The 57,671-nt window shown below is 60.3% G+C and carries 49 protein-coding genes and 1 pseudogene (2 of these 50 cut by a window edge); 21 read left to right on the top strand and 29 right to left on the bottom strand.

All coding sequences use genetic code 11. The features are described from left to right. Positions 1-1,594 carry the 5' portion of a globin-coupled sensor protein gene (locus PY650_RS04285; RefSeq protein WP_285877819.1) on the bottom strand. Its footprint begins 50 nt before the window's first position, so the window shows 1,594 of its 1,644 coding nt (coding positions 1-1,594); the start codon lies at positions 1,592-1,594; the stop codon falls past the left edge of the window. A gap of 765 nt (positions 1,595-2,359) precedes the next feature. Here PY650_RS04285 and PY650_RS04290 point away from each other — a divergent pair. Then, on the top strand, positions 2,360-3,823 hold the full coding sequence (locus tag PY650_RS04290) for an ArnT family glycosyltransferase (RefSeq protein WP_285877946.1): 1,464 nt from the start codon (positions 2,360-2,362) through the stop codon (positions 3,821-3,823). Here PY650_RS04290 and PY650_RS04295 read toward each other — a convergent pair. Continuing rightward, on the bottom strand, positions 3,814-4,080 hold the full coding sequence (locus PY650_RS04295) for a helix-turn-helix domain-containing protein (RefSeq protein ID WP_285877820.1): 267 nt from the start codon (positions 4,078-4,080) through the stop codon (positions 3,814-3,816). The genes PY650_RS04290 and PY650_RS04295 overlap by 10 nt on opposite strands. Before the next feature lie 81 nt (positions 4,081-4,161). Between PY650_RS04295 and PY650_RS04300 the strand changes: the two genes are divergently transcribed. The 3 genes from PY650_RS04300 to secD all read left to right on the top strand — a co-directional run bounded on the left by PY650_RS04300 (position 4,162) and on the right by secD (position 9,098). Then, positions 4,162-6,009 carry a cation:proton antiporter domain-containing protein gene (locus PY650_RS04300; RefSeq protein ID WP_285877821.1) on the top strand — a complete coding sequence of 616 codons (1,848 nt, stop codon included), beginning with the start codon at positions 4,162-4,164 and terminating at the stop codon, positions 6,007-6,009. A 66-nt stretch (positions 6,010-6,075) separates the two neighbouring features. Further along, complete coding sequence (locus tag PY650_RS04305; protein ID WP_285877822.1) at positions 6,076-6,447, top strand: hypothetical protein; 372 nt, start codon at positions 6,076-6,078, stop codon at positions 6,445-6,447. A 95-nt stretch (positions 6,448-6,542) separates the two neighbouring features. Further along, complete coding sequence (gene secD / locus PY650_RS04310) at positions 6,543-9,098, top strand: protein translocase subunit SecD (RefSeq protein ID WP_285877823.1); 2,556 nt, start codon at positions 6,543-6,545, stop codon at positions 9,096-9,098. A 60-nt stretch (positions 9,099-9,158) separates the two neighbouring features. Here the strand turns inward: secD and PY650_RS04315 are convergent, their stop codons facing one another. Continuing rightward, a complete protein-coding gene (locus tag PY650_RS04315) occupies positions 9,159-10,031 on the bottom strand; it encodes an SMP-30/gluconolactonase/LRE family protein (RefSeq protein ID WP_285877824.1) in 873 nt (290 codons plus the stop codon). 268 nt (positions 10,032-10,299) lie between these two features. Between PY650_RS04315 and PY650_RS04320 the strand changes: the two genes are divergently transcribed. After that, positions 10,300-12,366: an ATP-dependent helicase gene (locus PY650_RS04320; RefSeq protein ID WP_285877825.1), complete on the top strand. Its 2,067-nt coding sequence runs from the start codon at positions 10,300-10,302 to the stop codon at positions 12,364-12,366. Positions 12,367-12,485: 119 nt separating this feature from the next. Here PY650_RS04320 and mmsB read toward each other — a convergent pair whose 3' ends face one another. The 8 genes from mmsB to PY650_RS04360 form a co-directional block, all read right to left on the bottom strand. Continuing rightward, positions 12,486-13,367: a 3-hydroxyisobutyrate dehydrogenase gene (mmsB, locus tag PY650_RS04325; protein ID WP_285877826.1), complete on the bottom strand. Its 882-nt coding sequence runs from the start codon at positions 13,365-13,367 to the stop codon at positions 12,486-12,488. Positions 13,368-13,389: 22 nt separating this feature from the next. Then, positions 13,390-14,448: an enoyl-CoA hydratase/isomerase family protein gene (locus PY650_RS04330; protein ID WP_285877827.1), complete on the bottom strand. Its 1,059-nt coding sequence runs from the start codon at positions 14,446-14,448 to the stop codon at positions 13,390-13,392. Positions 14,449-14,489: 41 nt separating this feature from the next. Beyond that, on the bottom strand, positions 14,490-16,085 hold the full coding sequence (locus PY650_RS04335; protein WP_285877828.1) for a GMC family oxidoreductase: 1,596 nt from the start codon (positions 16,083-16,085) through the stop codon (positions 14,490-14,492). 176 nt (positions 16,086-16,261) lie between these two features. Beyond that, on the bottom strand, positions 16,262-17,248 hold the full coding sequence (locus tag PY650_RS04340; RefSeq protein ID WP_285877829.1) for a branched-chain amino acid ABC transporter permease: 987 nt from the start codon (positions 17,246-17,248) through the stop codon (positions 16,262-16,264). Position 17,249: 1 nt separating this feature from the next. Beyond that, positions 17,250-18,137, bottom strand: coding sequence for a branched-chain amino acid ABC transporter permease (locus tag PY650_RS04345; RefSeq protein ID WP_285877830.1), 888 nt, complete (start codon positions 18,135-18,137; stop codon positions 17,250-17,252). 4 nt (positions 18,138-18,141) lie between these two features. Then, positions 18,142-18,843, bottom strand: coding sequence for an ABC transporter ATP-binding protein (locus tag PY650_RS04350; protein WP_285877831.1), 702 nt, complete (start codon positions 18,841-18,843; stop codon positions 18,142-18,144). Between the two features lies 1 nt (position 18,844). After that, on the bottom strand, positions 18,845-19,627 hold the full coding sequence (locus PY650_RS04355) for an ABC transporter ATP-binding protein (protein ID WP_285877832.1): 783 nt from the start codon (positions 19,625-19,627) through the stop codon (positions 18,845-18,847). Positions 19,628-19,642: 15 nt separating this feature from the next. Next, on the bottom strand, positions 19,643-20,851 hold the full coding sequence (locus PY650_RS04360; protein WP_285877833.1) for an ABC transporter substrate-binding protein: 1,209 nt from the start codon (positions 20,849-20,851) through the stop codon (positions 19,643-19,645). A gap of 171 nt (positions 20,852-21,022) precedes the next feature. Between PY650_RS04360 and PY650_RS04365 the strand changes: the two genes are divergently transcribed. Then, positions 21,023-21,940: a LysR family transcriptional regulator gene (locus PY650_RS04365; RefSeq protein ID WP_285877834.1), complete on the top strand. Its 918-nt coding sequence runs from the start codon at positions 21,023-21,025 to the stop codon at positions 21,938-21,940. On the opposite strand, the gene PY650_RS04370 is transcribed toward PY650_RS04365, so the two are convergent. The 5 genes from PY650_RS04370 to PY650_RS04390 form a co-directional block, all read right to left on the bottom strand. Next, positions 21,937-23,898 carry a putative bifunctional diguanylate cyclase/phosphodiesterase gene (locus PY650_RS04370; RefSeq protein ID WP_285877835.1) on the bottom strand — a complete coding sequence of 654 codons (1,962 nt, stop codon included), beginning with the start codon at positions 23,896-23,898 and terminating at the stop codon, positions 21,937-21,939. The genes PY650_RS04365 and PY650_RS04370 overlap by 4 nt on opposite strands. A gap of 141 nt (positions 23,899-24,039) precedes the next feature. Beyond that, positions 24,040-25,074: a UDP-glucose 4-epimerase GalE gene (gene galE, locus PY650_RS04375; protein ID WP_285877836.1), complete on the bottom strand. Its 1,035-nt coding sequence runs from the start codon at positions 25,072-25,074 to the stop codon at positions 24,040-24,042. Between the two features lie 222 nt (positions 25,075-25,296). Next, entirely contained in the window at positions 25,297-26,463 is a 1,167-nt protein-coding gene (locus PY650_RS04380; protein ID WP_285877837.1) for a pyridoxal phosphate-dependent aminotransferase, read from the bottom strand. A gap of 146 nt (positions 26,464-26,609) precedes the next feature. Beyond that, positions 26,610-27,044 carry a large conductance mechanosensitive channel protein MscL gene (gene mscL / locus PY650_RS04385; RefSeq protein WP_285868161.1) on the bottom strand — a complete coding sequence of 145 codons (435 nt, stop codon included), beginning with the start codon at positions 27,042-27,044 and terminating at the stop codon, positions 26,610-26,612. Positions 27,045-27,201: 157 nt separating this feature from the next. Continuing rightward, positions 27,202-27,762: a TetR/AcrR family transcriptional regulator gene (locus PY650_RS04390; RefSeq protein ID WP_285877947.1), complete on the bottom strand. Its 561-nt coding sequence runs from the start codon at positions 27,760-27,762 to the stop codon at positions 27,202-27,204. 144 nt (positions 27,763-27,906) lie between these two features. Between PY650_RS04390 and PY650_RS04395 the strand changes: the two genes are divergently transcribed. Beyond that, positions 27,907-29,184, top strand: a complete 1,278-nt coding sequence (locus PY650_RS04395; protein ID WP_285877838.1) for an MFS transporter — start codon at positions 27,907-27,909, stop codon at positions 29,182-29,184. Here PY650_RS04395 and PY650_RS04400 read toward each other — a convergent pair. The 4 genes from PY650_RS04400 to PY650_RS04415 form a co-directional block, all read right to left on the bottom strand. Beyond that, complete coding sequence (locus PY650_RS04400; RefSeq protein ID WP_285877839.1) at positions 29,121-29,564, bottom strand: YybH family protein; 444 nt, start codon at positions 29,562-29,564, stop codon at positions 29,121-29,123. The two genes, PY650_RS04395 and PY650_RS04400, sit on opposite strands and share 64 nt — an antisense overlap. Before the next feature lie 120 nt (positions 29,565-29,684). Next, complete coding sequence (locus tag PY650_RS04405; protein WP_285877840.1) at positions 29,685-31,895, bottom strand: 3-hydroxyacyl-CoA dehydrogenase NAD-binding domain-containing protein; 2,211 nt, start codon at positions 31,893-31,895, stop codon at positions 29,685-29,687. Between the two features lie 15 nt (positions 31,896-31,910). Then, complete coding sequence (locus PY650_RS04410; protein ID WP_285877841.1) at positions 31,911-33,119, bottom strand: acetyl-CoA C-acetyltransferase; 1,209 nt, start codon at positions 33,117-33,119, stop codon at positions 31,911-31,913. A 226-nt stretch (positions 33,120-33,345) separates the two neighbouring features. Continuing rightward, on the bottom strand, positions 33,346-35,142 hold the full coding sequence (locus PY650_RS04415) for an acyl-CoA dehydrogenase C-terminal domain-containing protein (protein ID WP_285877842.1): 1,797 nt from the start codon (positions 35,140-35,142) through the stop codon (positions 33,346-33,348). A gap of 691 nt (positions 35,143-35,833) precedes the next feature. On the opposite strand from PY650_RS04415, the gene PY650_RS04420 reads away from it, so the two are divergent. From PY650_RS04420 to PY650_RS04430, 3 genes are all read left to right on the top strand, one after another. Then, on the top strand, positions 35,834-39,577 hold the full coding sequence (locus PY650_RS04420; protein ID WP_285877843.1) for a peptidoglycan-binding protein: 3,744 nt from the start codon (positions 35,834-35,836) through the stop codon (positions 39,575-39,577). A gap of 395 nt (positions 39,578-39,972) precedes the next feature. Next, entirely contained in the window at positions 39,973-40,899 is a 927-nt protein-coding gene (locus PY650_RS04425) for a sulfite exporter TauE/SafE family protein (RefSeq protein ID WP_285877844.1), read from the top strand. Beyond that, positions 40,896-41,705, top strand: a complete 810-nt coding sequence (locus PY650_RS04430) for a TIGR02186 family protein (RefSeq protein WP_285877845.1) — start codon at positions 40,896-40,898, stop codon at positions 41,703-41,705. Before PY650_RS04425 ends, PY650_RS04430 begins: the two co-directional genes overlap by 4 nt. On the opposite strand, the gene PY650_RS04435 is transcribed toward PY650_RS04430, so the two are convergent. Next, positions 41,706-42,209, bottom strand: coding sequence for a winged helix-turn-helix transcriptional regulator (locus tag PY650_RS04435; protein WP_285877846.1), 504 nt, complete (start codon positions 42,207-42,209; stop codon positions 41,706-41,708). Between the two features lie 114 nt (positions 42,210-42,323). Between PY650_RS04435 and PY650_RS04440 the strand changes: the two genes are divergently transcribed. Further along, positions 42,324-42,884 (top strand): dihydrofolate reductase family protein, encoded by a 561-nt coding sequence (locus PY650_RS04440; protein WP_285877847.1) that lies wholly within the window; start codon positions 42,324-42,326, stop codon positions 42,882-42,884. Here PY650_RS04440 and pdeM read toward each other — a convergent pair. After that, the gene (pdeM, locus tag PY650_RS04445) at positions 42,881-43,621 is read right to left on the bottom strand and encodes a ligase-associated DNA damage response endonuclease PdeM (RefSeq protein ID WP_285877848.1); all 741 of its coding nucleotides are present in this window, start codon (positions 43,619-43,621) and stop codon (positions 42,881-42,883) included. The genes PY650_RS04440 and pdeM overlap by 4 nt on opposite strands. 21 nt (positions 43,622-43,642) lie before the next feature. Beyond that, positions 43,643-46,153 (bottom strand): ligase-associated DNA damage response DEXH box helicase, encoded by a 2,511-nt coding sequence (locus PY650_RS04450; protein WP_285877849.1) that lies wholly within the window; start codon positions 46,151-46,153, stop codon positions 43,643-43,645. A gap of 96 nt (positions 46,154-46,249) precedes the next feature. Between PY650_RS04450 and PY650_RS04455 the strand changes: the two genes are divergently transcribed. Beyond that, positions 46,250-46,750: an RrF2 family transcriptional regulator gene (locus tag PY650_RS04455; protein ID WP_285877850.1), complete on the top strand. Its 501-nt coding sequence runs from the start codon at positions 46,250-46,252 to the stop codon at positions 46,748-46,750. Between the two features lie 22 nt (positions 46,751-46,772). Beyond that, positions 46,773-47,234 (top strand): carboxymuconolactone decarboxylase family protein, encoded by a 462-nt coding sequence (locus PY650_RS04460; RefSeq protein ID WP_285877851.1) that lies wholly within the window; start codon positions 46,773-46,775, stop codon positions 47,232-47,234. An 87-nt stretch (positions 47,235-47,321) separates the two neighbouring features. Here PY650_RS04460 and PY650_RS04465 read toward each other — a convergent pair whose 3' ends face one another. After that, positions 47,322-48,359, bottom strand: a complete 1,038-nt coding sequence (locus tag PY650_RS04465) for a glutamine synthetase beta-grasp domain-containing protein (protein ID WP_285877852.1) — start codon at positions 48,357-48,359, stop codon at positions 47,322-47,324. 444 nt (positions 48,360-48,803) lie between these two features. Here PY650_RS04465 and PY650_RS04470 point away from each other — a divergent pair, with 444 nt between their 5' ends. Further along, entirely contained in the window at positions 48,804-48,995 is a 192-nt protein-coding gene (locus PY650_RS04470; protein ID WP_285877853.1) for a DUF2735 domain-containing protein, read from the top strand. A gap of 12 nt (positions 48,996-49,007) precedes the next feature. On the opposite strand, the pseudogene PY650_RS37320 reads toward PY650_RS04470, so the two are convergent. Together PY650_RS37320 and PY650_RS04480 are read right to left on the bottom strand one after the other, a co-directional pair. Next, positions 49,008-49,195: pseudogene (locus PY650_RS37320) on the bottom strand (YitT family protein); the annotation flags it as partial. Positions 49,196-49,417: 222 nt separating this feature from the next. Then, positions 49,418-50,362 (bottom strand): class I SAM-dependent methyltransferase, encoded by a 945-nt coding sequence (locus tag PY650_RS04480; protein WP_285877854.1) that lies wholly within the window; start codon positions 50,360-50,362, stop codon positions 49,418-49,420. Positions 50,363-50,543: 181 nt separating this feature from the next. Between PY650_RS04480 and PY650_RS04485 the strand changes: the two genes are divergently transcribed. From PY650_RS04485 to PY650_RS04495, 3 genes are read left to right on the top strand one after another with little or no spacing between them, the layout of a single operon-like run. Beyond that, positions 50,544-50,810 (top strand): DUF6460 domain-containing protein, encoded by a 267-nt coding sequence (locus tag PY650_RS04485; RefSeq protein WP_285877855.1) that lies wholly within the window; start codon positions 50,544-50,546, stop codon positions 50,808-50,810. Between the two features lie 3 nt (positions 50,811-50,813). Further along, a complete protein-coding gene (locus tag PY650_RS04490; RefSeq protein WP_285877856.1) occupies positions 50,814-51,317 on the top strand; it encodes a CAP domain-containing protein in 504 nt (167 codons plus the stop codon). Positions 51,318-51,333: 16 nt separating this feature from the next. Then, positions 51,334-52,683 carry an MATE family efflux transporter gene (locus tag PY650_RS04495; protein ID WP_285877857.1) on the top strand — a complete coding sequence of 450 codons (1,350 nt, stop codon included), beginning with the start codon at positions 51,334-51,336 and terminating at the stop codon, positions 52,681-52,683. On the opposite strand, the gene PY650_RS04500 is transcribed toward PY650_RS04495, so the two are convergent. Further along, positions 52,659-53,747 (bottom strand): quinone-dependent dihydroorotate dehydrogenase, encoded by a 1,089-nt coding sequence (locus tag PY650_RS04500; protein ID WP_285877858.1) that lies wholly within the window; start codon positions 53,745-53,747, stop codon positions 52,659-52,661. The genes PY650_RS04495 and PY650_RS04500 overlap by 25 nt on opposite strands. Next, positions 53,744-54,100 carry a DUF952 domain-containing protein gene (locus tag PY650_RS04505; RefSeq protein WP_285877948.1) on the bottom strand — a complete coding sequence of 119 codons (357 nt, stop codon included), beginning with the start codon at positions 54,098-54,100 and terminating at the stop codon, positions 53,744-53,746. Before PY650_RS04505 ends, PY650_RS04500 begins: the two co-directional genes overlap by 4 nt. A gap of 108 nt (positions 54,101-54,208) precedes the next feature. Here PY650_RS04505 and PY650_RS04510 point away from each other — a divergent pair, with 108 nt between their 5' ends. From PY650_RS04510 to PY650_RS04525, 4 genes are all read left to right on the top strand, one after another. Then, positions 54,209-54,637, top strand: a complete 429-nt coding sequence (locus PY650_RS04510; RefSeq protein ID WP_285877859.1) for a hypothetical protein — start codon at positions 54,209-54,211, stop codon at positions 54,635-54,637. A gap of 137 nt (positions 54,638-54,774) precedes the next feature. Next, positions 54,775-55,440: a S24 family peptidase gene (locus PY650_RS04515; protein WP_285877860.1), complete on the top strand. Its 666-nt coding sequence runs from the start codon at positions 54,775-54,777 to the stop codon at positions 55,438-55,440. A 15-nt stretch (positions 55,441-55,455) separates the two neighbouring features. Continuing rightward, complete coding sequence (locus tag PY650_RS04520; RefSeq protein ID WP_285877861.1) at positions 55,456-56,724, top strand: thermonuclease family protein; 1,269 nt, start codon at positions 55,456-55,458, stop codon at positions 56,722-56,724. Between the two features lie 81 nt (positions 56,725-56,805). Beyond that, entirely contained in the window at positions 56,806-57,219 is a 414-nt protein-coding gene (locus PY650_RS04525) for a tellurite resistance TerB family protein (RefSeq protein WP_285877862.1), read from the top strand. 8 nt (positions 57,220-57,227) lie between these two features. On the opposite strand, the gene PY650_RS04530 is transcribed toward PY650_RS04525, so the two are convergent. Next, positions 57,228-57,671, bottom strand: the 3' portion of a protein-coding gene (locus PY650_RS04530) for a transporter substrate-binding domain-containing protein (RefSeq protein ID WP_285877949.1). The gene runs 387 nt beyond the window's last position; 444 of the gene's 831 nt are visible here — the last part of the coding sequence; its start codon lies off the right edge, out of view — the gene reads right to left on this strand; its stop codon occupies positions 57,228-57,230.

A 57,671-nucleotide genomic window follows, 5' to 3' on the forward strand; every position in this document is an offset into this window, starting at 1 on the left:
CGAATTCGGCCGTATCGCCCGCATCACGCCGGACGACGTCTTCGTCGCGCCGAGCAATGGGCAAGCGTTGCGCTGCAGCCACCGGGCGTGGCACAGCGTGACGGCGCGCGCGCTCAAGGCGGAATTCACGGATCGTCTGGCCAAGTTCGAGGATGACGCTGTGAAGATGATCGGTGCCTTCGTCCGAGCGACGGGCGAGGTTTTCGGTGGCAGCGGCGCGCTCACCGAAGCTGCCGATATCCGTCGTTACTGTGTGCAGACCGGCCGCCTGTTCGTCGGTGGCGGCGGCAATGCCGGAAATGGCATCGTTGATATCGGTCACCTGGCGGACGATACTGCCGATCGCTTCCTGCGTACGGCCGACCATTTGCACGCCGGCATCGACCTGCGCCTTGGTGCCCGTCACCAGCACCTTGATCTCGCGGGCGGCATCGGCGGAGCGCTGAGCGAGTGCACGAACTTCCTGGGCGACGACGGCAAAGCCACGACCGCTGTCACCGGCGCGAGCTGCTTCGATACCGGCGTTGAGCGCCAGCAGATTGGTCTGGAAGGCGATCTCGTCGATGACGCCAATGATCTGGCCGATCTTCTCCGCCGAGGTTTCGATATCGGCCATGGCCGCAATGGCCTGGCCGACGACGCGGCCGCTGTCTTCGGCCGCAACGCGGGTAGAGGCGGCGGCACGCTCGGCCGAGCGCGTGCTGGCGGCATTGCTGCGAACCCGATTGGCCAGTTCGCCAAGCTGCTTTGCCGACGCAGCAAGCCCCTGGGCTTGCTGCGTGGAATTCTGTGCGAGGAAGCGCGTATCGCGGGCGATTGCGTCCGTCGTCGATTCCGCCGCCTGCACGCTGGCGGACAAAGCTGTAAATTGCTGCTGGATGTCGTCCAAAGCGGCATTCAGCGTCTGCGCCAGTTCGGCATAGGCCTTAGGGCCGTCGGCCGGCAGGCGGACGGTCAGGTCGCGTTCTGCGAGGCTGCGCGTGACATCGGCAAAAAGACCAGCCGCCTCGGCATGATCCGCGCTGCGTTGTTCGGCAAGTGCCCGCTGATGGTTGAGGCGCAACTCGTTGAAGCGCAGTGACACGGAGATCTCGACGTCAACCATCACCAAGCGAATGACGGCGGCGGTCAAATCGCTCAGTTCACGGGCACGACGTTTGGCGCCGGGCAGGATGGCGCGGCCGCCCATCTCCTCGACGATACCAGCGAGAACGTGCTCCAGAATTACGCCGTGGCCGGCGACGTGCCAGCGCGGATCGAGCCCCATCTTGCTTTCGGTATCGGAGAGAACCTTGACACGCTCGGCGTACAGACTGTCGAAACGAGCGTCCGTCAGCACGTCCCAATGCGAGGATTGGAAGTCATGCAGACGTTCGAGCTGGCTTTCGCTGGTAAAATTGCGGGCTGCGTCCGGAAAGGTCTGGAGACGGTGGAAGAGATCACGCAGACCGGCTTTCAGATGCGCTTGGAGCATCGGCCGGTTGCGCCGCACGATTTCGCATTGCTCGGCATCGAGACCAGCAAAACGCAAGCGGTCGCGAAGGCTGCCCGCCTGCGCCCGTCCTGCCTGATCTGACGGCGAATCCTGCGTCAAAATCGTCCCCAACGAACCGCCGGGCGCAAACACGCCGGCAAAACCACGGATGATCCGGCTCAGACGCAACGAAGAGACGAGGAAACGCGCACGTCGCCGCCGGTCCATTGACCGGGACGCTGAAGCTCGCTCGTTCATCAAAGTCTGTTTTCGGACCGTTTGATGACATGGATACCGGATCTGACCCGGTACGACGGGGCGGCTTCATGCCTGGTGAGAACGAGTGACAGTTTTCCCATTCCGACGTGCAGCTTCAATGTTTATGGTTAATTCCTTGCTTGAAGGTTAATAAGTCCAGGCAGCAATTCTGTTTTGATTTAAACTATTTTGGGTTCGATTTCTGCCGGTGGCGATTTTGAGTAAAAGCTCAAGTAGCCGCAAGTCACAGGCAAGCTTCATATTCTAATCCGGCAAGTAGAGACACCTTCGATGTCGACACGGAGAGAGCAATGATTGTTCTTGGTTTGACTGCTTCGCTGATGGCCGGCATGACGCTCGCTGCCTTCGTGTTTTTGAGCCTCATCGAAGAGACCCGCGGCAAGGCCGCTCCCCGCGTACTCTGAGCATCTCGCCAGACGCCCATCGGCGCGCAAATCCCACATCAAAAGAGCTTACGCGTGCCGCATCGGGCCGCGTTTACCGTCTTTCTCTCTCCGCAAGAGCTAGCGTCGGGCTCGATAGTTCCGTATGAAGCCTGACACCCCGGCACCGAGATCGACCCTATTGATGTCCGATACGACCCATTTTGAAACAAGCCAGCAGGCACTGTCGATGCGGCTTGCCCTTGCAATCGTCTTCGGCGTCACGCTTTGGCGCGTGGTGATGTTGATCTTCAACAGGACGGATCTGTTCGTCGACGAGGCGCAATATTGGTTCTGGGGCCAGAACCTCGACTTCGGATATTATTCCAAGCCGCCAATGATCGCCTGGGTCGTCCGCTTCTTCAATGCGATTTCCGGTTCGGACTCGACCTTCTGGATCCGCGTTTCCGCGCCGCTCTTCCATCTTGCCACCGCGCTCATGCTGATGCGGACAACGCGGCGGCTGATTGCGGGGAACGTCGGGCGAGAGATCGAGCCCTGGGTCGGGGCCATCTTCATCACCCTGCCGGCCGCCTCGCTTTCCGCCGTACTGGTATCGACCGATACGATCCAGATCCTGTTCGTCACCATTGCGATCTGGGCTTTTCTTGGTCTCACCAAACGTTCATCCGTCATTGAGGCGCTGATCCTCGGCGTCAGCCTCGGCATCGCCTTCCTGACGAAATATTCCGTGCTATTCCTGCTGCCGGGTGTCGCCGTCGCAATGCTGACACTGCGTTCGGCTCGCATAGCCTGGCGCGACGTTGTCATCGCCGCCATCGCCGGCGCTGTCATCGTCGCCCCGAATCTCTGGTGGAATTTTGCCCATGATGCGGCAACGGTGCGCCATACCGAAAGCATCGCCCATTGGAACGGTGACGGAAACGGCGGCGGGCTGGTGAAGCATCTGCTCGGCGCGCTCGGGTTCGTCTGGGCGCAATTCGGGGTCGTCGGACCCATCATTTTCTATGCCATGCTCTGGGCGGCTTGGCGGATGGTCCGCGGCAAAAGCGACGACACGGAAAAACTGCTCGTTTGGCTGTCGATCCCGGTCGTGGCGTTGATCACGCTGCAGGCGCTGTTTGCCAAGGCCTATGCCAACTGGGCGGTCACGGCCTACGCCGCCGGCACTATCCTCGCCGTTTGGCTGCTTTACCGGCTGACGAAAAAGGGCCTGGTCATCTCGCTGATTATCGGCTCAGTCGTTGCCTTCCTTTTGCCGATTCTGACCGTGTTTGCCTATGACATTAAGCTGCCGAACGGCAATCTGCTGATGCAGCGCTACGTCGGCCGAAGCGCCATCAGCCTGGAGATCGCCGATATCGCCGCCCAGGCGAATACGCCGGATATCGTCGCCGATAACCGTGATATTCTCGCCGATCTGTTCTACACGCTAAAGGGCAAGCCTTATCATATCTACGCTCGCAACTACGGCGGCTTTCCGAGGAGCTACTACGAGCAGAATTTTTCGCTGCCTTCCAATGTGACCGGCGACGTGCTTTACATCGACGACGAACCGTTCGATTGCACCGCAGGCCGGTCGGAACTCGTCAAAACCTGGTCGCCGGATTTCGGCAACATGAAAGGCAGGACGCTCTACGCTTACCGTCTTTCGCCAAACTGCCTGGCCCCCAAACCTCAATCGTGATGTGAAGCCGGGCGCAGGTAGACACCCCAACCAAGCTGCGGCATTTCCGCGAAGACGACGCCACCCTCTTCGAAAGCCAGGCGCAATTGCGCCTCGGTCGCCCGGTGAATATCATGATGGCCGCCCTCATAGTCGCGGATCGTGCTTCGTGACACGCCGGCTTTTCCGGCTATGTCCGACTGCGTCCAATCAAGCAGCCCACGCGCCGCCCTGCAGAGCGCAGGCGTGAGAATCATTGGGTTGGCGCCTTGATTCACGATTTAAAACCACCCATATTGGTCAACATACGCCAAATATGTCATAAACTGCACGGGATTTCCAGTATCGAGGAGACTGCAATGCCACACGACACGCCGTTGATTTCGACGATCGTCATTGGCCTCGTACTGGCATTCATCTTCGGCGCCATCGCCAATCGGTTCAAGATGCCGCCGCTCGTCGGCTATCTTCTTGCCGGTGTGCTCGCCGGCCCGCACACACCCGGCTTCGTCGCCGACCAGAGCCTGGCGCCGGAACTCGCTGAAATCGGCGTCATCCTGTTGATGTTCGGCGTTGGCCTGCATTTTTCACTCAGGGACCTTCTGTCTGTACGCGGCATAGCGGTTCCCGGTGCGATCGTTCAGATCGGCTTCGCAACCCTGTTGGGTTGGGGGCTCGGCGCCGCGATGGGTTGGCCGCTCGGCGGAAACCTGGTCTTTGGCCTCGCGCTCTCCGTCGCTTCGACGGTCGTCCTGTTAAAAGCGTTGCAGGAGCGCCGGCTAATCGAGAGCGATCGCGGCAAGATCGCAGTCGGCTGGCTCATCGTCGAAGACTTGGCCATGGTGCTGGTTCTCGTCCTCATTCCTGCCGCCGCCAGCATTTCCGGTCACGGCACGCCCGAGCCATTGTCGGCCGGCCTCAACAGGATGTTGGGCCTCGATCTCGGCATCACCGGCATCATCGCCATGACGCTGCTCAAGGTCGCGGCTTTCGTCGGACTGATGCTTGTCTTTGGCCGGCGGATCATTCCCTGGATCCTGCACTTCATCGCCCATACCGGCTCGCGTGAGCTTTTCCGCCTCGGCGTCCTCGCCATTGCGCTCGGAGTTGCATTCGGGGCTGCGAAAATCTTCGGCGTGTCGCTGGCGCTCGGCGCCTTCTTCGCCGGCATGATACTGTCGGAAAGCGAGCTCAGCCACCGGGCCGCGCAGGAAAGCCTGCCGCTGCGCGATGCCTTTGCCGTACTATTCTTCGTCTCGGTCGGCATGCTGTTCGATCCGACTATCCTGATCGATAACCCGCTGCCACTGTTGGCGACCGTGTTCATCATCGTCATCGGCAAGTCGGTCGCCGCGTTCTTCATTGTGCTCGCCTTCGGCAAGCCGGTGAACACTGCACTGACCATTTCCGCCAGCCTGGCGCAAATCGGCGAATTCTCCTTCATCCTCGCCGCACTCGGCGCCGATCTCGGCCTGCTGCCCGCCGAAGGCCGCGACCTGATCCTCGGCGGCGCGATTATCTCGATCATTTTCAACCCAGTTGTCTTCATCGCCTGTGACTGGCTGCAAAAGATCCTGAAAACCAAGCGGCAGACCGAGGCACCGATTAGCAAAGAACCAGCTGCGCAAGCGGAGCGGGCGGCGACGGGCGAAGCCTCACCTTCCGTTGCCGATCCAATGGCCGAGACCATTGGCCATGAGGGACTGCGGGCGACCACACTTGCCGGCCATGTCGTGCTGATCGGCTATGGCCGCGTCGGCAGCATTGTCGGCGAAAACCTCAAATCCTCCGGTACGCCTTTCGTAGTCATCGAGGATTCCGACAAGCGCATCGTCGAACTCAAGCAGCAGGGAGTCGAGGCGATCTACGGTAATGCGGCCTCTGCGGAGGTTCTGGCATACGCTAATGTCGCGGCGGCGCGTAGCCTGGTCATCGCCATTCCGAACACCTTCGAGGCCTGCAGTGCGGCCGAACAAGTGCGCGCCGTCAATTCGTCGGCCCTGATCGTCGCTCGCGCCCATTCCGAAGCCGAAATCGACGTGCTCAAGCAATATGGCGCTGATACCGTCATCATGGGAGAGCGAGAAATTGCGCTGGGCATGGTTGACCGGCTGGCACAAGTGCATCATGACAGGCCGCACTATGAAGACGCGAAGCGTCCTGATATCATAACCGAACCGTCGGAATCCGCTCCGGCAAAGAAATGAAGGCCTTTTAGACCATTGGACCCGTTCGAATTCGGCGCCGCCGATAGCGAAGAGAACGAGAGCAGGATGACGCGCCGCGCCGGAGCGCGGGTGATCGCCTCGCTGTTCGTCGCTTTTTTCGCCTATATCGGACTGGCGCTTGGCGGCGGCATCAATCTCGCTTCGCGGGCGGACGCCGAAGCCTTTTCCTCCGGCAAGGACAGCCAACCGCTTTATCTCGCCTTGCGCGATCCAGTGCGCGGCATTGTCGTTGCCGACCGCACGGTCACACCGAAAGCCACCTGGCATGATATCGGCCCGGCAACGCTTACGGCTCTTCCCTCGCTCGGACTTCTGAGCAATCCGTGGCAGCAGCCCGATCGCGGCGAAGCCATACAGCGCGAGTCTCTCGCTTTTCGCGCCTATCTTGCCCGCGCCCCTCCAGCTGCCTTCATCTGACCGGTTCGCGCGCTTAACGGCGCATCTCCAACATGACTCCACGTCCGCCAGCGGCAGGCTCCGCTGGCATTAGCGTATTTCCAAGGATAATACCCATGCGCACCTCACCATGGCTGGTGGTCCTCTATTCAGTGATCATCGTGCTTGGCCTCCTCATCGCCCTGCCGAACGCGCTGCCGCCGTCGATTCTCAGCAAGGTCCCGTCCTGGCTGCCGCATAGCCAAGTTTCCCTGGGCCTCGACCTTCGCGGCGGCTCTTACCTCGTCCTAGAAGTCGACGAGAAGGACCTGACCAACGGCCGGCTGCAATCGCTGATGCAAGACTCGCGCCGTGTTCTGCGTGACAAGAATATCCTGACCCGTTCGATCGTCCGCAATGGCGAACAGATCATCGTAACGCTGACCGATCCGTCGCAGAGCAATGATGCGGTGACCCAGCTCAGAACCCTCGCCAACACGATCTCGTCCGGCCTCTCCGCGGGCCAGTCTGATCTGACGATCACGGCAAATGGCAGCGCGATTGCGATGTCCTTCTCGCCGGCTGGCATTGCCAGCAACGTCGATTCCGCCGTTCAGCAGAGCTTGGAAGTCATTCGCAAGCGCGTCGACCAGGTGGGCGTCGCCGAACCGACCATTCAGCGCGTCGGCCCCAACCGTGTCCTCGTGCAGCTCCCGGGCGCACAGGACCCATCCCGTCTGCGTGAACTGCTCGGTTCGACCGCGAAGATGTCCTTCCATCTGCTCGCCGACAATGTCGATCCGAACAATCCCGGCCCCGGCGTCACCATCCTGAAGGATGAAGAGGGTCGCAGTTATCCGGTTCTCGATCGCATCGAGCTCGCCGGCGATCGCCTCACTGATGCCCGCGTCAGCTTCGATCCGAACACCCACGAGCCGCTCGTCACCTTCCGCTTCGACAGCGCCGGTGCCAACCGCTTCGCAGAAATCACCCGCGAAAACGTCGGCAAGCCCTTCGCAATCGTTCTCGATAACAAGGTGCTGAGTGCGCCGAACATTCGCGAGCCGATCACCGGCGGTTCGGGCCAGATCTCGGGCAACTTCACCGCCGAAAGCGCAACGACGCTCGCAGCGCTCCTGCGCGCCGGTGCGCTGCCCGCCAAGCTGACGGTCATCGAAGAACGCACGGTTGGCGCCGACCTCGGCAGCGACGCGATCCAGAAGGGTATCTATAGCGGCCTGATCGGCTTCGTCTTGGTTGCCGCCTTCATTTTCGTGCTCTACGGCGCCTGGGGGATTCTCGCGAATGTTGCACTTCTCATCCACACGATCCTAACGTTCTCGGCCTTGACGCTTGTCGGTGCCACGCTGACGCTGCCCGGCATCGCCGGCGTTGTCCTCGGTATCGGCCTTGCGGTCGATGCCAACGTTCTCATCAACGAGCGCATCCGCGAAGAAACCCGCAAGGGCCGCAGCGCCTTCGCCGCCATCGATAACGGCTTCAAGAAGGCTTATTCGACGATTATCGATGGCAACATGACGGCCCTGATCGCCGCCGCCATCCTGTTCTACTTCGGCTCCGGCCCGGTTCGCGGCTTTGCCGTGACTATGGGTCTCGGCCTCATTATCTCTATGTTCACCTCCGTCGCCTTTGTGCGCGTCGTGATGATCGCCATCACCCGTCGCCGCAAGCTGAAGGTGCTCAACATCAGGCCGCTGATCCCCTTCAGCCCCTATGACAAGCACATTCAGTTCATGAAGGCCCGCTTCTTTGGCGTCGCGGTCTCGGCGATTCTGTCGATCGCCTCGGTGATACTGTTCATTCATCCGGGCCTCAACTACGGCGTCGATTTCCGCGGCGGCATCCAGATGTCGGTCAGGACCAAAGACGCGGCCGATTTGTCTACATTCCGCGAGGGCCTGAACACGCTCGGCCTCGGCGAAATCGCACTGCAGTCCTTCGGCGACAACAGCAGCCTCCTTGTCCGCGCCCAGCGCCAGGACGGCGGCGAAGAGGCACAGACAGCCGCGGTCACCAAGCTCAAGGCAGAAATCATGAAGATCGACCCAACCGCGACCATTGAAGGCACGGATGTCATCGGTCCGAAAGTTTCGGGCGAGCTTGCCTGGGCCGGCATCTTGTCGGTCCTGATCGCCAGCCTGGCGATGCTGTTCTACATCTGGTTTCGTTTCGAGTGGCCGTTCGCGGTCGGCGCCATCGTCACGCTGGTACTCGACGTCACCAAGGCGATCGGCTTTTTCGCGATCACCGGCCTCGATTTCAACCTGACGGCCATCGCCGCTATCCTGACACTGGTCGGTTACTCAGTGAACGACAAGGTCGTGGTCTATGACCGTATGCGAGAAAACATGCGGCTCTACAAGTCGATGCCGCTGCGCGACATCATCGACAGGTCGATCAACGAGACCCTGGCGCGAAGCCTCTATACCAACGCCACCGCCTTCCTGGCGCTGGTACCGATGGCGATCTGGGGCGGGAGCGCCGTCTCCAGTTTCGCGATCCCGATGGTGTTCGGCATAATCGTTGCCGGCGCCTCGTCGGTCTTCATCGCCGCTCCGATCTTGCTGTTCCTCGGTGATTGGCGCCGCCGCCATGCCAAGGCCGCCGTCGATGATGCCAAGCCGGACGACAAGTCCGGCAGGGACAACAAACAGATCCCCGCCGCCGAATAAGCGGCAGACGGACACAAACGAGGACATGCCCGGTTTTCGGGCATGTCCACCACTTCCGGATCAGATGGATGGCATGTGCAGCGGCAATCCTGGGCGCGGCGCCGTTATTCTCTCCACAACACCATTTTCCTGCTCGGTAATGAGCGCAAATTTGCCGTCGAGGGTGAAGGCGATATTGCTCGGCCGCGCGCCATCGGTGCGGATGCGGCCTGCAAGCTTTCCCTTGGGATCGATCATGCAGATCTCGCCCTGTCCGTAAATCGTGCAATAAAGCATACCGCTGCGATCGAAGGCCATCCCGGCCGGCCCGCACAGCGCCTTCGTAGTAGGCGCCCGCATGACCTGGGCAAACAGTTCCTGCCGTCCACCTACGATCTGGCGATAGATTTTCCCGGTCAATGTCTCGCTGTAATAAAGCAGCCCGTCCGGCCCAAATGCTATGCCGTTGGCATAGAGCAAGCCGGTCGCCAGCACGCGCTGCACCCGGCCTTCTGCTGGGTCGATCTGATAGACGCGGCCGTTATAGGGCGCCTGGAAAAAATCGGGATTGATGTCGGAGCCTTCGATCAGGTCGGAGATACGGACACCGGAATCGGTCATATAGAGCAGGCCGGCAGGACCAAAGGCCAGGTCGTTCGGATAGAGAAACGGGCCGTCTTTGTCACCTTCGATCACCTGCAAAGTGCGGCCCTCGGGAGAGAGGCGAACAAGGGAGTTTTCGGGGCCGCCCGCCACCCAGAAACAATTGTCGCCATCGACTGCAAGCCCCGATGGCCGGCCGCCGGGCCGACAGATTTCGCGACGGCTGCCGCCGGCAGCGATCATCGTCAGGCACCGACGACTGTCGTCTGCCTCCACAAGCGCGATACGCCCATCCGTCAGGGCAACCGGCGCCTTGGGCTGACGCAATCCGGTGGCGATCGTCTCATTCATGTTCGGGAACCCTACCCAGCGCACCGAAACCCCAAAATTATCTGTCACAATTGGTAAATAAGTACCCCAACGGCTTTTTTCGAGCCGGCTTCCATTAAATCTGAACCATCTTCATGACGGGAGGGTCACATCTCCGCGCAGATCCTGTCGATCTTGACAGTTTCGGCCAATTCGGAACATTCATCGAACATTCGGACATTTTTGCGAACGTGATTCGTCACCGATTCCTTGTTTGCCCGCCTGCCGTCCGAAGCCTTCAGGAGAGACCATGAGCGCCTATCTGGAAAAGCTAAACCCGGAGCAGCGGCTGGCGGTCGAGCACGGCACGACGGTCGAAGGCAGCCATATCGCCGGGCCGCTGCTGGTAATCGCCGGCGCCGGCTCCGGCAAGACCAACACGCTGGCCCATCGCGTTGCACACCTCATCGTCAAAGGCGCCGATCCCCGCCGCATTCTGCTGATGACCTTTTCCCGGCGCGCGGCGGCCGAAATGGGCCGGCGCGTCGAGCGCATCTGTCGCGAGGTGCTTGGCGCCAATGCCGGCATCATGGCCGACGCGCTTGCTTGGACCGGCACATTCCATGGCATCGGTGCGCGGCTCTTGCGCGACTACGCCGAACAGATTGGCCTCGACCCGGCCTTCACAATCCATGACCGCGAAGACAGCGCCGACCTGATGAACCTCATTCGTCACGAGCTCGGCTTCTCCAAGTTGGAAAGCCGCTTTCCGACCAAGGCGACTTGCCTTGCCATCTATTCCCGCGCAGTCAATTCGGAGACGCCGCTCGAAGAGATACTGCGCGATTTCTTCCCGTGGTGTGCCGGCTGGGATAAGCAGCTGCGCGACCTCTTCGCAGCCTATGTCGAAGCCAAACAGGCACAGAATGTGCTCGATTACGATGATTTGCTGCTCTATTGGGCGCATATGTTGCACGAGCCGCTGATCGCCGAAGACATCGGCCGCCGCTTCGACCACGTGCTTGTCGACGAATATCAGGATACCAACCGGCTGCAGTCATCGATCCTGCTGGCGCTGAAACCGGGCGGTCAGGGACTGACCGTCGTTGGCGACGATGCGCAGTCGATCTATTCCTTCCGCGCGGCAACGGTGCGTAATATCCTCGACTTCCCGACATCCTTTACCCCCGCCGCCAACATCGTCACGCTCGACCGCAATTACCGATCGACGCAGCCGATTTTGGCTGCCGCCAATGCGGTGATCGAGCTGGCCTCCGAGCGTTTCACGAAGAATTTGCGTACGGAGCGGCAAAGCGCCCAACGCCCGCGTCTGGTGACGGTGCGCGACGATAGCGATCAGGCGCGCTACGTTGCCGACCAGGTCCTGGAAAATCGCGAGAGCGGCGTGAAGCTCAAGCAGCAGGCGGTGCTTTTCCGGACTTCCCACCATAGCGGCCCGCTGGAGGTGGAGCTTACCCGCCGCAACATCCCCTTCGTCAAATTCGGCGGGCTGAAGTTTCTCGACAGCGCCCATGTCAAGGACATGCTGGCCGCTCTTCGCTTTGCCCAGAACCCGCGCGACCGCGTCGCCGGCTTCCGGCTGATGCAGCTCCTGCCGGGAGTCGGCCCCTCGACCGCGCAGCGCGTGCTCGACCATATCGGGGAAGAGGCCAGTCCTATGGCGGCGCTTGCCGATTTTCCAGTGCCGCCGCGCTCGGGAGAGGACTGGACGAGCTTCGTTGCGACCATGCAGGAGCTGAAGAGCGGCAAGGCCGGATGGCCGGCGGAAATCGGCCTCGTGCGAAGATGGTACGAGCCGCATCTGGAGCGAGCACATGAGGATTCGGCGACGCGCCAGGGGGACCTGATACAGCTCGAACAAATCGCCGGGGGCTACGGCTCGCGCGAGCGCTTCCTCACCGAATTGACGCTCGATCCACCCGATGCCACAAGCGACCAGGCCGGCGTGCCGCTGCTCGACGAGGACTATCTCATCCTCTCGACAATCCATTCCGCCAAGGGCCAGGAATGGACAAAGGTGTTTGTCCTCAATGCCGTGGATGGCTGCATTCCGGCCGATCTCGCCGTCGGATCATCCTCCGAGATCGAGGAGGAACGGCGGCTGCTTTACGTCGCAATGACTCGCGCGAAAGACAATCTCGATCTCGTCATTCCGCAGCGGTTCTTCGTCCACGGCCAGCATGCGCAAGGCGACAAACATGTCTTCGCCTCGCGCACGCGTTTCATCCCGGCGACCCTGCTGCAGTTCTTCGAGGTCTGCAGCTGGCCACAGGCACGGGCGGAAAGCGCTGTAGCGGCCCAGGCACGACAGGTGCGCGTAGATGTCGGGGCGCGGATGCGCGGTATGTGGCGGTGAGCGCTCGTTCGGCAGGTCACGCTTGCTCGCCGATGCCGTACCTTCCGACATGTCCCCTCGCCGCGTTTGCGGGGGAGGGGTAGAGCGAGGGGACACCCGCAATCTATCGCCTGCAATATTCAGCGCGCTTCTCGGAACATCTCGATGATCGCCGAGAAATCGCGGCTGCCATTCCCGAGCTTCTCGAAGAGCGCGTAGAGCTGCGCCGCTTCGGCACCCAGCGGCGTCGATGCGCCGCTCGAAAGCGCTGCCTCCTGCGCAAGCCGCAGATCCTTCAGCATCAGTGCCGCCATGAAGCCCGGCTTGTAGTCACTGTTGGCGGGCGAAGTCGGCACGGGGCCGGGTACAGGGCAATAGGTGTTAATCGACCAGCATTGCCCCGACGACGTCGAGGCGACGTCGAATAGAGCCTGATGCGACAGGCCGAGCTTTTCGCCGAGCACGAAGGCTTCGCAGACGCCGATCATAGAAATGCCGAGGATCATGTTGTTGCAGATCTTCGCCGCTTGGCCGGCCCCGGCGTCGCCACAATGGACGATCTTCTTGCCCATGACTTCGAGCAGTTGTTTGGCGCTTGCAAAACTCTCCTGCGACCCGCCGACCATGAAGGTGAGCGTTCCGGCCGCAGCGCCCCCAGTGCCGCCGGACACAGGTGCATCGAGCGACAGGCAGCCGGCATCACCAGCCATGGCATGGGCATTGCGGGCGCTTTCGACATCGATGGTCGAGCTGTCGATCAGCAAGGTGCCCTTCGGCACGGAGCGCAGGATATCGGTCCAGACCGTCAGGACATGTTGCCCCTTCGGCAACATGGTGATGACGATTTCGGCGTCCACCAAGGCCTCGGTCAGCACGTTTGCGGCCTTGACGCCCGTCGCTTCCGCAGCCTTCAGCGCATCATGCACTAGATCGAAGCCGACGACGTCGTGGCCGGCCTTGACCAGATTGGCAGCCATGGGACCGCCCATATTGCCGAGCCCGATGAATGCGATCCGTGTCATAATGGTCTCCTCTCATGATCATTTATTCTTCGAAAAGCGGCGGCCGTGGCGGCACGAAGAAGCGATCGATGGCGACAATGTCGACTTCGGCAAGACTTGCCGGCGACCATTTTGGATTTCGGTCCTTGTCGATGACCGCGGCGCGCACGCCTTCGAAAAAGTCAGGATTATACAATATTCCGAGACAGGCACCGAGCTCGCGGTTCAGGCATTCTGCCAGGCTCGCACTCTTACGGCCGGCCCGCAGCAGTTTCAGAGTCAATTTCAGGCTGGTGGGAGAGCGCGTGGAGATCATCTGTGAAGTTTCGGCGGCGAAATCGCCTGCCTCCTGCCCCAGCGCCTCCTGAATGTCCTCGACAGCATCATATGCCAGCGCCCGATCGATCATATCGCGGTTGGCCGCGAGCCGACTTTCGCCTGCAGGAAAGGCCATGCCTGAAATCACCCTGTGCACATCGTCTGCGGATGTGGCGATGGGCAGCGCGCAGATCGTCTCGATCAACGCCGGTAGATCGGAAGAAGCAACACAATGGTCGGCCAACCGCGAGTGGATCGCGTCGGCGGCGTGGATGGCGTGACCGCTCAGGCCCATCCAAGTTCCGCTCTCACCGGGCGCACGCGGCAAAAGCCAGGTGGCGCCGACATCGGGAAAATAGCCGATGCCGGTTTCCGGCATGGCGAGCCGGGTGCGTTCCGTAACGACGCGATGGCTGCCATGGCAAGAAAGCCCGACGCCGCCGCCCATGGTTATGCCGTCCATCAGCGCCACATAGGGTTTGGGGTAGTTTGCAATGGCATGGTTGAGACGAAATTCCTCGCGCCAGAAGGTCTCGGCTTCCGCAGACCCTCGTTTGCCGCTCTCATGCAACAGGCGGATGTCTCCGCCGGCGCAGAACGCGCGCTCACCCTCCCCGCTAACGATGGCGCTGGCGATGGAGGGATCGGCGGCGAAATCAGAAAGAGCCGATGCAATCGCCCGGATCATCGGCAATGTCAGGCTGTTCAACGCCTGCGGCCGGTTGAGACGGATGAGACCCGCCGATCCCTGACGCCCGACGATGACCTCTTCTATGCCATGCATTCGAAAACTCCCTATGCCCGCCTTATTCAATCAATAGGCGCTTAGCGGTTGTCGGTAAGGATCATCTCAGCGGCTTTCTCGGCGATCATGATGGTCGGCGAGTTGGTGTTACCTGATGTAATCGACGGCATGACCGAAGCATCGGCGATCCGAAGTCTTGCCAACGCGCGAGAGCGCAGGCGCGGATCGACCACGCTTTGCGGATCGCCGCCCATGCGGCAGGTGCCGACCGGATGAAAGATCGTCGTGCCGATATCGCCGGCCGCGCGCTCCAGATCGGCGTCGGTCTGATACGACGGGCCGGGCTTGAATTCCTCCGGCAAGAATTTGGCGAAAGACGGCTGCGCCACGATCCGCCGCGTCAGGCGGATGGAGCGCACGGCGATTTCGCGGTCGCGCAATGTTGAGAGATAGTTTGGGCTGATCGTTGGCTGGGCCGTGAAATCGGGACTATGGATGTGCACGAAGCCGCGGCTCTCCGGCCTCAGATTGCAGACGCTGGCGGTGATCGCCGGAAAAGGATGGACGGGATCACCGAACTTGTCGAGCGAAACCGGCTGCACATGATATTGCAGGTCCGGCGTTTCCTTGTCGGGGCCGGAGCGGGTGAATATGCCGAGCTGGCTCGGCGCCATCGCCATCGGCCCCGAGCGGCGCACGAGATATTCCAGCCCGATCGCCGCCTTGCCGAGCAATTTGGTCGCCTTTTCATTTAAGGTCGGCACGCCCGTAACCTTGTAGGCCATGCGCAGTTGCAGGTGATCCTGCAGGTTCTCGCCGACCGCCTTGACTTCGCGCACCACCTCAATGCCGGCTTGGCTCAATATCTCGCCGCGGCCAATGCCGGAAAGTTCCAGTATCTGCGGAGAGCCGATGGAGCCGGCGGATAGCACCGTCTCCTTGTCGGCATGGGTGCGCTTCACCATGCCGTCATGCTGGAATTCGACACCGATGACGGCATCGTCCTCGACGAGCAGGCGGCGGACCTGCGCCTTGGTGAGGACGGTGAGATTGCCCTGTTTCAGCGCCGGCCGCAGGAAGGCCTTCGCGGTATTCCAGCGGACACCGGAGCGCTGGTTGACATCGAAATAGCCGGAGCCCTCGTTATTGCCGCGATTGAAATCCGCCGTCTCGGGTATGCCGGCTTCTCGTGCGGCCGCCTGGAAGGCATCGAGAACGGCCCAGCGCACGCGGGCCTTCTCGACTCGCCACTCGCCACCGACGCCATGTATCTCGTCCTTACCTTTATAGTGATCCTCAGACTTCACGAAATAGGGCAAAACATCGTCCCAGCCCCAGCCGGTGCAGCCGAGTTGCCGCCAGAGATCATAATCGCGTGCCTGGCCGCGCATATAGATCATGCCGTTGATCGAGGAACTGCCGCCGAGCACCTTGCCGCGCGGATAGTTCAGCGAGCGGCCGTTCAGCCCAGCTTCCGGCGCGGTGGTGAAGCACCAGTCCGTGCGGGGATTGTTGATGCAATAGAGATAGCCGACCGGGATGTGGATCCAGTGGTAGTTGTCGCTATCCCCCGCTTCCAGCAGAAGCACTCTGTTGTTGCGATCTGCCGACAGCCGGTTGGCAAGCACGCAGCCGGCACTACCGGCACCGATGATGATGTAGTCGAAGCGATCCATTCCAGAGACTCTGTTGTCCCTTCTCCCCGCTAGCGTGGAGAGGGTTAGGGTGAGGGGCGTAAAGGTTCGGCAAACGCCATAGTCGCCGGCATCTTTGCAGGCCCTCATCCGCCCATCGGGCACCTTCTCCCCAACCCTTCGACAAGCTCAGGACGGGGAGAAGGAAAATCAAGCCGTCAGCGGCGATACTCAAATCCGAGCTTCCGCCCCAGCCGCGACGCGTAGAACTCGCCAATAATACCGCGACGGAAAAGCAGGACGCAGACCATAAAGACGATGCCGGTGATGACGGTGACCGGGAATTCAGAGGTTGCGAGATAATTTTCCAGCGTCGCCACGAAGCCGGCACCGAAAAGCGGGCCGATCAAGGTGCCGATGCCGCCGAGCAAAGTCATCAGGATGACCTCGCCGGACATCTGCCAAGCGACGTCGGTCAGCGTCGCAAACTGGAAAACCAGCGCCTTTACCGCGCCCGCAAGCCCAGAAAGTGCCGCCGACATGACGAAGGCGCCGAGCTTGTAATGTGCGACGGAATAGCCGAGCGAAATCGCCCGCTGCTCGTTTTCCCGGATCGATTTGAGGATCATGCCGAAGGGCGAATTGATGAAGCGCCAGATGATCAGCACCCCGATGATGAACACCGCCAGCACGAAATAATACATGTTGAAGGGGTTGTTGAGATCGATGACGCCGAAGAGATAGCCGCGCGGCACCGACTGAATGCCGTCTTCGCCCTGCGTAAACCTCGCCTGCAGACAGAAGAAATAGAACATATAGGACAGAGCCAGAGTGATCATGGCGAAATAGATGCCCTGCCGGCGGATGGCGACGAAGCCCATGATTAATCCAAGCAGTGCCGCACCAGTGACGCCGATCACGATGCCGAGTTCCGGCGGGACGCCCCACTCCTTCACCGCATGCGCCGCAAAATAGGCCGCGCCGCCGAAGAAGGTGGCGTGTCCGAACGACAGAAGGCCGGTATAGCCGAGCAGCAGGTTGAAGGCGCAGGCAAACAGCGCGAAGCAGAGCACCTTCATGACAAAGATCGGATAGATCAAAAACGGCGCCCAGATCAGTAGAACCAGGCCGAAGATCAGAAAGCCCTTCTGGACTGACGAGGGACGACGGCTTTTGGAATTCAGCGTATCGGTCATATCGGCCATATCACGCATCCCGGCCAAAAAGGCCCGCGGGCCTGAGGAGCAGCACGATCGCCATGATCACGAAGATGACGATGTTGGATGCTTCCGGATAAAAGACCTTCGTCAGGCCTTCCGCCACGCCAAGCACATAGCCGGTGACGATGGCGCCCATGATCGAGCCCATGCCGCCGACGACAACAACCGCAAAGACGATGATGATCATGTTCGATCCCATCAGCGGCGAGACCTGATAGATCGGTGCGGCCAGCACGCCGGCAAGGGCGGCGAGCGCGACGCCGAAGGCATAGGTCAGCGTGAGAAGCACCGGCACGTTGACGCCGAAGACCTGCACGAGCACTGAATTTTCCGTCGCGGCACGCAAATAGGCGCCAAGCTTGGTCTTCTCGATCAGCAGCCAGGTGCCGACGCAGACAACAAGCGACACCGCGATCACCCAGCCCCGATAGATCGGCAGGAACATGAAACCGAGATTGACGGCGCCCACTAACGCGGTCGGCACGGCGTAGGGCTGGCCCGAAGAACCGTAGAGATAGCGGAAAGTCCCCTCGATGGTCAGCGCCATGCCGAAGGTAAAAAGCAGGCCGTAGAGCGGATCGACCTTGTAGAGCCTGCGCAGGCATAGGCGCTCGACAACAGCACCGAAGAGGGCGACAATCAGCGGCGCCAGGACCAACGAGGGCCAATAGCCGATGCCGGCATAGGCGAGCAGCAGATAGGCCGTGAAAGCGCCGAGCATATAGAGCGCACCGTGGGCGAAATTGATCACCCGCAGCATGCCGAAGATGATCGCGAGCCCGAGGCTCAAGAGCGCATAGAAGGAACCGTTGATCAGGCCGATCAGCAATTGTCCGAGGAGCGCCTGCAGCGGGATTCCAAATATCATGGTCATGGCGTCAGACCCCCAGCACCTTGTGCAGCATGCCCATCCGCTCCGGCAATTCGCCGACCGGAAATTCCGCGACCATCTGGCCATGATCCATCACATAGAAGCGATCGGCAATGCGGCTGGCGAAGCGGAAATTCTGCTCGACCAGCAGAATGGTCATGCCGCGCTCCTTCAGCTTCTTCAACACCTCGCCGATGCGCTGGACGATGACCGGCGCCAGCCCTTCCGTGGGTTCGTCGAGCAGCAGCATGCGTACACCGGTCCGCAGGATGCGGGCCATGGCGAGCATCTGCTGCTCACCGCCCGAGAGTTTCGTGCCCGCGCTATTGCGGCGCTCGTGCAGATTGGGAAACAGCTCGAAAATCTCATCGACCGTCATCCCGCCTTGCGCGACTACCGGAGGTAGCATCAGATTTTCATGAACGCTAAGCGTGGAGAATATCCCACGCTCCTCCGGTACGAAACCGATGCCTCTGTGCGCCGTCTTGTGCAACGGCACATGCATCATGTCGGCGCCGGCAAAGGCGATCTTACCCCTGCGCGCCCGAACGATGCCGACAATGGTGCGCAGCGTCGTCGTCTTGCCGACGCCGTTGCGACCGAGAATGGTGATGGTTTCGCCCTCGCCGACTTTCATGTCGACGCCGTGCAATATGTGGCTTTCGCCATACCAGGCATTGAGACCCTGGATCTCAAGCAGTGCCGCCATTCTACGCCTCCTCCGTGCCCATATAGGCCTCGCGGACGCGCGGATCCTGGCTGACCGTGGCATAATCGCCTTCCGCGAGGATTTCGCCGCGCTGAAGCACGGTGACGTGGTGGCAGATATCGGCGACGACGGAGAGATTGTGCTCCACCATCAGCACGGCCCGATCACGCGCCACATCGCGGATGATCGCGGAGACGGTGTTGACATCTTCCAACCCCATGCCGGCCATTGGTTCATCGAGCAACAGCACCTTGGGATCAAGCGCCAAGGTCGTCGCGATCTCCAGCACACGCTTGCGGCCATAGGACAGATCGGCTGCAATGGCATTGCGCTCCTTCGCCAGGCCGACCGCTGCCAGCAATTGCTCGGCACGTTCGTTGAGGCTCGCCAATGCCGAGATCGGCTGCCAGAATTGATGCGCCAGATTGTTCGGCCGCTGCAGGGCGACGCGAACATTATCGAGCACGGAGAGATGCGGAAAGACGGCCGAAATCTGGAAGGAGCGCGCCAGCCCCATACGCGCGACTCTATCCGGCTTCGTCCTGGTAATGTCGGTCCCAAGAAGGGTGATCGTCCCATGCGTTGGCTGCAGGAATTTTGTCAGCAGGTTGAATACAGTTGTCTTGCCGGCGCCGTTCGGGCCGATCAGCGCGTGCACGCGGGAATGTCGCACGTCGAGATCGACATTTTTGACCGCCGTGAAGCCGCCAAAATCGCGGCGCAGGCCGCGGGCGGATAAAACCACCCGTGGCTCTTCCAGTTGCTCTTTCGCAAAGATCGCCATCGGCTGATCGCAACCTTACTGTTTGACGAGATCGCAGCCGCTCTTGGCTGGATCGATATAGGCTTCCTTGCCGGGAATCGTTGCCAGAACATTGTAATAATCCCACGGCTGCTTGCTTTCCTCAGGCTTCTTGACCTGGAGCAGGTACATGTCGTGGAACATGCGCCCGTTGGGACCGACCGTGCCGCCGCGGGCGAAAAAGTCGTCGACGGGCATTTCGTGCAATTCCTTCGCAACCGCTTCTGTATCGTCGGTGCCGGCCTTTTGCACGGCCTTCAGATATTGCAGGACGGCGGAATAGGTGCCGGCGTGGATCATGTTCGGCATCCTGCCCGTGCGGGCGAAGAAGCGCTTGCCGAATTCGCGGCTCTTGTCATCGAGATTCCAGTAATAGCCTTCGGTCAGGGTCAAGCCTTGAGCCGCCTGAAGGCCGAGACCATGGACTTCGGCGAGCGTAAAGAGCAGCGCCGCGAGATGCTGGCCGCCCTGGGTGATGCCGAATTCCGAGGCCTGCTTGATGGCGTTAGACGTATCGAGGCCGGCATTGGCAAGACCGATGACCTTGGCGCCCGAGGACTGGGCTTGCAGCAGGAAGGATGAGAAGTCGTTGGTCGACAGAGGATGGCGGACGGAACCCAAGATCTTGCCGCCATTTGCCTTGACGAAATCAGTCGTCTGCTGCTCCAGCGAATAGCCGAAGGCATAATCGGCGGTCAGAAAGAACCATGTGTCACCGCCCTGCTTGACGAGTGCGCCGCCGGTACCGACGGCCAGAGCATGCGTGTCGTAGGCCCAATGGAAGCCGTAGGGCGAGCACTGCTTGCCGGTGAGATCGGTCGTCGCTGCGCCGGTGACGATATCGATCTTCTTCTTCTCCTTGGCGATCGCCTGCACCGCCAGCGCCACCGACGAGGTGGTCAGCTCCATGATGGCGTCGACCTTGTCGGTGTCATACCATTGGCGGGCAATGTTCGAGGCGATATCCGGCTTGTTCTGATGGTCGGCATCGACGATCTCGATCGGAACGCCCAGCACTTTGCCGCCAAAATCCTCAACCGCCATCTTGGCAGCTTCCACAGAGGACTTGCCGCCGAAGTCGGCATAGACGCCCGACTGGTCGTTCAAAATGCCGATCTTCACCACATTGTCGGAGGCGCCAGCGGCAAATGCCGCGGCGCTGGTTGCAAGCAGAAGTGCCAGGGACGCAATAAGACTCTTTCGCATATCTTCTCCTCCCAGAGATTTGGCAAAAATGAATCTGTTCAAAATTGGCCAATCGTTCTCCTCAAAACGACTTTCCTGTCCTTCAAGATCATTGAAATCGGGCGTTGACGCAAGTGAAGTTTACAATTAATTCCAAACAGTGTCTGTTCATTTTTGAACAGAAAGGGAGGCATGAAGACCGCGCCGCATTTCACTTGGGATGATCTGCAGTTTTTCCTGGCCGTGGCCCGGACAGGACAGCTTTCGACCGCGGCCAGGCAATTGCGGACCAGCCACGCCACCGTCTCGCGCCGTATCGACCGGCTGGAATTTTCGCTTCAGGTCAAGCTCTTCGAGCGCAACCCGCGCGGCTACATGCTGACCGGCATGGGCCAGCGCTTCGTCGACACGGCCGAACGGATGGAGCAGGAAACCGAGCGGCTGCGCTCAGACCTAACGGTCGGCTCAGCTGCACAGCGGGGCGTGGTGCGCATCAGTGCTCCGGAGGGTTTTTCCAATTTCTTCTTTACCACCATGCTTTCGGAGTTCACCGCGCGATATCCGAATATCTCGCTGGAATTGGTGACCATCCAGCAGATCATGTCGCTATCGCGCAAGGAAGCCGATATCGTGGTCGTGCTCGACCCGCCGAAAGCCGGCCCCTATTTCACCGAGAAACTGACCGATTACCATCTGCAAGTCTACGGGTCGCGGGAGTATCTCGCGAGCCACCCGCGGGTCGAAAGCCGTGACGATCTGCCGGAGCATGCCTTCATCGGCTACATCGAAGACATGATCTTCGCGCCAGGGCTCGACTATCTCGGCGACATCCATCCGCGCATCAAACCGCAATTTCAGAGTTCCAGCATCTTTGCGCAGTTGACAGCGACGAAGAGCGGGCTCGGGCTCTGCGTGTTGCCCTTCTTCATCGCCAATCGACATCCGGATCTGCAGATGGTGCTACCCGACGAAGTCGACCTGAAGCGCCACTACTGGATCACCTGCCATCGCGACCTCCGGCAATCGCCGCGCGTGCGCACGGTCATCGATTTTCTGGTGGATGCGGTACGCCGCAATGCGCCGGCCTTTCTTGGGCGCGCATCAGTTTAGGCATTCGCCATGCGCCGCGCCTCAACGTCCGTCTCGCTCGCCTCGGCAAAGGCGATCGCATCATGCAGGCGCAGCGGCTTGGAAAAGTGATAGCCCTGCGCCAACCGAACTCCGAAAGCACGCAGCGCCTCGGCAATCGCTGCGCTTTCGACGCCTTCGGCGACTGAGGTAATACCGAGATTGCGGCTGAGATTGGCAACCGAGCGGGTGATATTCATGCAGCGAACGTCGCGATCGAACTGCATGACGAAACTCTTATCAATCTTGATCTTGTCGAATTCCAGCCGGTGAACATGGCTGAGGCTGGAAAAGCCAGTGCCGAAATCGTCAAGCGCAATGGTAATGCCGGCAGCGCGCAACAGGCCAATGACCTCATAGGCCGTGTCGAAATCCGAAAGCAATGCCGTTTCGGTGATCTCGAATTCGATGCGGCGAGGATCGATCTTGGCGGTATGGATCATGGCCAGTAGGGCCATCGAAGTCTCATGGTCGCAGATATCGCGCGCCGACAGGTTGAAAGACATGCGCAACGGCGAAGGCATGACCGACAACGCCTGCAGCGCCTCGGCGAACAGGATGCGGGTCATCTTGCCGATCACCGCCGTGCGCTCGGCTGCGGGAACGAAGGCATCGGGGCTGACGCGGCCAAGGCGAGCGCTGCTCCAGCGCGCCAAGGCTTCGAAGCCGACGACATGACCATCATCGAGATCCACGATCGGTTGGTATTCCAGCGACAATTCTCGGGCGAAATTGTCACTCTGCAATTCCAGCTCGATCAGATGCCGTTGCTGGAGGATCTCCTCAAGATCATGGGAGAAGAACTCGACGCTACCGTTGCGGCGGCTCTTGACCTGATAAAGCGCGAAGTCTGCCTTTTCATATAGCTGTTCGGCCGTATGGCCGCCGCCCTCCGGAACGACGATGCCACAGGAGCCGGAAATACGGATGGAGCCACCCGGCACATCATAGGGTTCGCGCAGCGCCGCGCAGAAAGCCTGCCCTAACTCGGAGACACAATCGCGGCCGAGATCGCATGGAAAAATCACGCCAAATTCGTCGCCCCCAAGGCGCGCAATGGTGCCTTTGCCGCTCATCAGGGCCACGAAACGTTCGGCAGTCTGCTTCAAGACGAGGTCGCCTGCGGCGTGGCCAAAGACGTCGTTGACCGGCTTGAAGCCATCTAGATCGACAAGACCGACGATCGGCGGTTCGTCCGGCCGTTGCTGCAACAGATCCTGCAATTCACGAAAGAAGCTACGACGGTTGGCAAGGCCGGTGAGTTGATCCTGCAACGCGTTGCGGCCGTTGACGAGAATCAGCCGCTCGGCTTCCGTCTGCTTGTCGACAAGTTCCTCGGTCAGCCGCACCAGCCCGGCAAAGTTCCGGAAATAGCTGTCGATCACGCGGATGAAGGGAAAGGTGAGGAAAATGACGCTGGTCGCCGTCGCCACGAACACCGAATTGCCGGAAACCATGAAGGTGACGACCATGAAGGAGAATGTGATCGCAGTCGTTAGCAATGCAGCTGCCGGCAGGTGCATGAGGCAGAAGACGCAGGAGATGCCCGTCACGACAAGGAAATAGGCGATCTGACCCTGCTGATAGGCATTGCCATATTGATAAAGCGCGACCGCCCAGGCGCCGAAAGCAACCGTCAGCACGCCAGCGAACACGATCGTTCGAAGCATCACCCTATAGGCCCGATGCGCGCTTATGGAGTCCTGGCCGTGTATCTGCCACCAGACGATGCGGAAAACACAGAATATGCTCAGGCCGATCGGCACATAAAGCGCCAGCCACATCGGCGCGGTGCGGATATGGGTGATCGCCACGGCCAGGGCGTTGATGATCAAAAGAATATAAAGAACGGGTATCTGTGACGACAGCGCTTTGTATTGCGCTACCAGAAACGTCGGATTCTCTTTCTGCAGGCGCACGCCTGAAAGCAAGTTCCTCATGGCTCTCATCCCCCAAGCATATAAAACCACAAAAAACTTGATTTTCAGTTATTTTTATTTGGAAATATTACTAATTGTTTCCGGTATATTTCTGAATTTACATTAAAATATAAATATTTTTCCATGTAAAATGCGGAGCTGTCAGACGCTTGGCGCTGCGAACACCTTATGCAAGCCACTTACGTCGAAACCGGATTTGTGCGCGAGGTAGATTTCCCACTCCAGCGATGAGCGCACGATCGTCTCCATGCAGTTGTATTTCGGCGCCCATCCCAGTTCGCGCTGAGCGAGGGTTGCGTCGGCGACAACGCTGGCGGCGTCCCCGGGTCGACGCGGTGCCATATGAATGCGGAAGGCTCGGCCATAGACCCGCGTGACCATGTTCAGGACGTCGAGCACCGAATAGCCCGTGCCATAACCGCAATTTGCTACAATCGGCCGGCCGCCGCTTCTCAGATGCTGCAGCGCCATCAGATGTGCTTCGACGAGATCGGAGACGTGGATGTAGTCGCGCACGCCAGTGCCGTCATGTGTCGGATAATCGGTGCCATAGATATCTACCTGGCGGCGCCGACCGAGGGCCGCTTCGCAGGCAACCTTGACAAGATGGGTAGCGCCATCGGTCGATTGACCGGCCCGACCCTTTGGATCGGCGCCGGCAACGTTGAAATAGCGTAGAGCCACATAGCGGAAATCATAAGCGGCGGCAGCATCGTGCAGCATTAATTCCGACATCAACTTGGATTGCCCATAGGGTGTTTCTGGGCGCAGCGGCGCGCTTTCCCGCACCGGTTCGCTGGAGGGCTGCGGGCCGTAGACAGCGGCGGTGGAGGAGAAGACCAAGTGGCGAATGCCGGCCTTGATCGCGGCGCTCGTCAGGACACGGGTTTTACCGGTGTTGTTGTCATAATAGGCAAGCGGGTCTTCAATCGACATCGGCACGACGGCGGAACCGGCGAAATGAATGATGGCGTCGATATCGTTTTCCGCGAAGATCTCCTGCAGCAATGCTTCATCGGCGACATCGCCGAGATAGAAGCGCGCCGCCGGTGCGACCGCCCAACGAAAGCCGGTGGAAAGACGGTCGATAACGACGACATCCTCGCCGGCATCCAGCAATTTCCAGACCATGTGGCTGCCGATATATCCGGCACCGCCCGTCACCAACACTGTCATTCTTCGCGCCCCTGCAAAGTGATATGAGGAGCATATGAAGCCCGCTTTCTTACGGATTTGATTAAAAGCAGGGGTTGAGTTGGTTCATGCGAAGGGAAGATTGCTCCTATGGTTAGGCGGTGTTTTCGTGGATTGGTCGGATTTTATCGATCTCAGAGCGGCGCACGAAAAACCCGGTGCAACGGCCGGGTTCACTCAGTAAATCAGCGGGGAAATCCTGCCCTACAAATCCAGTATATACCGGCTTAGCCGTTCCGCAGCATCCGCCACCTGCGCAGGATTACGAAGGAAACAAGCGCGCATGAAGAGTTCGCCGCCCTTGCCGAAGGCCGTTCCAGGCGCCAGGCCGACGCCGGTTTTGTCGACGATATCGAGGGCGGCCTTGCGACTGTCGCTGACGCCGTCGATCTTCAGGAACGAATAGAGCGCGCCATCCGGCTTCAGTGTGTGGACGCGGTTGGTGGCGATCAGCGCGTCGCAGAGGATGTCACGCGCGCGGGCCGCTTTGGCGATGTTGGAGCGGACAAAATCATCGCCTTCATTCAGCGCGGCAACCGCGCCTTTCTGCATGAACTGCGCTACACCGGAGGTCGAGTATTGCACAAGGTTTTCGATGACCTGCCCAAGCTCGGCTGGCGCCACGATCCAGCCGACGCGCCATCCAGTCATCGACCAGTTCTTCGAGAAGGAATTGACGAACAGGATCTTGTCGTCGGCTTCCTTGATGTCCAGGAAGCTCGGCGCGCGACCGCCAGCATAATAGTACAACGCATAGATTTCGTCGGCCATGATCCAGAGATCATGTTTGCGCGCGAGCGTCAGAATATCCCGGAGATCCTGGTGGGTCGCCGTCCAGCCCGTCGGGTTGGACGGGGTGTTGATGAAGAGACCCTTCGTCTTCGGCGTGATCGCCGCCTCAATGCGCTCGAGATCGAGCGACCATTTGCCGTGTTCGAACTGCAACGGCACGGGGACGGAGCGGGCGCCTGCAATCTCTAGCGCAGCGGCGATATTCGGCCAGGCTGGTGAGAGATAGACCATCTCATCGCCGGGAGACGTTATCGCCTGCACGGAAAGTTGGATCGCCTGCATGCCGGAGCCGACGACGTAGAAATGCTCCATCGGCAGGGAGGTGCTGAAGTGCCGGCCATAATAATCGGCAAGTGCCTGGCGCAGCTCCGGGATGCCGCGCTGCCAGGTGTAGAAGGTTTCGCCAGCATTAAGCGAGGCCATGGCGGCGCGGTTGATGAAATCCGGTGTCGGCAGATCGCCCTCGCCGACCCACAGGGGCAGCAGGCCGTCGCGGCCACGGGCATAATTCACAACTTCCACGATTCCGCTTTCGGGTGCGCCAAGCGCACGCGGGCTGAGGCTATCCAATATCGACATGCTAAGTCTCCGGTTTCCTGCTTCATAAAGCAGAACACTGGCCAAATCCTATGACTTTGCCTTAGCGACCGATCGATTTTTGTGATGAATAACGCCTCGGCCGTTGATCAGCCGAGCCTTGAAATCAGGGATTGCGAAAACGTGCTTCAGGCGGCGGGGCGCTTGGCCAAGAGGTCACGGATTTCCGTGAGCAACTGGACATCGGCGGGCGGCGGTGCGGCTTCGGCCGCCTTTTCCTCTTTGCGCGCGACCTGCTTTTGCAACGCGTTCACGCCCTTGACCATAAGGAATATAATCCAGGCGAGGATGAGGAAATTGATGAGGACGGTGATGAAATTGCCATAGGCGAAAACCGCGCCTTGCGCACGGGCGCCGGCCAACGTCGGCGCGTTGACAGCAGACGACAGGGGCAGAAAATGATTTGAAAAGTCAAAACCACCGAAAATCGCACCGACGATTGGCATGATGATATCTTCAACCAGCGACTTGACGATACCCCCGAACGCGCCGCCGATGATCACACCGACCGCGAGATCCATGACGTTGCCACGAGCAATGAAAGCCTTGAATTCATTAAGCATTGACCAGTCCCCTTCGCGTTGCCGTTGAATTCACTAGGAACGATTAGCACCATCTTTTTCTTTATTTTTCAACAGCAAATTGGCCGGAGGCGCGGCTCGGGCGCTCATATCCCAAGGGAATCATCTTTCCGGCATCTTTTAAGTGCGCATGCTGGAACTAATCAGTTTTCTCTGGCATCACCCGTGAAACCAGGCCGCGAACGTAGTCGTTGCTCGGCACCTGATCGAAGAGAATGCGGTACATGATCGGCGAGACGACGTAGTCCATCAGTTCGGTGAGCGTCGGGAATGCCTCGCCCCTCTCTTGCGCACGGGCCACGATGACGCGCAATTGTTGTTGGGTATAAATGCAGCACTTCTCCGCATTTGCGGAGTCGGATACCGCCAGGACATCGCGGATCATTTGCCGGCCGGCGCCGGACGACATTTCGTCGGCATACTGCTCGGCCCAGGCCTGCAGGTCGTTCCTGGCGCTACCTGTTTTGGGCGGCTCCGTTTCCGGCTGCAGGTGCGAGGCTGCCACATCGGCGAGAAGCTCCTGCAGGTCACCCCAGCGGCGATAGATCGTCGATGGCGTCACATTGGCGCGCTGCGCGATGAGCGGAATCGTCACGTCGGCACGATTCATTCCGGCCAACATATCACGAACTGCCTGATGCACCGCGGCCTGAACTCTGGCACTGCGCCCGCCAGGACGCGGATTTTCCTTTGAGACCATAACCTTATGCCAATCTTTCCCTTTGTCGCCGATCATGCATCAAAACGCTCTTGCGTTTCACTAACGCGAATTATTTGCTTTTATCTGCATGACACACTACGTATGCTTAACGCAATATTTTAGCTTTTAGCCAGGATGTAGTCGATGACCATGCTCGAATCCACCGCCAATTCGCCGCAGCCATCGGGCCGCCGGATGGCACCGCTCTTTCATGCCGCTAGCAGCGCCACTTTCTTTGCTGCCTCTTCCGCGCCGACGCCGCTTTACCGAGTCTACCAGCAGGTATTCGCCTTCTCGCCGGTGTTGATCACGGTGATCTTCGCCGTTTATGCGCTCGCTCTCCTCATCTCGCTCCTGATCGTCGGTTCGATCTCCGATCACCTCGGACGCCGGCCGGTGATCTTTGCTTCGCTTCTGCTTAATATGGTGGCGATGGCACTGTTTTTAATGGCCGACGGTCCGAATTGGCTGATTGCCGCACGCATCGTGCAAGGCTTCGCTACAGGCGCAGCAGCAGCCTCGATCGGCGCCGCGCTTGTCGATCTCGATCCAGCCAAGGGTTCGGTGACGAACAGCATAGCGCCGCTGGCCGGCATGGCAGTCGGCGCGCTTGGAACCAGCGCCCTGGTACAATACGCGCCGGCGCCGACACTTCTCGTCTACGCGATCGTGCTCGTGCTTCTCGTGGTCCAAGCCATCCTGATTTGGGCGACGCCTGAGACGACCCGCCGCCGAACCGGCCTCATCGCCTCGCTGAAGCCGGAGGTGGCTGTTCCACCGCAGGTCCGCCGGTCGCTGCTGGCGCTGACACCGGTCAATGTCGCGGTCTGGGCGCTTGGCGGCTTCTATCTTTCGCTAGTCCCGTCATTGATCAGCGCCACAACGGGCAACACCGCACCCCTCGTCGGCGGCTCGGTCGTTGCTGCGCTGACCATCAGCGGCGCTGCCTCCGTGTTTTTGCTACGCAAAAAACCTGCGGCAACCGCGCTGACCTTCGGAATATCGACCATGACCCTCGGCGTTCTCGCCGTGGTCGCTGGCGTGCATTCGGCCGAGGTGCCAATCCTTATCGTCGGAACGCTGATTGCAGGCGCCGGATTCGGCGCCAATTTCCTGGGTGCCGTGCGCAGCATCATGCCACTGGCCAAGCCCGACGAACGCGCCGGCCTGCTGTCAGCTTTCTACATCCAAAGTTACCTCGCCTTCAGCCTCCCCGCCATTTTGGCCGGCTTCCTGTCGAAGGCGGTCGGGTTTACGGCAACGACGGACATCTATGCCGCCGCGATTCTGGTCTTGGTCGGCAGCGGCGTGATGGCGTTGAGGGCCGGGCGGGAGAAGGTCGCTGCGTGCGCCCCCAGCTACGGCTTTAGCCCCAACTCCGCCAATCCGCTGCCGTCCTTGGCGAAGGGGACCGATGTGTGATCGTGGGCGATCTTCCAGACACCGGCTTCCTTTCTGAGGCCGAGCGTCTGACGGAACCAGAGATCGACCTTGGTGCCGTCGGCCTTAGTGCCTAGCATGTGTGTCAGGCCGCTCCAGAAGGCGATATCCCCGCCGATCGTCAGTTTCTGGTCTTCGACATCGCCTGCAATCGGCCCCTGCCAGGTATCGAACCAGCCTTGCAGGCCGGCCTGATCCTTACCCTTATATTGCAGAGGTGCCGCCAGAGTGAATTCCACGATGTCGTCGGTCACATGCGACAGGACGCCGGCGGCGTTCTTTTCACCTAAGGCCATCGCCCAATCGACCAGCATGGCAAAGATGGCGTCGGCTTCTTTTCGGCTTCCGATAATTTCGGCCATTATTCGTCTCCTCGGTTTGATGGAACCAAGCAGAGGACGAATGGAAAGAGCCGCCCCGACAGGAGCGGCCCTTTATTTTCCCAGGACTGATCGGCATGTTCTCGCGTAAAGAACGCTCTTTTATGCCGCTGTTTTCACGCCATACGGGTCAAACCGCCCATAAAATGTCTCGCCTTTCGCCGCCATATCCCTCAGCAAAGCTGTCGGATTGAAATGCTGTCCGTAAGCCTCTGCTAACGTTTCGCAAAGTCCAACGAAAGCCTTGACGCCCATGCCGTCTACGTAGGAGAGCGCACCACCGGTGTAAGGGGCGAAGCCGAAGCCGAGGATGGAGCCAACATCGGCTTCGCGCGGATCGGTGACGATGCCGTCTTCCATGGTGCGAGCGGCTTCCAGCGCGATAGTGACGAGGAAGCGTTGCTTCAGGACGTTGACGTCGATCTCATCGGCCTTCTTCTGCGGATACAGATCCTTCAAGCCCGGCCAAAGCAACTTCTTGGCCGGTTTGGGTGGATAATCGTAAAAGCCCTTTGAATTCTTGCGTCCGAAGCGGCCTTCGCCTTCCACGAGCCGTGTAATCAACTGCATATGTCTGCCATCAACGGCCTTGTCGCCGAGGTCAGCGACGGCAGCCTTGAGGATCTTCAGCGACAGGTCGATGGCGACCTCGTCGTTCAGCGCCAACGGCCCGACTGGCATGCCGGCCATCTTCGCGGCATTCTCGATCATCGCCGCCGGGACGCCTTCGCTCAGCATGTCGTAGGCTTCCGACATGTAGCGCAGGACGCAGCGGTTGACGAAAAAGCCGCGGGTGTCGTTGACGACTATCGGCGTTTTCTTGATGGCGGCGACGTAATCGAGCGCGACGGCGAGCGCGCGGTCGCCCGTTTCCTTGCCGAGAATGACCTCGGTCAACATCATCTTCTCGACCGGCGAGAAGAAATGGATGCCGATGAAGTCAGCCGGGCGTTTGGAATTCGTCGCAAGACCCGTAATCGGCAGTGTCGATGTGTTGGAGGCGAAGACGGCGCCAGCAGGCAGAACGGCTTCAACGGCCTCAATCACGGCTTTCTTGACGTCGCGATCCTCGAACACCGCCTCGATGACGAGATCGGCGTCGCTGAGATCGGCATAATCAATCGAAGGCGTGATGCGGGAAAGCAGAGCCGCACCTTCGTCATTCGTAAACCGTCCCTTACCAATGGAGTCTTTAACCAAACCTTCCGAAACCGTCTTGCCCTTGGTCGCGGCTTCGATGTCGCGATCGATGAGCGTAACAAAGATGCCGGCGGCTGCCGTGACATAGGCGATCGAGGCGCCCATGAAACCGGCCCCGACAACACCAACTTTCTTCAGCTCGGTTTTCGGGTGTCCCGCCGGGCGACGGGCCCCCTTGCCGAGCTCCTGCATTGAGACGAACAGCGAGCGGATCATCGAATAGGCTTCGGTCGTCTGCAGCACCTGGGTGAAATAGCGCTGCTCGATTTTGAGGCCGGTGTCGAAAGGCACCTGCAGGCCTTCATAGACACATTTGAGGATGGCAAGTGCCGCCGGATAGTTGCCCGATGTCTCACGGCGAAGGATTGCGGGTGCTGCCGGCCACAGCTGCGCCGCAGCCGGCGTCCAAATGCCGCCACCAGGCGCCTTGAAGCCCCTTTCGTCCCAGGGGGCGACGGGCTTCAGTCCTTCCTTGATCATCTGTTTGGCGGCCGGTATCAACTGATCCGGCTCGACGACCTGATGCACCAGGTTCATTGCCTTGGCGCGTGCAGCCGACAGCGACTGGCCTGTCGTCATCATCTGCAGGGCCGATTGCGCATCGGTCAGCCGCGACACGCGCTGCGTACCGCCGGCGCCGGGGAAAATGCCGACCTTGACCTCGGGTAAAGCGATCTTGACGCCCTTCGCATTCGACACCACACGGCCATGGCAAGCGAGCGACATTTCGAAGGCGCCGCCCATGCAGGTGCCGTTGATGGCGGAGACCCAGGGCTTGCCGCAAGTCTCGAGTTTGCGGAACAGGCCGGTCATGCGGCCGACGAGATCGAACAGCTTTTGCGCCGCCGTCGCTGGGTCCTTCGCCTTCTCATCCTGATAAAACGAGAACATCGATTTGATCATCGACAGATCGGCGCCGCCAGAGAAAGATGATTTGCCCGAAGTGATGACTACTCCCTTGATTGCTTTGTCTGCGACCGTTTCATCGATGATGGCATTCAGTTCGTCCATCACCCCGACGGTGAAGACGTTCATCGATCTACCGGGCATGTCCCAGGTGACGAGTCCGATACCGTCCGCGTCGGTCTCGACGGTGAAATTGGTGTAAGCCATAGGTTTCCCCTCCCCTTAGACGCGTTCGACGATCGTGGCCGTGCCCATGCCAGCGCCGATGCAGAGTGTCACCAGCGCCCTGTTGAGATCGCGGCGCTCCAGTTCGTCCAGCACCGTGCCCAGGATCATCGCGCCGGTGGCGCCGAGCGGATGGCCCATGGCGATGGCACCGCCGTTAACGTTGATCTTGTCGTGCGGGATATCAAAAGCCTGCATGTAGCGCAGTACGACGGCTGCGAAAGCCTCGTTCAGCTCGAAAAGATCGATATCGGCGAGCGTCATGCCGCAGCGCTTCAACAGCTTTTCGGTCACATCGACCGGGCCGGTCAGCATGAGTGCCGGATCAGAGCCGATATTGGCGAAAGCCTTGATGCGGCCGCGCGGCTTCAGCCCCATGCTGTCTCCGCCGGCTTTCGAGCCGAGCAGCACGGCAGCGGCGCCATCGACGATGCCCGAGGAATTGCCCGCGTGGTGCACGTAGTTAATGCGCTCAACTTCCGGATGCGCCTGGATGCCGACGGCTTCGAAGCCGCCCATCTCGCCCGGCATCTGAAAGGATGGATTGAGCGAGGCCAAGGCCTGCATATCGGTGCCCGGACGCATATGCTCATCCTTGGCAAGGATCGTCAGGCCGTTGATGTCCTTCACCGGAATCACTGACTTGCTGAAATAGCCCTTGTCCCAGGCATTGGCCGCTCGCTTCTGGCTCTCGACCGCATAGGCGTCGACATCGACGCGGGAGAAGCCGTATTTGGTGGCGATCAGATCGGCTGAGACGCCTTGCGGCATGAAATAGGCCGGAAAGTTCACCGAAGGGTCCATGAACCAGGCGCCACCGGACATACCGAGGCCGACACGCGACATGCTCTCAACGCCACCGGCGATGACAATATCGTCGGCGCCCTGAGCGATCTTGGCCGCGCCGAAGTTCACCGCATCGAGGCCGGAGGCGCAGAAGCGGGAGATCTGCATGCCGGGCGCCGTGGTCGAATAGCCAGCTTCGAAGGCGGCGGCCTTTGGAATAACGGCGCCGGCGTCCATGACCGGATCGACACAGCCCATAATTATGTCGTCGACCGTCCTCGTGTCGAGGCCATTGCGGTCGCGGATCGCCTCCAGCGTCCTGGCGGCAAGGCGGACGGACGGCACCTCATGTAGCGCGCCGTCCTTCTTGCCGCGCCCGCGCGGCGTGCGCACATGGTCGTAAATAAAAACCTCTGTCATGTCTCATCTCCCTGAGGCGGCAAGCCCCCTTCAATTCTACATACAGCGGCCAAAGGCCGCGAACTCCCCTTCTCCCCTCGGGAGAAGGTGCCCGGCAAGGCGGATGAGGGGCCGAAGTATCCAATCCCACGGGCCTTGACGGCAAGCGAAAGGCAGCCTTACCACGTAGCGCCCCTCAATCTGCGCGTTCCGCGCATCCTTCTCCCCGCCGGGAGAAGGTAAAGCTCTAAAATGCATCGGCCGCCAGTTCCATCATTGTGTCTGCGCCGGTTTCGATGCGCGCCTTGCGCAGCACCGTTTCCGGCATGATGCGCTCCATATAGAACCGTGCCGTGATAAGCTTGTTCTTCAGATAGTCCGCGCGTGCGCTGTCGCCACCCGCGAGACCTGCCTGTGCCGCCTTCGCCATCTTTGCCCACATATAGCCGAGGATGACTAGGCCGAAGAGGTGCATGTAGTCTGTCGAGCCGGCGCCGGCATTGTCGGGCTTGGCCATGGCATTCTGCATGAACCAGATAGTCGCAGCCTGGACGTCGTTCAAACCGTTCTTCAGATGCTTGGTGAAGAAGGCCATTTGCTCCTCGTTGCGGTTCTCTTCGCAGAAATCCCCGATCTCCTTGAACAATGCCATGACGGCGCGGCCACCGTTGTGCGCCAGCTTGCGGCCGACGAGATCGAGCGCCTGAATGCCGTTGGCGCCTTCGTAGATCATGGTGATGCGGGCGTCGCGGACATACTGGCTCATGCCGTGCTCTTCGATGTAGCCATGGCCACCAAAGACCTGCTGCGCCATGACGGCGTGGTCGAAGCCCTTGTCGCTCATCACGCCCTTCAGGATCGGCGTCGCCAGGCCAAGAATATCGTCGGCCGCCTGCCGTTCCTTCTCATCCGGCGAGCGATGGGCGATGTCGGATTTCAGCGCCGTCCACAGCAGGAAGGCACGACCGGCCTCATTGAAGGCGCGGATGGTCATCAGCGAGCGGCGGATGTCGGGATGGACGATGATCGGGTCGGCTTGTCTTTCCGGCGCTTTCGGGCCGGAGAGCGAGCGGCCCTGAATACGCTCCCGAGCATAATCGGCGGCATTCTGATAGGCGATCTCGGCGACGGCCAGCCCCTGTAAGCCGACGGCGAGCCGTGCCTCGTTCATCATCACGAACATGGCGTTAAGGCCCCTGTTCTGCTCGCCAATCAGGAAACCAGTCGCTTCGTCGTAGTTCATGACACAGGTGGCGCTGCCGTGAATGCCCATCTTGTGCTCGATCGCGCCGCAGGCAACGGCGTTGCGCGAGCCGAGCGAACCATCTCCATTGACGAGAAACTTTGGCACGATGAACAGCGACAAACCCTTGGTACCATTGGGCGCACCTTCGATACGGGCGAGGACGAGATGGACGATATTGTCCGTCATGTCGTGCTCACCGGCGGAGATGAAGATCTTCTGGCCGGAAATACTGTGGCTGCCATCGGCCTGAGGAACGGCTTTGGTGCGCAGCAGGCCGAGGTCGGTGCCGCAATGCGGCTCGGTGAGGTTCATGGTGCCGGACCATGTGCCATCGATCATCTTAGGCAGGTAGGTCTGCTTCTGCGCTTCGGAGCCATGCACGAAGATCGCGGCGATGGCGCCCTGCGTCAGCCCGGGATACATCATCAGTGACATGTTGGCGGCGGAGGTATATTCGCCGACGGCGCAATGCAGCGTGTAAGGCAGTCCCTGCCCGCCGAATTCTTCCGGGACGGCCAGCCCAAGCCAACCGCCTTCACGATAGGCGCGATAGGCCTCCTTGTAGCCCTTCGGCGTCGAGACCGTACCGTCGTCGCGGCGCACGCAGCCTTCCTGGTCGCCGGAATAATTCAGCGGGAAAAGCACTTCTTCCGCCAATTTGGCCGCCTCCCCGAGGATTGCCTCAATCGTGTCTGGGCTTGTCTCGGCGAAACCTGGCAGCTTGTTGTAGCGTTCCAGCCCAAGCACATCGTTCAGGACGAAAAGCGTATCGTTCACCGGGGCCTTGTACACTGGCATCTCTCGAATTCCTCCAATTCACTGCCGGACTCGCATTCCGGCCTTTGATCGAGTCTTACAAAATATTGACGTTTGCGTAAACGTCAAATTTGCGTGACGAGATGGATTTTTAGGAAGGGTAACCGAGCCTGTGCATCATGAAGATGATTATGGCAGGCGGCGGCGGTCCGTAGCCTATGGCTGCTGCGTTGCCAAAAAGATGACCGTCGATCACAGGGACATCCGCAGTTTGGCGGCATCGCCGCTTCCGCGCTCATCCGCTACCGAGGTAGAATTTTCCCGACGGCCGGCGGCTAAACATGGCATTGGGCCTTGCAGCCCGTCAGACCTTGGCCAAATACAGCAAATGACAGGCGTTAATATGCGATTCCACCGATGCCGCGGCGTCGGTCACATCAGTAAGAATATAAGCATATTCAATAACAAGACCAAAATAAAAGGTTAAGATTTCCGCAAAACTTAACGGGTTGTTTACCACGTTTCGTGAATTGTGCGGGATGAGCAGCGATGCTTCGCGTTTCTTTCATTTCTTAGCTTTGATGGAGCGCAGTTTCGCGGTTCAGCCTGAGGAAAGCCTAATAAACTATCCCTTTCCGAACGGTGGGATGCGGTCTGTGCGCGAAATTCCGCGAAGCCGCTTACCACAAGCAAGGTGGCTTTGAGTGGCCCATATGTCGAAGCGAGCAAAAAGATGAGCGGATCGCGATCAAATCCTACCGGCACGGGCGACTGGACTTCGCTGGATGCGTTGAGCCGCACCATCGAAGGATTGGAGGCACGCATCGAAGGCCTGATCGGCACCGCTGCTGCCCAGGACACACGCCAGCGCGTGGCAGACGGTTATGCCGCAGCGCCCGAGCGGACACCGTTGCCGGAACGCCTTCCGCTCCGGGAACACACACCGCGCACCGAGCGTGAAGCCTATGCCCCACGGCCTTATGAACGTCCGCTGCGCACTGAACGTGCGGAAACCGATCTGCGCACCGACCCGTTTGCCGAAATCCGCCAGCGCCAGCGTGCGCTCGAGGTGAGCCGCGAGCGTCTGCATACGCGCCGAGAGGAAGCTTCAAGTGCTGAGCAGCCGCCACTCGGCAGGCGCATTGGCGAAAATCCGGCTCCACGGCAACCCCTGCCTTCCGCGCTGCGCCCAGCCGCTGAAAGTTCCGTCGATATTGCTCAGGCGCTCGTCAATCTGAGGCAGGACCTGAAGCGCGATATCGCCGAAAGCGTTTCCCGCGAAGTCAGTGCGTTGCGCGCCGAAATCCGCGACATCCGCAGCAACGCAGAGGACAAGCATTTCGCCGCCGATGTGCGCGAAGACATGGCGCGGCTCGCTGACAGCATCAGCCAGCTCGCCGCTCATCCTGAGCAGCCGGAAACGGCCGGTCTGAAGGCGGAGTTCGAAGAACTGCGCTCGTTGATGGACGGGCTGGCCCGTGAGGATTCGCTGCAACATGTCGAGCGCCAGGTCCAGGCAATCGACGCGAACGGCCTTCAGGACGAGCTTGTGTCGCTCGCCTATCGCCTCGACGATATCAAGCAGCATCTGGGCAGCATGAGCGACAGCCCCGCCGTGCATGCGCTGGAAAACAAGCTGTTGTCGATCGCCAACGCCATGGAAAGCCTCGGCGGCATGATCCTTCCGCAGGACCAGGCCATGCAGCGGCTCGAAGGGCGCATCAGCGGTCTTGCCGACCAGATCGACATGATGAGCCGCGACGCGGCCCGACGCCAACCGGCGGACGATCTTTCCGGGCGCCTTGAAGCGCTGACCATACGCATCGACGAACTCGGTAACGCCAAGGCCGCCGCACGGCTGGAAGAGCGCCTGGATCAGCTCTCCTATCTGATGGAACGCTCGCAGAAGGCCTCGCCTCAGCCGGAACTAGTCAGCCACCTCGCCGATATTTCCCGTAAAATCGATGCGCTGGAACACGGCTCGGTCGACCAGGTGCTGGCCGAACGGCTGGATTATCTGGCGCGCCGCATCGACGAGATGGATTTTCATCCACCGCATCCGATCGCCAACCTCGATGATGGCGCGGTCCGTCGGCTGGAGAGTCGTCTTTCCGATATCGCCACGCGGCTGGAGGCGAGCACAGCCGCACCGCCGACCGACACGCGAGCTTTGCGCCATCTCGAAGAACAGATCGCTCACCTCTCGACTCTTTTGATGAGCGAGCCGCGGGCCGCCGCCGACCACATTCCCGCCGATCTCGACCGTCGCATGAGCGCGATCGAAGATTATATGGCGACCAATGACGAATATATCATCGAGGCGGCCCGGCACGCCGCAGAAGCCGTCGTCGAGGCCTACTCGCGCGAAGGTATGCTTGGTCATGGCGTGCCAGCCGCCGACATGTCGGCCATGACTGCGCTTGCGGAAGACCTTCGCCATCTCGAAGACCTTAGCCGCAGCAGCGACGAGCGAACCCACCGCACGTTCGAGGCGTTGCACGACACACTGCTACAGATCGCCGACCGGCTGGATCATATGGAGCACCGCCAGGCGGCGCCTGCCGTGCCTGCCGCCAAATTCGAAAGCGATGTTTTCGCTCATTCCGATACGTCGACGGTGAAACCGCCTTTGGCCGCACCGCACAAGGCAGGACCAGTCATTCGCACCGTCGCCCCCGCCGACCCCGCGGCATCGCCGGAAGCCGTTGTCGCGCAAGCGGTCGATGCGGTCACCAAGGCGGAGATCAAGGCCGCATCGAAGAAGGATGGAGCGAAAACCAGCCTGCTCGCCAGCCTCGGCAGACGCTTTTTCATGCCCGAAAAGGCAGAACCGATCTTCCTGCCCGACCGGCCTGTCATCGAGCAGGCGCCTTCGATCGATCCGGTCGACATGATGCCTGCCGAGGAGGCGAATGAGCTGCTCGAGCCGGGCTCCGGCGCGCCGGATATCAAGAAGATCCTGGAGCGCGTGCGCGCCAGCCAAAATGCTGCGCGCAACGGCACTGCCAAACAGCCGAACGAAAACGAGCGCGCCGACTATATCGCTGCTGCACGCCGCGCGGCGCAGGCGGCTGCAATGGAAGTGGACCAGACGCAACGCTCAGCTCCTTCGGCTAAGAACGGAGAGAAGAAACGCGGTGCATTCTCGCGCTTCCGCCGCCCAATCCTACTTGCTGTCGGCGCAGCCCTGCTCGCGATCATGGCCTTCCCCCTGGTCAATACGCTGACGCGTGGCCAGAAGGCGCCGTCGCCGGCCGAAATCTCGGTGTTGAGCTCGGTGGCCGACGCGGCTACGACAAACGGTGCCGCCGCCAATGCGGCTCAGACGCAAGCACCGGAGGCTCAGGCGGCAAAAAATGCTCCAGCCAGCCAGGCATCGCCAACAGAAGCCCCGAGCGCCAATATCCAAGAAGCCGCACAGCCCTCTCCCGCGCCCGCCAATCCGGCTATCGCGCCGACGAACGATCATCTGACAACCGCCTTACCCCTCGACGGCAATCAGGCCAGCGAAACACTGACGCCGGCCAGCAGCGCCGCGCCGGTTCAGCAAACCGCAGCCTTCGTACCCGCCAATGCCACGACGACCGCCGCGCCCGCTGCCATCGCGCCGGCCGCCGCGATCACCGTGCCAGACGGTATCCAGCCGCCCACGCTCGTTGCCGCCGCCAAGTCCGGCGACCCCGTCGCGCTGTTCGAGATCGGCGCGCGCTATACGGATGGCCGCGGCGTTACGGCGGACCTCAAGCAGGCGGCGAGCTGGTATCAGCTTTCCGCAGACAAGGGGTTCCCGCCAGCCCAGTACCGGCTCGCCAGCATGTACGAGAAGGGCAATGGCCTCGACCGCGACCTCACGAAGGCCAAACAGTATTACGAGCAGGCCGCCAATCAGGGCAATGCCAGCGCCATGCACAACCTTGCTGTCCTTTACGCTTCCGGCGCTGCCGGTCCGCAGGACTATACGACGGCGGCGAACTGGTTCATCAAGGCGGCCATTCTTGGCGTGTCGGACAGCCAGTTCAACCTCGCTATTCTTTATGCGCGCGGCAACGGCGTGAAACAGGACCTGCAAGAGTCCTACAAATGGTTCGCGATCGCCGCCAAGGGTGGCGACAAGGACGCTGCGCAGAAGCGCGACGAAGTGGCGAACGCCATGAATCAGAATGAGCTCGACAGCGCCCGCGCCAAAGTCGATCTCTGGAAGGCGCAGCCGCTCGACGCCAAGGCGAACGGCACGACCATCCCCGAGGAATGGACGACTGGCAAAGGCGTCAACACGGCCTCGATTGACATGAAGAAAGCGATCCGCAACATCCAGGCGATCCTCAACAACAACGGCTTCGACGCCGGTACCCCTGACGGCAATATGGGCGAGAAGACCGTCGCTGCGCTGAAGAGTTTCCAGAAATCGGTCGGCCTGCCGCAGGACGGCAAGGTGACGGATCGGGTGGTCAAGGAACTTCTTGCCCGCAACAAATAAGCCAACGGCTTCATTCCGATCGGGATGAAGCCGTCCAATCCGCTGTCGCGGCGATGCGCGATCTTGAGCCGTGTCTTGCAGACGAAGGGTCGTTTTCTCTTTGAGGCTTTTCCCCCGCGATTGACGATTGCATGATCAAATCGTCGGCATGTTAGATCGCCTCCACCAACGACAAGCTCCCACCCCTCGCCAGCTTTGCCTTGTGACAAAATTCGTCACACAATCGTGGAAAATGCCGCGTTAGATTGGAATGAAGACTTCGACAGCTGAAGAGCGCCATGCTTTTTCATAAGGCTCTGGCAATCATTTCAGATTAGAATCGTCTGTTTAAAGGGGAAAATTGTTCACAGGTTTCCGGTCGTTTGCGTTCGGAAACCTGCAACTGGGATCAGACCGTGACGATCTATCTGCCGATCGCAGAACTGTCGGTGAATATCTTTATTATTCTCGGCATGGGTGCAGCCGTCGGGTTTCTCTCCGGCATGTTCGGCGTCGGCGGCGGCTTTCTGATTACCCCCCTTCTGATCTTCTACAATATCCCGCCCGTCGTCGCCGTCGCCACCGGCGCGAACCAGGTTGTTGCGTCGTCGATCTCGGGCGCCATCACGCATTTCCGCCGCGGCACACTGGATATGAAGCTCGGATCGGTGTTGCTCATTGGCGGTCTTGCCGGCGCCACCGTCGGCATCTGGATCTTCTCGCTGCTCAGGCGCATCGGTCAGCTCGATCTCTTCATCTCGCTTCTCTACGTCGTCTTTCTCGGCACGATCGGCGGGTTGATGCTATGGGAGAGCCTAAACGCGATGCGCCGCGCTGCCCGCAACGAGCCGGCCATGCCCCGCAAGCCAGGCCACCACAGTTGGGTGCATCGCCTGCCGCTGAAGATGCGCTTCAAGAAATCGAAGATCTATCTGAGCGTCATTCCCGTGATCGTCCTCGGCTTCGCTATCGGCATCCTGACATCGGTGATGGGTGTCGGCGGCGGCTTTATCATGGTGCCGGCGATGATCTATCTGCTGCGCATCCCGACCAATGTCGTGGTTGGTACTTCGCTGTTCCAGATCATTTTCGTCACCGCCTACACAACCATCGTGCAGGCGGCAACCAACTATTCCGTCGATATCGTGCTGGCCTTCCTTCTGATGGTGGCGGGCGTCGTCGGCGCGCAATACGGGGTGCGGGTCGGACAGAAGCTGCGCGGCGAACAGCTTCGCGCCCTGCTCGGCCTCCTCGTGCTTGCCGTCGGCCTGCGCCTAGCGATCGCGCTGGTGGTGACGCCGGCCGACATCTATTCCATCGTGCTCGAAGGAACAGGCCAATGAGACAAGTCGGCCTGTTCGTTGCTGCCTGTCTCCTGCTTGCGCCATTGGGCGCTGAGGCGCAGGTGTTGCTGGATCAGCCGACCACGTCCACAACAGCGCGCGAGACGATGGAGATCGGCACCTCCACCAGTGAAATCGCCATCACCTCCGATTTTACCGGGGCCGACTTGACGATCTTCGGCGCGCTTTCCAATACCGACCAACTGCTCCTGGCGATCGGCCAATACGACGTCGTCGTCGTGCTGGAAGGACCGCGCCAAAATGCCACCGTGCGCAAGAAGGAGCGCATCTTCGGCATCTGGGTCAACACCCGGTCGATGACCTTCGAGCATGTGCCACAGGCCTATTCACTGTCGAGCACACGTGCCGTCGACTATATTACCGCGCCACTCGAGCTAAACGACCGCGGCATCGGCATGGACCATATTCAGCTGACCCCGGTCGGTTTCGTCGGCAGCGGCGCCGATGTCCCGGAATTTCGTCAGGCCTTCCGACGGCTACAGATGGTTCGCGGCCTCTATGAGAGCGATCCAGCCGGCGTGCGCTTCGTCAGCTCCAGCCTCTTCAGGGCAACACTTCGGCTTCCCGCGGACGTACCGAACGGCGTGCATACAGTGCGCGCCTATCTCTTCAAGAGCGGCAAGTTCCTGACGGAAAGGTCCCTGCCGCTGCGTGTCATCAAAACAGGCATTGAGCAGACCATCACCGATGCCGCTCATAACCGGCCGATCACTTACGGCGCGTTTTCGGTGCTCCTGGCGCTGATCACGGGATGGACGGCAAGCTTCGTGTTCCGGAAGAGCTGATCAGGCGCTTCTCTTGTGCTCCACGACATCAAGATAGGCTTGCGTCAGCCGGCCGAGCACCGAGGGCGTACCCGGCGGCAACACCTTGCCCAGATGCTTTGCCCTCAGCTCCTCCATGAAATCCTCCCAGAGTTTAGGCCCCCCATCTTCGAGCAGTTCCGCGCGGATCGACAGTTTTTCCGAAACCGGCAGATGCTTGCGGCCCCAGGCGCCCATATGGGCAAAAAGCGGCACGAGATCGATTGCCATTTCGGTGAGGCTGTAGACAGCTTTCTGCTTATGAGTCGGATCGTCGTCGCGTGTCAAAAGCCCACGCACCACCAGCCGCTTCAGCCGGTCGGCGAGGATGTTGGACGCGATACCTTCCTCCGAGTTCTGCAAGAGCTCGCGAAAATGCTGGCGATTGCCGAACATGATGTCCCGTATGATGATCAGACTCCAGCGGTCACCGAGGATTTCCAGGGTGAGATTGATCGGGCAGCCGGAGCGATTGAGCGCGTCCATGAGGGTCTCCAAAAACTGCTTGCACTTTGCCACCGGTCACGATAATTTTCAACTGCTTGCTTTTAGCAACCAGTTTTGAAAAATAAGATACGGTTATCACGATGGAGGAGACCGATGAGGAGGCTTGTTGTCTGGAATCTCATGACACTCGATGGATATTTCGAGGGAACGAAGCCTTGGGACTTGGACTTCCACATGCTTGCCTGGGGCGAAGAGCTGGAGCGCTACGCGAAGGACCTCGGCCAGGAGGGCGACCTGCTGATCTTCGGCCGCAAGACCTATGAAGGTATGGCCGCCTATTGGCCGACCGCGTCCGAAGCACCCGAAATCGCCGCCTATATGAACGGCATCGCCAAGATCGCCGCATCGCGGACGGTGGACAAGGCGGAGTGGAACAATTGCCGCGTCGTTCGCGACATCGTCGCCGAAGTCGGAAAACTGAAGGAAGACCCGGGCAAGACCATGTTCGTCTTCGGCAGCGCCGAAGTGGCGAATGTGCTGTTGAAAGCGGGATTGGTTGACGAAATCCGCATCTGCCTCGTCCCCGTCATTCTCGGCAACGGCAATCCGCATTTCAAGCCGGCGGCGGAACAAATCCCGATGAAGCTGCTCGAATCCAAACCGCTTAAGACCGGCGCCGTGATCCTGCGCTATGAACCCGCTAAGGCAGCTTAGGCAGACAAATTGCCGAACCGCACCGAGTAAATGCGGTCGCGGCCGAGGACGTGGGCAATGAGACTTTCTCGGTCGAAGAGGCCGGCCATGGCCTTGTGACGCAAGTCCAGCCCGCCGGTCATGGTACCGAAAGCCGGCATCAGCAGGCGGACGCCGTCGGTGGCAAAACACGGGCGGCGAACGGATTTATCGCGACGACGTACGGTGGCAGACGGGTGCAGATGGCCGGCGATCTCGCCGACCTGCTGGCCGCCGCCCGGTTCGTGGCGGAAGGTCAGCCCGCCATAATGCATCTCATCGACGGAGCGACCGGGCAGATCGACCGTGCCATCCGGATCGTGATTGCCGTTGATCCATATCCATTCGCGGCCGCGCGCCATGTTGACGATCAGGCCGCGGAACTCCTCCGGCAGGTGCTCCGAGCCGACGCGATCGTGGAAATTGTCGCCGAGCGAGACGACAAGTTTGGGATCGTAGCGGCATATGACGGCAGCAAGCACGGTCAGCGTCGCCAGCGTGTCGTAGGGCGGCAGCAACATGCCACGGCGCGCAAAGGCTGCGCCCTTTTCCAGATGCAGATCCGAAACGACGAGGATGCCGGCATCTGGCAGATGAAGCGCACCCAGCGGATCACAGACGACGGCGACACCATGAACAGCGGTCTCGACGCCCGAGACGGGGGTCAAGCCGTTCCGGAACGGGCCGTTTATCTCTCGCGCAAGCGCCAGGCGGTTCATCAATTTAGTCTACCTTCGTCGTCATTGCATGGCCTCGCGGATCAGATCGTCAGCCGCTTCCGCCAGCACCACATCATGAGCCTCACCCGGCACCGGCACCTTGCCGATCTCCAGCATCACCGGCACGGCAAGCGGCGAGATGTGGTCCAGCGCCCGGTGAGTAATGTGACCCTTGATTCGCTTTAGCATATCCCCAAGACGGCCAATGTCCAAAAGGCCCGTGGCCGCATCCTGCCGAGTCGCCTGCATCAAAATATGGTCCGGCTCGTGGCTGCGCAGCACGTCATAGATCAGATCAGCCGACACGGTTACTTGCCGGCCGGTCTTTTCCTTGCCAGGGTGGCGGCGCTCGATCAAGCCGGCGATGACGGCGCAATTGCGGAAGGTGCGTTTCAGCAGGAAGGATTCATCGAGCCAGGCTTCAAGATCGTCGCCGAGCATGTCCTCTTCGAAGAGGTCGGAAAGGCTGAGGCGGCCATTGGCGATCATCAGCCCGATATCCTCAAGCCCCCAAATGCCGAGCGAATAATCCGTGGCGACAAAGCCCAAGGGCTTTGCACTTGCCCGCTCCAACCTGCGCGTCAACAACATGCCGAGCGTCTGGTGCGCCAGCCGCCCCTCGAAGGGATAGGCAACCAGGTAGGCGCGGCTGCCGCGCGGAAAGGTCTCTATCAGCAGCTCGTCGCGTTTCGGAAGCAACGACTTGTCAATCTGCAGCTCAAGCCAGTCGCGCACCTGATCCGGTAAACGATGCCGGCGATCGGGATCGGCGATCATCGTGCGCACCTGATCGGCGAGATAGGTGGACAGCGGAAATTTGCCGCCGGCATAGGAGGGGATTTTCGGATCCATAGAGAAGGCCTGTGAGGCCAGGCATTCGTTCTCGCGGATGCCTTCGAATCGCAGCACCTTGCCGGAGAAAAGAAACGTGTCCCCGGGCGAAAGCTGTTCGAGAAAATACTCCTCGACCTTGCCGAGCGGCGCTCCGCCGCGACCGAGCGACCCCAGCGCATTGCGCTTCACCAGCCGGATGTTCAGCATTGCCTCTTCGACGATGGTGCCGAGATTCAGGCGATATTGCTGCGCCACTTGCGCATTGGAGACCCGCCAGCGGCCCTCCGGCGTCTTGCGGATGCGAGCATAACGCTCGTAAGTGCGCAGGGCATAGCCGCCGGTGGCCACGAAATCGACAAGGCGCTCGAACGTCTCCCAGGACAGATCGGCATAGGGCGAGGCACTGCGGACCTCGTCGTAAAGCTCCAGCATGTCGAAGGGTTCTGCACATGCCATGCCGAGGATATGTTGTGCAAGGACGTCGAGCGCACCGGCACCGACCGGCGGCGTATCCTGCGCGCCGACATAATTGGCATCGAGCGCCGCCTGACATTCCATCACTTCGAAACGGTTGGCCGGCACAAGGATCGCCTTTGACGGCTCGTCCATGCGGTGATTGGCGCGACCGATGCGCTGGGCAAGCCGCGAGGCGCCTTTCGGCGCGCCGACATGGATGACGAGATCGACATCGCCCCAATCGATGCCGAGATCGAGCGTCGAGGTGGCAACGACGGCGCGCAGCTTGTTGGCGGCCATGGCGGCTTCGACCCTCCGGCGCTGTCCGACATCGAGCGAGCCATGATGCAGCGCGATCGGCAGATTGTCGTCGTTGGCCGACCACAGCTCCTGAAACAGCATTTCCGCCTGCGAGCGGGTGTTGACGAAGAGAAGCGTCGTCCGATGCTCTTTCAGCTCCCGATAGATATCGGGGATGGCATACTTGGCGGAGTGGCCGGACCAGGGGATGTGTTCGTCGGTCTTGAGGATCGAAATATCGGGCTTGGCGCCGCCGTCAACCATCACCAGGCCGGCATTCCGCTTCGCCCCCTCTTCCTGGGCCACCAGCCATTTCTGCAGGTCCATCGGCTCGGCAACCGTTGCCGACAGGCCGATGGTTCGCAGATTGGGCGCAAGCTTGCGCAGGCGCGCAAGGCCGAGCGAGAGCATATGGCCACGCTTCGACGTCACAAGAGAATGCAGTTCGTCGAGGACGACGTATTTCAAGTCCTTGAAGAAGCGTTCCGCCTCGCGGTTGGCGAGCAGCAGTGCTACTTGTTCTGGCGTCGTCAGCAGGATGTCCGGCGGGTTGAGTTTCTGGCGCTGGCGCTTACCGCTCGGGGTATCGCCGGTGCGGTTCTCGACAGAGACCGGCAGGCCCATTTCCGTGACCGGCTTCATCAGATTGCGCTCGATATCGACGGCCAGTGCCTTTAGCGGCGAGATGTAGAGTGTGTGAATGCCGGTGAAGGCCGAGCCGGGCGGGATCTTGCCCCGGTGTGTCAGATCGGTGAGCGAGGGCAAAAATCCGGCCAAGGTCTTGCCCGCCCCGGTCGGCGCAATCAGTAAGGTGCTCTCGCCAGCCTCGGCGCGGGCCAACAATTCGAGCTGATGGGCACGCGGCTGCCAACCCTTTTCCGCGAACCAGCGGATAAAAGGGGCAGGCAAGGCAATACGGCGCTCTGAATCGATCTGGTCCACCCAATGAAGGTAGCTGGAAATGCAGGAAAAAGAAGAGCACTTGACACATCGTATAATCGCGGACAAAATATATCCACGATATGAAAAGGACAATCGATGAAACTCGGCGAAGGCGTTGAACAGGCCATACACAGCGTCGCGATGCTGGCAGGGCTATCGGAAGGGGGCGTGCTTTCAGCTGCGGCGATTGCCGAGTTTCATGGGGTGTCAGTGAGCTATTTGCTGAAACATCTGCAGGCACTCTCCAGCGCCGGCATTCTCGATACTGTGTCCGGCCCCAGGGGCGGCTACCGGCTGGCGCGACTGCCGAAAGAGATCACGCTGCTTGATATCGTGCTTGGCGTCGAAGGCCCGGCGCCAGCCTTTCGCTGTGCCGAAATCCGCCAGCGCGGGCCGAACCCGCTGCCCGGAAAATCTTTCGCAAAACCGTGCGGAATCAGCGCGGCGATGCTGGCGGCTGAGCGGGTGTACCGCGCCGAGCTCGCCAAGACCACCATTGCCGATGTCCTCGCCGAGCTCGCGGAGAGCGACGACGGCGCCATCGCGGCAAGAGGCTGCGCATTCCTTGCCCTTAATGAACGCAGAGCGAACCGATAAACCCAAAACCAAGGAGAGACCCATGCATCCCCGTTTGAATTTCGCCAAGGCTTCGCCCGAATCCTACAAGGCCGTTAGCGCACTCGAGCAGTTCGTACAGAGCTCGGGTCTGGAACGCCGCTTCATCCACCTCATCAAGCTGCGCGCTTCGCAGGTCAATGGCTGCGCCTACTGCGTCGACATGCATGTAAAGGAAGCCCGGCATGATGGGCTCGGCGAGCAGTGGATCAACCTGATGTGCGTCTGGTGGGAATCGCCGGTTTACGATGCACGCGAACGCGCCTTGCTCGGATGGGTCGATGCCGTCACGAAAATTGCCGAAACAGGTATTCCGGACGCGGCCTTCGACACGCTGAAGCCGCACTTCAGCGAAGAGGAGATGGTCAAGATCACGGTCGCGATTGGCGCCATCAACATCTGGAACCGGCTGGCTGTCGGCTTCCGCTCGCAGCATCCGGTCGATAAGGACGCGAAGGCGGCCTAAACACGATTGGCGGAACAAAAAAGCGCGGGACCGAAATCCCGCACTTTTCATTGTGTCTCTGTCCCGGCATGCGGGGACAATCGACGGTCAAGCAGCAGCCGAAGCCGCCGGGGTCGAAACTTCCGAGATGGTCTTCAGAACCTGGGAAGCGATCTGGTAGGGGTCGCCTTGGGAGTTCGGGCGACGATCTTCGAGGTAGCCGCGGTAGTCGTTCTTGACAAAGGAGTGCGGAACGCGGATCGACGCGCCACGGTCGGCAACGCCGTAGCTGAACTTGTTCCACGGAGCCGTTTCGTGCTTGCCGGTCAGACGCAGGTGGTTGTCCGGGCCGTAGACGGCGATATGGGCTTCGAGATTCTTGTCGAACTGAGCCATAAGCGCTTCGAAATAGGCCTTGCCGCCGACTTCGCGCATGAACTTGGTCGAGAAGTTGCAGTGCATGCCCGAGCCGTTCCAGTCGGTGTCGCCAAGCGGCTTGCAGTGGAACTCGACGTCAATACTGTACTTTTCGCAGAGACGCAGCAGCAGGTAACGGGCCATCCAGATCTGGTCGGCGGCGCGCTTGGAGCCCTTGCCGAAAATCTGGAATTCCCACTGGCCCTTCGCCACTTCGGCATTGATGCCTTCGTGGTTGATGCCGGCGGCCAGGCAGAGGTCGAGATGCTCTTCGACGAGCTGGCGGGCGATATTGCCGACGTTCTTATAGCCGACGCCGGTGTAGTACGGGCCTTGCGGAGCCGGGTAACCGGATTCCGGGAAGCCGAGCGGACGGCCGTCCTTGTAGAAGAAGTATTCCTGCTCGAAGCCGAACCATGCGTCCTCGTCGTCGAGGATCGTCGCGCGGCTGTTGGAAGCGTGCGGGGTGACGCCATCGGGCATCATGACTTCGCACATGACGAGAACGCCGTTGGTGCGAGCCGGATCCGGGTAACGGGCAACGGGCTTCAGCACGCAATCCGAGCTGCGGCCTTCGGCCTGCATCGTCGACGAACCATCGAAGCCCCAGAGCGGGAGCTCTTCAAGCTTCGGAAAATCAGCAAATTCCTTAATCTGCGTCTTGCCGCGCAGGTTCGGTACAGGGGTGTACCCGTCGAGCCAGATATACTCGAGCTTATATTTTGTCATTACGCACCTCATTGAGAGTTAACTACCCGAAGCAGAGAAAATTCGAAGGAGCCCGCCCGGAAATCTTCGCCACCCACGGCTAGCATGTGACATGCATTTGACATGCCAAACTGAGTAAGATGCGCTGCAGTTCGACAAAAAATCTGTAAATCGGAGTCAATTTCGACCGATTTTGACTCGCTCGATGTCCGATTCTTTCAGAATCGTGAGCAACTTGGCCGAAAGGTGGCGCCAACTTGTCGCAGTGCGGCTGGGCCGAAGCAGCGCAGCAACTAGGCACCCGAGAACCACGTTCCCCAGCGGCAAAACCTCGAAATTGCCTATAATTTCAACCTTTTGCATTTTTTTTGAGCATATATCTCAAAAATGGGGAGGGACTCTGCTATATATAAGCTGTCTCTTGAAGCGCGCCCGCTTGAACACCAAAAAGGGGGAGACATTGCAATGGCAACCAGCCCGCATCGCGAAACGGCAAAGATTTTTCAGTTTCCCGTCACAGCTCGCCCAACCCCTGCCGGCCGGCGCGAGAAAGTAAACCTTACTCCCGACATAGGCCCAAGCATCTGCACGGCTGCCTTCGATAGCTGGTATCACGAAGCCGCGATCGCAGAGTCCGACCAGACCCGCAAGCGGTAAAACTGGCGCAGCTTAGAGCGCGATGAAGCGATCCGATCGATGGTTTATCGCGACGAAGAGGTTGAGCGCGGCTGCGCCCCACACAGAACAGATGACCACGAAGGGTGTGGTCACTGCAAAGGCGGCAGTGAGTACGCAATGTCGACCCCGAGCTGAACGAGCCCGGCGCATATCCCGAAACGTTCCTGCAGATAGATACCCCACCTGCTGCGCTGCCGTTCAAGAGGCCGAGCGACGATACCAGACTGCCTGAAAATATACTCTGAACATCCTCGACCAGCGAATGCCTGGTGGCGGAGGTGTTCCAGACGCCCCAAGGCAGCTTTGCCCTTATTTTGTGGGAACTCTGCGGAAAGCGCGGGGCTATTAAGGGAAATATGTAACGAAGACTGACCTATTGGCATGTTGCAAGATTCGGTCGGTCAGACGGATTTCTGCGTAATGAACAAAAAGCCGTGCACCGGTTTTCCGGCATCCATGCGAATGACGCTACGGACCAGATTGCGGACGACGAAGCCGTGAGCGGCCAATGTCGCCCCGACATAGGCCTCCGAATGCGCGAAGCGCAATGAGTCGCGCAAGAGATAACCTTCCCCCTCTTCGGCGTCCTCGACCGAAAAGGCGAACACAGCCGAGGAAGCTGCCAGCTCCGCGACGATCGTCATGACGCTCTCGAGATTCCCGAGATACATCAATACGTCGGCGGCGGCGATCAAATTGGCACGCCCCCGGGCCAATCCGTCGTCGAAAATGCCGGACGAAGGCGGAGGCAGCGACAGATCGGCTTGCCCTAGGTTATCGTAGACCCCTTTGTCCGCTGCCTTGGCGAGCATGCCTTTCGACAGATCGAATCCTTCGAGCCGATCAACCCGCGCGCGGATTTCCGGGCCGAATAGACCGGTGCCACAGCCGAGATCGACTGCAAGGCGGAAATGCGGGGGTATACTGGTCGTACCGGCGATCAGAGCCGCGAGCTTCTGCGGCACGCTGTAGCCGAGTTTTTCGACCAGCGAAGTTTCAAACCGGTCTGCATAGTCGTCAAACAGCCGCTCGACATAGCGGCTCGGCGGCTGATCGGGCATTTCGGCCGCGCCCAGAACCGCGAGCTTCAAGCGGGCGCCGAAGATATCGTCGGTATCGAGGGCAAGGACCTGGTTCAGCGCCTCGATGGCACCCTGCGTGTTCCCCGCCTTTTCACGATATGTCGCGAGAGTGAACCAGCCAGCCGCCCAGCCGGGCGTCAGCTCCAGCGCCTGCTCCATCAATTCGGCGGCGCTGGCCGGCTCGCCGCTTTCAGCAAGCATCTTCGCGTAGTCGGCGCGGCGGTCGGCGATGATGTCGCCGGAGGAAAGCTGGCTCGGCAGCATAATCTCGCTCCTGTTGGCATCCGCCTTTGGACGCGGCCACAAAAAAACTCAAGTCCTATTTCAGGCAGACATCTGTTTCAGGTAAGCACGTGTTTCAGGTAGTACTGGGCAAAAGCGCTTGCGAGTCGCTGGGCGCAGCCTTATCTCAAAATCGCTCGATAGGCATTATGGAGACAGCCGCATGTCGGATCAGGTGAACAGGTTTCTGGGCGACTCGCCCGGCCGCACGCTCGTGAAGCTTATCATCGTGTCGCTGATCGTTGGTTTCGTGATGAAATTCTTCGGCTGGCGTCCGCTGGATTTTCTATATGGCCTGCGCCGCTTCGTTCTTGATCTCTGGCACAGCGGTTTTGCCGCGCTCGGCGAGTTTGGCGACTATCTGCTGCTTGGCGCCACCATCGTTATTCCACTTTTCGTCATCCTCCGTCTCTTCAATTACCGCCGTTAAAATATGATCCCTGACGATTCGCTTTCTACGCGGCGCCATGCGCTGCGCCTCACTGGCCTTGCGCTCGCTGCCCTCGTTGCGAGTTGCGCCACGCCGCCCACCCATGTCTCCAACACGCCCGCTCACGACCAGACCGCTTCCGCCCTGCCGCTCGTCAACTCGCTGCGCGCCAAGAACGGGCTGCCGCCGCTCAAAATCGATCCGGCTGCCAGCACGGCGGCGATCTATCAGGCCAAACGGATGGCCGATGCCGGCAAGATGGAGCATCTGATCGGGATTGGCGATAACTTCGGCACCCGCGTCAAGGCAAGCGGCGTCAAGCTGCCGGCCGCTGAAAATATTGCCGAAGGCCAGCGCGACGTGAATGCAGCGGTGGCGGCCTGGATCAATTCGCCGAAGCATTTGCACAACATGCTCGGCAATTATAACGGTCTCGGCGTCGCCCTCGCCTATGATCCCTCTTCCAGTGACAAGCCCTATTGGTCCATGGTGCTCTCTTCCAATTGAGGGGAGCTGAGGGGACATGGATCACCAGGAGCATAGCGGACGGATTCTGTCTTTCGAGGTGACACACCGACTAGTGCTGTCCATTGCCATTCCGATGACTCTCGGCTTCATGACGACGCCATTGCTCGGCCTCGCCGATACCGCCGTCGTCGGGCGCCTCGGCCAGCCCGATGCGCTGGCTGGGCTGGCCATCGGTGCGGTGCTCTTCGATCTCATTTTCGCGAGCTTCAACTTCCTGCGCTCTTCGACGACCGGCTTGACTGCGCAAGCCTACGGCCGCCGCGATCGCCATGAGCAGCAGGCGGTTTTTTGGCGGGCGCTGTTATCGGCGCTTGGTTGCGGCCTGCTGCTTCTCCTGTTGTCGCCCTTGTTGCTCTGGCTCGGCATCAAGCTCATGGGCCCTGAGGGCGGCATTGCCGATGCGACCCGCACCTATTTCTCGATCCGCATGCTTTCCGGCCCGGCAGCGCTTGCCAACTATGCCATCCTCGGTTTCGTGCTCGGGCGCGGCCAAGGTCGCATCGGGCTTTTGCTGCAGACATTGATCAATGGCGTCAATATCATCCTCGCCGTGCTGCTTGGCCTGGGGTTCGGCTGGGGCGTTGCCGGCGTCGCCTGGGGCACATTGATCGGCGAGGCTGTCGGCGCGCTCACGGGTCTTGCCATCGTGGTGCGCAGCTTTGGTGGTGAAGCGCGGCCCGCCCGGGCCGAGCTTTTGTCACGCGCCAAGCTCACGCAACTCTTTGCGCTCAACCGCGACATCCTTATCCGCACCTTCGTGTTGATCGGCGCTTTCACGCTGATGACTCGCATCGGCAACACGTTCGGCGCGGTGACACTGGCCGCCAACGCGGTGTTGATGAACTTCTTCCTGCTGTCCGGCTATTATCTCGACGGGCTGGCGAATGCCGCCGAGCAGATCACAGGCCGCTCGATCGGCGCCAACTACCGACCGGCCTTCGATCGCGGGCTGAAGCTGACCGGGCTTTGGTCCTTCGGATTGGCGTTTGCGGCTGCGGTCTTCTTCTTCACTATTGGCCCTGAGCTGATCCGCCTACTGACAACCTCGGAAGAGGTGCGCGCCGCGGCCCAAACCTATCTGCCCTGGGCCGCCGTCACTGGGCTCACCGGAGCGCTCGCCTTCCTGATGGACGGCGTCTTCATCGGCGCCACTTGGTCGCGCGACATGCGCAACCGAATGCTGATGTCGTTTGCCGGCTACCTTTTTGCACTTGCGCTATTCGTGCCGACCCTCGGCAATCACGGCCTGTGGCTGGCGATGAACGCCTTCCTGCTGTTTCGCGGCATTTTCCTCGCCATTGGGCTGAAAAAGCGGGCCGATCAGACGTTCCGCCTGGCCCAATGATCGAGCCTGCTGTCGCGCAGCTCGCGGATCGAGCCGACGCGCTCGCGGTCGAGCAGCTCCGACAGGCCGGTAACGATACGGCCCGGCAGGCCGGGACCTTCATAGACCATGCACGAATAGAGCTGCACGAGATCGGCGCCGGCCTTGATCTTCTCCAGCGCTGTCGCCGCCGATGAAACGCCGCCGACGCCAATGATGGGCAGAGCCACGCCGACGCGGCGGCGCATCTTTGCGAGAACCACCGTCGATTTTTCGAAGAGCGGCCTGCCGGAGAGGCCGCCGGTCTCCTTTGCCTGAACCTGGTCCCTCAAGCCGTCGCGCGAAAGGGTGGTGTTGGAGACAATCAGACCATCCAGTGCTTGCGCCAAAACTTCCGCGGCGATGTCGTCCATGCCCTCTTCCGTCAGATCCGGTGCGATCTTCAGGAAGACCGGAATTTTTTTGCCCGCCTTCGCCGCCTCTTCCTCGCGGGCCGTAAGGACTGCCGACAACAGCGCTGCAAGGCTTTCGCGTGCCTGCAGATCGCGCAGGCCCGGCGTGTTCGGCGAGGAGATATTGGCGGTGAAATAGCGCGCGACGGAATAGAAACGGCGGATGCCGGCGACGTAATCGGCGATGCGGTCGGCACTATCCTTGTTGGCTCCGATGTTGACGCCGATGATGCCTTTGGCGCGGATCGGCTGAAGACGCCGGAAAACCGCCTCGTGCCCTTCGTTGTTGAAGCCGAGGCGATTGATGACGCCCTCGTCCTCGACCAGGCGGAAGATGCGCGGACGCGGATTGCCGGATTGCGGCTTCGGGGTCACTGTACCAATCTCGGTAAAGCCGAAGCCGAGCTTCAACAGCGCCTCCGGTACCTCGGCGTTCTTGTCATAACCTGCGGCCATGCCGAGCGGGTTGGCGAATTCCAGCCCGGCCACGGTCTGACGCAGGCGAGGATCGGCGTTGATCCGGCAGGCCGGAACGAGACCGGACTTCAGCGCTGCGATCGACATGCCATGCGCCGTCTCCGGATCGAACATGAAGAGGCCGCGCCTGCCGAGATCGCGAAGGGCGCCAATCATTCGGACATCTCCGGAAATACATGCGCACCGTCCGGACCGAGCGGCAACGGCTTTTCCCAGAGGACAGCCGAAAGCGGCAGGGGCGCGTAGAGATGCGGGAAGAGATCGCCGCCACGGGAGGGCTCGAAAACCAGCTTGTCACCGAGTGCTTCGTCGTCTATCGCCACCAACAGCAGGCCGGTCTGGCTGGCGAAATGCCGAGCCGCTGTTTCCCTGGCTTGCTTTGCCGTCGAGAAATGGATGAATCCGTCTGTCAGGTCGATCGCCGCGCCATTAAAAACCCCGGTTTGTCTGGCTTGCTGCCACAGCGTATCCGGCACAATCTTGTAAACCACTGGCATCGCGGTCATCATTCCTGTGTAACGTTTATCCCTCATAGGGCTTTGCACGAAAATGGCTGCAGATGTCCACGGCCAACGCAGATTATTTGGGATCAAAACGCAGAAAACCGGGAGGATGACATGACGAACGAAATGGTATCAGGCCTTGCGGCGCTCATCCTGCCCGCCGCTCTTCTTCTCGCCACGCCAGGTCACGCCGCCGAGGCGGATATTAAGCGCTTTCAGCTGGAGCGTAGCGGCGATCATTTCATCCGCCTGGACAAAGAGACGGGCGCCATGTCGATCTGTCAGGATCAGAACGGCAATCTGGTCTGCCGCATGGCGACCGACGAGCGCGCGGCTTATGACAACGAGCTCGACCGCCTCTCCGACCGCGTCTCGAAGCTGGAAAAGGCTGTAGCCTCGAACGGCGGATCGAACCTTCCGAGCGATGCCGACATCGACCGGACCCTTGGCATCATGCAGAAATTCATGCGGGGCTTCATGGGCATGGCCAAGGAATTACAGAACGAGGCACCCGACAACAAGGTTCAGCCGCAGAAGACCTAGGCGGCTGGAATCGGGAATGAAAGCAAGGGGATAAAGGACCTTATTCCTAAGCCGCCCTTTACTCGCCGGAGAGCCTCGGTTAACGTTTCCTTAAGGGTCAAACGCCGAATATTCCGGCTTCCGAGTGCTGAACGGCGATGCTGTCACATGAGCAGATATGGAGCGCGATCGACAGGCTTGCCGAGCGGCATGCCCTGACGGCGTCCGGTCTTGCCCGGCGCGCCGGCCTCGATCCCACCTCATTCAATAAATCGAAGCGGCTGAGCCAGGACGGGCGCCTGCGTTGGCCGTCGACGGAATCGATCGCCAAGGTGCTTGATGCGACCGGGGCCAGCATGGAGCAGTTTCTCAGCTTCATGCGCTCGGTGGATGACCCCAGCAGCACTTCCCATCGCGCGTTGTCCGCGCTGACAAGCTCCATCCCGATGCTCGGCTTCGCGCAGGCCGGTGCCGGAGGCTTTTTCGACGACGGCGGCTTTCCGGTCGGCCAGGGCTGGGACATGGTGGAGTTTCCGGCCGCACCTGGGCAGAGGGGTGGTGTCTACGCGCTCGAGGTGCAGGGCGAAAGCATGTTGCCGCTCTATCGTGATGGCGACGTGCTGATTGTCGAGCCGGGCGCACAGATCAGGCGCAATGATCGGGTGGTGGTCAAGACCCGCGAGGGTGAAGTCATGGCCAAGGTATTGTTGCGACAGAGCGCCCGGTCGATCGAACTGCTGTCGCTCAATCCGGAACACCCGAATCGCTGTTTCGATCTCGCGGATGTCGAATGGATTGCGCGGATCATCTGGGCCAGCCAATAGGAAAGTTTTCTCATTATGCGCAGTGATGTTTGGCTGGCAAGTTTGGCGGGTGTGGTCATCGGTTCGTGGCTGACATTGATTGCCGTGCAGGTCGAGGAGCATAGCTTCGGGCCGAACAGAGTGGAGACCGAAGCTGATAACCAAGCAGCGGTGACCGCCTCAATGGAAACGGCAAAGGCGGACGCCATCTCCGCAACGACCGCTCCGGCCCGGACGCCTGCCGATGCTGCCAATCAAGAGCCAACGCCCGCCGCCGAGGCAAAACCGGACGACAAAATCTCGGCGCCGCCTGCCGTCGCCGCCGAACAGACGCCGTCGGCCGCGGCGACCGCGCCTAGCACCACGGATCCCGGAACGATCGGCAACGGCAATCAGTCGCCGCCGACGACACTCTCGTCCACAGCATCCGCCTCGCCGCCCACCGTAGCTCCTACATCGACACCGGAAGACACAGCGAAAGCTCTTCTCGCCACCAGCGCAGATCAAATCGACAGCGGCAACGCCGACGCGCAGCCGCCAAAGCGGGCTGACAGCAAGGCATCGACCGAGTTCGCGCAACGGAAGACAACCCCAGCAAACCCGGGCGAGACGCAATTGGCGCAGGCAGCTCCGACGAATACGACCCCGACGCCGCAGTCGGAGAAAACACAGGCAGACAATGTTGCTGCCAAACCCGCACCTTCCGACCGAACCAATGCGGGCCAGATACCGGCGGGCCGGGGGCCAGCAGATCAAGGAGACAGGGAGCAAGCCGCCGCAGCCCACCGGACCCTGCCTGGCCAATGGCCAACGCAGCAGGTGCAGGCGTCGCCCAGCACAGATCAAAAGCCAAGCGAGCAGGCAAAGCCGGTCGAATTGGTGCGGCCGTTTTCTGACCGTGCCGGCATACTGACCATTGCCGGTAAGAGCGTGCAGCTTCCCGGGATCATTCCGACCGATGTGGACCGGATGTGCACCGGACCGAGCGGCAAGAGCTGGCCCTGCGGGGCTGCGGCGCGGACTGCCTTTCGCATGTATCTGCGCGGCCGTACCATCGATTGCGACCTGCCAAGCCCGACTTGGAAGGGGACCGTGATCGGTGCCTGCCGGTATGTTCGCATTGACCTCAGCGAATGGCTGGTGCGCTTCGGCTGGGCTGAACCCGAGGCCGGATCGCCGCTGTCTGCGCTCGCCGAACAGGCAAAGCAGCAGAAACGGGGCATCTACGGCGACGATCCGCGCGCCGGCGGAAAATCAACACTCGCGCCGGACGTGCCCAAGGAAAATCCGCTTAATCCAATCTGAGGTCACGCTTCCGACACCGGCTCTTGCCATGACGGGCCTGACTTTCTAGTCTGCTGCCAAAACCGGAGGACTTCGCCTGCCATGAACAAGCCACTTTCCGCCCATGAGGCCCTCATCTACGTCATGGTAATGGCGTCCGCCGTCGATCGGACGATGAACGACAAGGAAATGGGCCGGATCGGCGAACTGATCCATGCCTTGCCGGTTTTCGATGGTTTCGACGACGAGAGGCTAATCTCCGTTTCGCGCGATTGCGCCAAGCTTCTCGCCGGCAGCGAAGGGCTCGATATCGTGCTGGAAACAGTGCGCGACACATTACCCGCGCGGCTCTACGACACCGCATATGCGCTTGCCGTCGAAGTTGCCTCAGCCGATTTCTCGGTCAAGGCCGAGGAGCTGCGCTTGCTCAGCCTGCTGCGCGATCGTCTCGGTCTCGACAAGCTCACCTGCGCCGCCATAGAGCGCAGCGCCATCGCCCGCTACCGCAAGGGCTGAGAGCGTCATCAGTAGAGCCCGTAAGGGAAATACCGAAGATAGATTTCCTGCAGTCGGCCGTCGCGTGACAGTGTTGCCAGCGCGTGGTTGATCGCGGCTGTCAGATCGGCGTCCTGCTGCCGCAACATGATGGTCATGCCCTCGCCGAGGAATTTTTGCGAAAGATAGGGGCCATCAAACAGAGCACAGCATTTTTCTGCTGACGGCGAGGATACCCAGAAGGACAGCTGCAGCCCATCGGCAAATGCGGCGTCGACCTTGCCATCCTTGACCGCCGCGAGAAGCGTGTCTTTGTCGTCAAAGGGAACCTGCTTGATCGCCGGGAAAAAGGCGGCAAGCATCGCCTCATGTGCCGTGCCCTTGACCACACCCACCGGGTGACCGGCGAGCGCGGCGGCCGTCGTGCCGTCGATCGACGCCTTGAGATTGCGGACGAAGCGGGCGGGCAGTAT

Origin of the sequence: Martinezella calliandrae, assembly GCF_030272695.1 — a bacterium.
Classification (GTDB): domain Bacteria; phylum Pseudomonadota; class Alphaproteobacteria; order Rhizobiales; family Rhizobiaceae; genus Rhizobium; species Rhizobium calliandrae.

Bases quoted from the DNA above. Each gene is read 5' to 3' on its own strand.
- PY650_RS04505 (WP_285877948.1), bottom strand. From the start codon at position 54,100: ATGATGACCGCGATGCCAGTGGTTTACAAGATTGTGCCGGATACGCTG.
- mmsB (WP_285877826.1), bottom strand. From the start codon at position 13,367: ATGACACGGATCGCATTCATCGGGCTCGGCAATATGGGCGGTCCCATG.
- mscL (WP_285868161.1), bottom strand. From the start codon at position 27,044: ATGCTTAATGAATTCAAGGCTTTCATTGCTCGTGGCAACGTCATGGAT.
- PY650_RS04335 (WP_285877828.1), bottom strand. From the start codon at position 16,085: ATGGATCGCTTCGACTACATCATCATCGGTGCCGGTAGTGCCGGCTGC.
- PY650_RS04525 (WP_285877862.1), top strand. From the start codon at position 56,806: ATGAACAAGCCACTTTCCGCCCATGAGGCCCTCATCTACGTCATGGTA.
- PY650_RS04415 (WP_285877842.1), bottom strand. From the start codon at position 35,142: ATGCCAGTGTACAAGGCCCCGGTGAACGATACGCTTTTCGTCCTGAAC.
- PY650_RS04490 (WP_285877856.1), top strand. From the start codon at position 50,814: ATGATCCCTGACGATTCGCTTTCTACGCGGCGCCATGCGCTGCGCCTC.
- PY650_RS04520 (WP_285877861.1), top strand. From the start codon at position 55,456: ATGCGCAGTGATGTTTGGCTGGCAAGTTTGGCGGGTGTGGTCATCGGT.
- PY650_RS04460 (WP_285877851.1), top strand. From the start codon at position 46,773: ATGCATCCCCGTTTGAATTTCGCCAAGGCTTCGCCCGAATCCTACAAG.
- PY650_RS04470 (WP_285877853.1), top strand. From the start codon at position 48,804: ATGGCAACCAGCCCGCATCGCGAAACGGCAAAGATTTTTCAGTTTCCC.
- PY650_RS04465 (WP_285877852.1), bottom strand. From the start codon at position 48,359: ATGACAAAATATAAGCTCGAGTATATCTGGCTCGACGGGTACACCCCT.
- PY650_RS04300 (WP_285877821.1), top strand. From the start codon at position 4,162: ATGCCACACGACACGCCGTTGATTTCGACGATCGTCATTGGCCTCGTA.
- PY650_RS04360 (WP_285877833.1), bottom strand. From the start codon at position 20,851: ATGCGAAAGAGTCTTATTGCGTCCCTGGCACTTCTGCTTGCAACCAGC.
- PY650_RS04430 (WP_285877845.1), top strand. From the start codon at position 40,896: ATGAGACAAGTCGGCCTGTTCGTTGCTGCCTGTCTCCTGCTTGCGCCA.
- PY650_RS04510 (WP_285877859.1), top strand. From the start codon at position 54,209: ATGACGAACGAAATGGTATCAGGCCTTGCGGCGCTCATCCTGCCCGCC.
- PY650_RS04370 (WP_285877835.1), bottom strand. From the start codon at position 23,898: ATGAGGAACTTGCTTTCAGGCGTGCGCCTGCAGAAAGAGAATCCGACG.
- PY650_RS04350 (WP_285877831.1), bottom strand. From the start codon at position 18,843: ATGGCGGCACTGCTTGAGATCCAGGGTCTCAATGCCTGGTATGGCGAA.
- PY650_RS04380 (WP_285877837.1), bottom strand. From the start codon at position 26,463: ATGTCGATATTGGATAGCCTCAGCCCGCGTGCGCTTGGCGCACCCGAA.
- PY650_RS04330 (WP_285877827.1), bottom strand. From the start codon at position 14,448: ATGCATGGCATAGAAGAGGTCATCGTCGGGCGTCAGGGATCGGCGGGT.
- galE (WP_285877836.1), bottom strand. From the start codon at position 25,074: ATGACAGTGTTGGTGACGGGCGGTGCCGGATATATCGGCAGCCACATG.
- PY650_RS04305 (WP_285877822.1), top strand. From the start codon at position 6,076: ATGACGCGCCGCGCCGGAGCGCGGGTGATCGCCTCGCTGTTCGTCGCT.
- PY650_RS04485 (WP_285877855.1), top strand. From the start codon at position 50,544: ATGTCGGATCAGGTGAACAGGTTTCTGGGCGACTCGCCCGGCCGCACG.
- PY650_RS04365 (WP_285877834.1), top strand. From the start codon at position 21,023: ATGAAGACCGCGCCGCATTTCACTTGGGATGATCTGCAGTTTTTCCTG.
- PY650_RS04345 (WP_285877830.1), bottom strand. From the start codon at position 18,137: ATGACCATGATATTTGGAATCCCGCTGCAGGCGCTCCTCGGACAATTG.
- PY650_RS04455 (WP_285877850.1), top strand. From the start codon at position 46,250: ATGAAACTCGGCGAAGGCGTTGAACAGGCCATACACAGCGTCGCGATG.
- PY650_RS04340 (WP_285877829.1), bottom strand. From the start codon at position 17,248: ATGGCCGATATGACCGATACGCTGAATTCCAAAAGCCGTCGTCCCTCG.
- PY650_RS04435 (WP_285877846.1), bottom strand. From the start codon at position 42,209: ATGGACGCGCTCAATCGCTCCGGCTGCCCGATCAATCTCACCCTGGAA.
- PY650_RS04405 (WP_285877840.1), bottom strand. From the start codon at position 31,895: ATGGCTTACACCAATTTCACCGTCGAGACCGACGCGGACGGTATCGGA.
- PY650_RS04395 (WP_285877838.1), top strand. From the start codon at position 27,907: ATGACCATGCTCGAATCCACCGCCAATTCGCCGCAGCCATCGGGCCGC.
- PY650_RS04410 (WP_285877841.1), bottom strand. From the start codon at position 33,119: ATGACAGAGGTTTTTATTTACGACCATGTGCGCACGCCGCGCGGGCGC.
- PY650_RS04440 (WP_285877847.1), top strand. From the start codon at position 42,324: ATGAGGAGGCTTGTTGTCTGGAATCTCATGACACTCGATGGATATTTC.
- PY650_RS04390 (WP_285877947.1), bottom strand. From the start codon at position 27,762: ATGGTCTCAAAGGAAAATCCGCGTCCTGGCGGGCGCAGTGCCAGAGTT.
- PY650_RS04515 (WP_285877860.1), top strand. From the start codon at position 54,775: ATGCTGTCACATGAGCAGATATGGAGCGCGATCGACAGGCTTGCCGAG.
- PY650_RS04420 (WP_285877843.1), top strand. From the start codon at position 35,834: ATGAGCGGATCGCGATCAAATCCTACCGGCACGGGCGACTGGACTTCG.
- PY650_RS04500 (WP_285877858.1), bottom strand. From the start codon at position 53,747: ATGATTGGCGCCCTTCGCGATCTCGGCAGGCGCGGCCTCTTCATGTTC.
- PY650_RS04320 (WP_285877825.1), top strand. From the start codon at position 10,300: ATGAGCGCCTATCTGGAAAAGCTAAACCCGGAGCAGCGGCTGGCGGTC.
- PY650_RS04480 (WP_285877854.1), bottom strand. From the start codon at position 50,362: ATGCTGCCGAGCCAGCTTTCCTCCGGCGACATCATCGCCGACCGCCGC.
- PY650_RS04495 (WP_285877857.1), top strand. From the start codon at position 51,334: ATGGATCACCAGGAGCATAGCGGACGGATTCTGTCTTTCGAGGTGACA.
- PY650_RS04315 (WP_285877824.1), bottom strand. From the start codon at position 10,031: ATGAATGAGACGATCGCCACCGGATTGCGTCAGCCCAAGGCGCCGGTT.
- PY650_RS04355 (WP_285877832.1), bottom strand. From the start codon at position 19,627: ATGGCGATCTTTGCGAAAGAGCAACTGGAAGAGCCACGGGTGGTTTTA.
- pdeM (WP_285877848.1), bottom strand. From the start codon at position 43,621: ATGAACCGCCTGGCGCTTGCGCGAGAGATAAACGGCCCGTTCCGGAAC.
- secD (WP_285877823.1), top strand. From the start codon at position 6,543: ATGCGCACCTCACCATGGCTGGTGGTCCTCTATTCAGTGATCATCGTG.
- PY650_RS04400 (WP_285877839.1), bottom strand. From the start codon at position 29,564: ATGGCCGAAATTATCGGAAGCCGAAAAGAAGCCGACGCCATCTTTGCC.